The sequence below is a fragment of the Arthrobacter sp. UYCu712 genome (genome assembly GCF_040547005.1).
GTDB lineage: Bacteria > Actinomycetota > Actinomycetes > Actinomycetales > Micrococcaceae > Arthrobacter.
The window spans coordinates 169,897-227,567 of the sequence record NZ_JBEPOZ010000005.1 but is presented as its reverse complement, the minus strand read 5'-3'; the positions used below and the strand labels follow the sequence as shown (position 1 = coordinate 227,567).

51 protein-coding genes and 2 pseudogenes (2 of these 53 only partly in view) are annotated in these 57,671 nt (G+C 67.3%); 34 read left to right on the top strand and 19 right to left on the bottom strand.

All coding sequences use genetic code 11. From position 1 onward, the window contains the following. Nucleotides 1-357 carry the end of a bifunctional phosphoribosylaminoimidazolecarboxamide formyltransferase/IMP cyclohydrolase gene (purH, locus tag ABIB51_RS07790; protein WP_354187104.1) on the top strand. The gene continues 1,341 nt to the left of window position 1, outside the view, so only the last 357 of its 1,698 coding nucleotides appear in the window; its start codon lies beyond the left edge, outside the window; the stop codon is at nt 355-357. Between the two features lie 527 nt (nt 358-884). Here the strand turns inward: purH and ABIB51_RS07785 are convergent. Beyond that, entirely contained in the window at nt 885-1,910 is a 1,026-nt protein-coding gene (locus ABIB51_RS07785) for a trypsin-like serine peptidase (protein WP_354187102.1), read from the bottom strand. Nucleotides 1,911-2,176: 266 nt separating this feature from the next. Here ABIB51_RS07785 and ABIB51_RS07780 point away from each other — a divergent pair, with 266 nt between their 5' ends. Then, complete coding sequence (locus ABIB51_RS07780) at nt 2,177-4,396, top strand: NADP-dependent isocitrate dehydrogenase (protein ID WP_354187100.1); 2,220 nt, start codon at nt 2,177-2,179, stop codon at nt 4,394-4,396. Between the two features lie 102 nt (nt 4,397-4,498). Here ABIB51_RS07780 and ABIB51_RS07775 read toward each other — a convergent pair whose 3' ends face one another. The 9 genes and pseudogenes from ABIB51_RS07775 to ABIB51_RS07735 form a co-directional block, all read right to left on the bottom strand. Continuing rightward, complete coding sequence (locus ABIB51_RS07775) at nt 4,499-5,002, bottom strand: mucin-associated surface protein (RefSeq protein WP_354187098.1); 504 nt, start codon at nt 5,000-5,002, stop codon at nt 4,499-4,501. Next, nucleotides 4,999-6,210, bottom strand: a complete 1,212-nt coding sequence (locus ABIB51_RS07770; protein WP_354187096.1) for a serine/threonine-protein kinase — start codon at nt 6,208-6,210, stop codon at nt 4,999-5,001. The genes ABIB51_RS07775 and ABIB51_RS07770 overlap by 4 nt, the downstream gene beginning before the upstream one ends. A 2,025-nt stretch (nt 6,211-8,235) precedes the next feature. Beyond that, entirely contained in the window at nt 8,236-9,306 is a 1,071-nt protein-coding gene (locus ABIB51_RS07765) for a Gfo/Idh/MocA family protein (RefSeq protein ID WP_354187094.1), read from the bottom strand. A gap of 118 nt (nt 9,307-9,424) precedes the next feature. Further along, a pseudogene (locus tag ABIB51_RS07760) lies at nt 9,425-10,051 on the bottom strand (ABC transporter ATP-binding protein); the annotation flags it as partial. Continuing rightward, nucleotides 10,036-10,401: pseudogene (locus ABIB51_RS07755) on the bottom strand (ABC transporter permease); the annotation flags it as partial. The pseudogenes ABIB51_RS07755 and ABIB51_RS07760, both read right to left, overlap by 16 nt. Before the next feature lie 235 nt (nt 10,402-10,636). Beyond that, the gene (locus ABIB51_RS07750) at nt 10,637-11,737 is read right to left on the bottom strand and encodes a substrate-binding domain-containing protein (RefSeq protein ID WP_354187092.1); all 1,101 of its coding nucleotides are present in this window, start codon (nt 11,735-11,737) and stop codon (nt 10,637-10,639) included. A gap of 51 nt (nt 11,738-11,788) precedes the next feature. After that, the gene (mmsB, locus tag ABIB51_RS07745) at nt 11,789-13,057 is read right to left on the bottom strand and encodes a multiple monosaccharide ABC transporter permease (protein WP_354187090.1); all 1,269 of its coding nucleotides are present in this window, start codon (nt 13,055-13,057) and stop codon (nt 11,789-11,791) included. Nucleotides 13,058-13,120: 63 nt separating this feature from the next. Continuing rightward, nucleotides 13,121-14,677: a multiple monosaccharide ABC transporter ATP-binding protein gene (gene mmsA / locus ABIB51_RS07740; RefSeq protein WP_354187088.1), complete on the bottom strand. Its 1,557-nt coding sequence runs from the start codon at nt 14,675-14,677 to the stop codon at nt 13,121-13,123. A gap of 131 nt (nt 14,678-14,808) precedes the next feature. Further along, nucleotides 14,809-15,999, bottom strand: coding sequence for an ROK family transcriptional regulator (locus tag ABIB51_RS07735; RefSeq protein ID WP_354187086.1), 1,191 nt, complete (start codon nt 15,997-15,999; stop codon nt 14,809-14,811). Between the two features lie 206 nt (nt 16,000-16,205). On the opposite strand from ABIB51_RS07735, the gene ABIB51_RS07730 reads away from it, so the two are divergent. After that, complete coding sequence (locus ABIB51_RS07730) at nt 16,206-17,003, top strand: nitrilase-related carbon-nitrogen hydrolase (RefSeq protein WP_354187084.1); 798 nt, start codon at nt 16,206-16,208, stop codon at nt 17,001-17,003. Here the strand turns inward: ABIB51_RS07730 and ABIB51_RS07725 are convergent. Further along, nucleotides 16,982-18,589 carry a PucR family transcriptional regulator gene (locus ABIB51_RS07725; RefSeq protein ID WP_354187082.1) on the bottom strand — a complete coding sequence of 536 codons (1,608 nt, stop codon included), beginning with the start codon at nt 18,587-18,589 and terminating at the stop codon, nt 16,982-16,984. The genes ABIB51_RS07730 and ABIB51_RS07725 overlap by 22 nt on opposite strands. 175 nt (nt 18,590-18,764) lie before the next feature. Here ABIB51_RS07725 and ABIB51_RS07720 point away from each other — a divergent pair, with 175 nt between their 5' ends. Then, nucleotides 18,765-20,309: an amino acid permease gene (locus ABIB51_RS07720; RefSeq protein ID WP_354187080.1), complete on the top strand. Its 1,545-nt coding sequence runs from the start codon at nt 18,765-18,767 to the stop codon at nt 20,307-20,309. Then, entirely contained in the window at nt 20,306-22,012 is a 1,707-nt protein-coding gene (locus ABIB51_RS07715) for a flavin monoamine oxidase family protein (protein ID WP_354187078.1), read from the top strand. Before ABIB51_RS07720 ends, ABIB51_RS07715 begins: the two co-directional genes overlap by 4 nt. A gap of 22 nt (nt 22,013-22,034) precedes the next feature. Here ABIB51_RS07715 and ABIB51_RS07710 read toward each other — a convergent pair whose 3' ends face one another. The 3 genes from ABIB51_RS07710 to purU all read right to left on the bottom strand — a co-directional run bounded on the left by ABIB51_RS07710 (nt 22,035) and on the right by purU (nt 23,941). Continuing rightward, the gene (locus ABIB51_RS07710; protein ID WP_354187076.1) at nt 22,035-22,556 is read right to left on the bottom strand and encodes a gamma carbonic anhydrase family protein; all 522 of its coding nucleotides are present in this window, start codon (nt 22,554-22,556) and stop codon (nt 22,035-22,037) included. 86 nt (nt 22,557-22,642) lie between these two features. Continuing rightward, a complete protein-coding gene (locus ABIB51_RS07705; protein ID WP_354187075.1) occupies nt 22,643-23,059 on the bottom strand; it encodes a class I SAM-dependent methyltransferase in 417 nt (138 codons plus the stop codon). Nucleotides 23,060-23,080: 21 nt separating this feature from the next. Next, nucleotides 23,081-23,941 (bottom strand): formyltetrahydrofolate deformylase, encoded by an 861-nt coding sequence (gene purU, locus ABIB51_RS07700; RefSeq protein ID WP_354187073.1) that lies wholly within the window; start codon nt 23,939-23,941, stop codon nt 23,081-23,083. 301 nt (nt 23,942-24,242) lie between these two features. Here purU and glyA point away from each other — a divergent pair, with 301 nt between their 5' ends. From glyA to ABIB51_RS07645, 11 genes are all read left to right on the top strand, one after another. Beyond that, nucleotides 24,243-25,544 (top strand): serine hydroxymethyltransferase, encoded by a 1,302-nt coding sequence (gene glyA / locus ABIB51_RS07695; protein ID WP_354187071.1) that lies wholly within the window; start codon nt 24,243-24,245, stop codon nt 25,542-25,544. Between the two features lie 4 nt (nt 25,545-25,548). Next, nucleotides 25,549-26,493 (top strand): bifunctional methylenetetrahydrofolate dehydrogenase/methenyltetrahydrofolate cyclohydrolase, encoded by a 945-nt coding sequence (locus tag ABIB51_RS07690; protein ID WP_354187069.1) that lies wholly within the window; start codon nt 25,549-25,551, stop codon nt 26,491-26,493. A gap of 221 nt (nt 26,494-26,714) precedes the next feature. Then, nucleotides 26,715-27,665, top strand: a complete 951-nt coding sequence (locus ABIB51_RS07685; protein ID WP_354187067.1) for an ABC transporter ATP-binding protein — start codon at nt 26,715-26,717, stop codon at nt 27,663-27,665. Continuing rightward, nucleotides 27,658-28,515 carry an ABC transporter permease gene (locus tag ABIB51_RS07680; protein ID WP_354187065.1) on the top strand — a complete coding sequence of 286 codons (858 nt, stop codon included), beginning with the start codon at nt 27,658-27,660 and terminating at the stop codon, nt 28,513-28,515. The genes ABIB51_RS07685 and ABIB51_RS07680 overlap by 8 nt, the downstream gene beginning before the upstream one ends. Further along, nucleotides 28,512-29,360, top strand: coding sequence for an ABC transporter permease (locus ABIB51_RS07675; protein WP_354187063.1), 849 nt, complete (start codon nt 28,512-28,514; stop codon nt 29,358-29,360). The genes ABIB51_RS07680 and ABIB51_RS07675 overlap by 4 nt, the downstream gene beginning before the upstream one ends. 26 nt (nt 29,361-29,386) lie before the next feature. Further along, a complete protein-coding gene (locus tag ABIB51_RS07670; protein ID WP_354187061.1) occupies nt 29,387-29,743 on the top strand; it encodes a VOC family protein in 357 nt (118 codons plus the stop codon). A 106-nt stretch (nt 29,744-29,849) separates the two neighbouring features. Further along, a complete protein-coding gene (locus ABIB51_RS07665) occupies nt 29,850-30,425 on the top strand; it encodes a hypothetical protein (protein WP_354187059.1) in 576 nt (191 codons plus the stop codon). Between the two features lie 10 nt (nt 30,426-30,435). After that, nucleotides 30,436-31,269: an exodeoxyribonuclease III gene (locus ABIB51_RS07660; RefSeq protein WP_354187057.1), complete on the top strand. Its 834-nt coding sequence runs from the start codon at nt 30,436-30,438 to the stop codon at nt 31,267-31,269. Between the two features lie 17 nt (nt 31,270-31,286). Then, nucleotides 31,287-32,408 (top strand): tryptophan--tRNA ligase, encoded by a 1,122-nt coding sequence (gene trpS, locus ABIB51_RS07655; protein ID WP_354187055.1) that lies wholly within the window; start codon nt 31,287-31,289, stop codon nt 32,406-32,408. 4 nt (nt 32,409-32,412) lie between these two features. Continuing rightward, nucleotides 32,413-33,048, top strand: coding sequence for a 2'-5' RNA ligase family protein (locus ABIB51_RS07650; RefSeq protein ID WP_354187053.1), 636 nt, complete (start codon nt 32,413-32,415; stop codon nt 33,046-33,048). Further along, nucleotides 32,993-34,159, top strand: coding sequence for a YihY/virulence factor BrkB family protein (locus ABIB51_RS07645; RefSeq protein WP_502916091.1), 1,167 nt, complete (start codon nt 32,993-32,995; stop codon nt 34,157-34,159). The genes ABIB51_RS07650 and ABIB51_RS07645 overlap by 56 nt, the downstream gene beginning before the upstream one ends. On the opposite strand, the gene ABIB51_RS07640 is transcribed toward ABIB51_RS07645, so the two are convergent. The 5 genes from ABIB51_RS07640 to sdhC all read right to left on the bottom strand — a co-directional run bounded on the left by ABIB51_RS07640 (nt 34,116) and on the right by sdhC (nt 38,615). After that, a complete protein-coding gene (locus tag ABIB51_RS07640; RefSeq protein WP_354187051.1) occupies nt 34,116-34,886 on the bottom strand; it encodes an alpha/beta hydrolase family protein in 771 nt (256 codons plus the stop codon). The genes ABIB51_RS07645 and ABIB51_RS07640 overlap by 44 nt on opposite strands. Before the next feature lie 117 nt (nt 34,887-35,003). Continuing rightward, complete coding sequence (locus tag ABIB51_RS07635; protein WP_354187049.1) at nt 35,004-35,786, bottom strand: succinate dehydrogenase iron-sulfur subunit; 783 nt, start codon at nt 35,784-35,786, stop codon at nt 35,004-35,006. A 1-nt stretch (nt 35,787) separates the two neighbouring features. Then, on the bottom strand, nt 35,788-37,587 hold the full coding sequence (gene sdhA / locus ABIB51_RS07630) for a succinate dehydrogenase flavoprotein subunit (RefSeq protein ID WP_354187047.1): 1,800 nt from the start codon (nt 37,585-37,587) through the stop codon (nt 35,788-35,790). Nucleotides 37,588-37,748: 161 nt separating this feature from the next. Further along, entirely contained in the window at nt 37,749-38,231 is a 483-nt protein-coding gene (locus ABIB51_RS07625; RefSeq protein ID WP_354187045.1) for a succinate dehydrogenase hydrophobic membrane anchor subunit, read from the bottom strand. A 3-nt stretch (nt 38,232-38,234) separates the two neighbouring features. Continuing rightward, the gene (gene sdhC, locus ABIB51_RS07620; protein ID WP_214840006.1) at nt 38,235-38,615 is read right to left on the bottom strand and encodes a succinate dehydrogenase, cytochrome b556 subunit; all 381 of its coding nucleotides are present in this window, start codon (nt 38,613-38,615) and stop codon (nt 38,235-38,237) included. 280 nt (nt 38,616-38,895) lie between these two features. On the opposite strand from sdhC, the gene ABIB51_RS07615 reads away from it, so the two are divergent. From ABIB51_RS07615 to ABIB51_RS07530, 18 genes are all read left to right on the top strand, one after another. After that, the gene (locus ABIB51_RS07615; RefSeq protein ID WP_354187043.1) at nt 38,896-40,053 is read left to right on the top strand and encodes a mannose-1-phosphate guanylyltransferase; all 1,158 of its coding nucleotides are present in this window, start codon (nt 38,896-38,898) and stop codon (nt 40,051-40,053) included. 76 nt (nt 40,054-40,129) lie between these two features. Further along, nucleotides 40,130-41,329 carry an amidohydrolase gene (locus tag ABIB51_RS07610; RefSeq protein WP_354187041.1) on the top strand — a complete coding sequence of 400 codons (1,200 nt, stop codon included), beginning with the start codon at nt 40,130-40,132 and terminating at the stop codon, nt 41,327-41,329. An 83-nt stretch (nt 41,330-41,412) separates the two neighbouring features. Then, nucleotides 41,413-41,877, top strand: a complete 465-nt coding sequence (locus ABIB51_RS07605; RefSeq protein WP_354187039.1) for a MarR family winged helix-turn-helix transcriptional regulator — start codon at nt 41,413-41,415, stop codon at nt 41,875-41,877. 28 nt (nt 41,878-41,905) lie between these two features. Continuing rightward, the gene (locus ABIB51_RS07600) at nt 41,906-42,337 is read left to right on the top strand and encodes an organic hydroperoxide resistance protein (RefSeq protein WP_354187037.1); all 432 of its coding nucleotides are present in this window, start codon (nt 41,906-41,908) and stop codon (nt 42,335-42,337) included. Then, nucleotides 42,334-43,368, top strand: a complete 1,035-nt coding sequence (locus ABIB51_RS07595) for an NADP-dependent oxidoreductase (protein WP_354187035.1) — start codon at nt 42,334-42,336, stop codon at nt 43,366-43,368. The genes ABIB51_RS07600 and ABIB51_RS07595 overlap by 4 nt, the downstream gene beginning before the upstream one ends. A 286-nt stretch (nt 43,369-43,654) precedes the next feature. Beyond that, nucleotides 43,655-44,764 carry a BMP family lipoprotein gene (locus ABIB51_RS07590; RefSeq protein WP_502916087.1) on the top strand — a complete coding sequence of 370 codons (1,110 nt, stop codon included), beginning with the start codon at nt 43,655-43,657 and terminating at the stop codon, nt 44,762-44,764. Between the two features lie 170 nt (nt 44,765-44,934). Continuing rightward, complete coding sequence (locus ABIB51_RS07585) at nt 44,935-46,578, top strand: ABC transporter ATP-binding protein (protein WP_354187033.1); 1,644 nt, start codon at nt 44,935-44,937, stop codon at nt 46,576-46,578. Continuing rightward, the gene (locus tag ABIB51_RS07580; protein ID WP_354187031.1) at nt 46,571-47,983 is read left to right on the top strand and encodes an ABC transporter permease; all 1,413 of its coding nucleotides are present in this window, start codon (nt 46,571-46,573) and stop codon (nt 47,981-47,983) included. Before ABIB51_RS07585 ends, ABIB51_RS07580 begins: the two co-directional genes overlap by 8 nt. Beyond that, nucleotides 47,980-49,308 (top strand): ABC transporter permease, encoded by a 1,329-nt coding sequence (locus tag ABIB51_RS07575; RefSeq protein WP_354187029.1) that lies wholly within the window; start codon nt 47,980-47,982, stop codon nt 49,306-49,308. The genes ABIB51_RS07580 and ABIB51_RS07575 overlap by 4 nt, the downstream gene beginning before the upstream one ends. Nucleotides 49,309-49,313: 5 nt before the next feature. Beyond that, nucleotides 49,314-49,718, top strand: a complete 405-nt coding sequence (locus ABIB51_RS07570) for a cytidine deaminase (protein ID WP_502916086.1) — start codon at nt 49,314-49,316, stop codon at nt 49,716-49,718. Continuing rightward, nucleotides 49,715-51,049, top strand: a complete 1,335-nt coding sequence (locus tag ABIB51_RS07565; RefSeq protein WP_354187025.1) for a thymidine phosphorylase — start codon at nt 49,715-49,717, stop codon at nt 51,047-51,049. The genes ABIB51_RS07570 and ABIB51_RS07565 overlap by 4 nt, the downstream gene beginning before the upstream one ends. Nucleotides 51,050-51,189: 140 nt before the next feature. Further along, nucleotides 51,190-51,825 carry a DedA family protein gene (locus ABIB51_RS07560; RefSeq protein WP_354187023.1) on the top strand — a complete coding sequence of 212 codons (636 nt, stop codon included), beginning with the start codon at nt 51,190-51,192 and terminating at the stop codon, nt 51,823-51,825. A 126-nt stretch (nt 51,826-51,951) separates the two neighbouring features. Further along, nucleotides 51,952-52,674: a DedA family protein gene (locus ABIB51_RS07555; RefSeq protein WP_354187021.1), complete on the top strand. Its 723-nt coding sequence runs from the start codon at nt 51,952-51,954 to the stop codon at nt 52,672-52,674. Between the two features lie 32 nt (nt 52,675-52,706). Further along, nucleotides 52,707-53,873, top strand: a complete 1,167-nt coding sequence (locus ABIB51_RS07550) for an adenosine deaminase (RefSeq protein ID WP_354187019.1) — start codon at nt 52,707-52,709, stop codon at nt 53,871-53,873. A 22-nt stretch (nt 53,874-53,895) separates the two neighbouring features. Continuing rightward, complete coding sequence (locus tag ABIB51_RS07545) at nt 53,896-54,525, top strand: MazG nucleotide pyrophosphohydrolase domain-containing protein (RefSeq protein ID WP_502916090.1); 630 nt, start codon at nt 53,896-53,898, stop codon at nt 54,523-54,525. 149 nt (nt 54,526-54,674) lie between these two features. Further along, nucleotides 54,675-55,955 carry a phosphopyruvate hydratase gene (eno, locus tag ABIB51_RS07540; RefSeq protein ID WP_354187017.1) on the top strand — a complete coding sequence of 427 codons (1,281 nt, stop codon included), beginning with the start codon at nt 54,675-54,677 and terminating at the stop codon, nt 55,953-55,955. Between the two features lie 165 nt (nt 55,956-56,120). Next, entirely contained in the window at nt 56,121-56,891 is a 771-nt protein-coding gene (locus ABIB51_RS07535; RefSeq protein ID WP_354187015.1) for a septum formation initiator family protein, read from the top strand. Between the two features lie 94 nt (nt 56,892-56,985). After that, nucleotides 56,986-57,671, top strand: the 5' portion of a protein-coding gene (locus ABIB51_RS07530; RefSeq protein WP_502916089.1) for a DUF501 domain-containing protein. It continues 55 nt past the right edge of the window; 686 of the gene's 741 nt are visible here — the first part of the coding sequence; the start codon lies at nt 56,986-56,988; the stop codon falls past the right edge of the window.

Sequence of the window (57,671 nt, the reverse complement as noted above, 5' to 3'; positions counted from 1 at the left end):
GGTGCCGCGGTGGGCATCGGCATGGGCCAGGTCAACCGGCTCGATTCCTGCCGCCTGGCCGTGGAGCGCGCCAACACCCTGGGCGTCTCCGTCAGCTCCGATGTCGCTGTTGGGAGCGATGCCCCTGGTGGTGCCTCGAATGCCGATGCCAGCGGGGCCCCGCAGCGTGCCCGCGGTGCCGTGGCGGCATCGGACGCTTTCTTCCCGTTCGCCGACGGACTCCAGATCCTGATCGACGCCGGCGTCCGCGCCGTCGTCCAGCCCGGCGGATCCGTCCGGGATGAGGAAGTCATCGCCGCAGCCAACGCCGCCGGGATCACGATGTACTTCACGGGAGCCCGGCACTTCTTCCACTAGGGTTCTAGGCTCCGCCAAGAATGGACATGTCCTCCCTCACCGGAGGACATGTCCATTTTTTATGCCTAGGACTGAGCACATTCGGTTTCTGTCCACGCCCCGCAGCTGCGAGGGGACATGCCCAGTGGTGGCCAGGTGCAGCAAGCAGTCGTGAGGGGGACATGCTCATTCTTCGCGCCGAGGGCTGGGCATATTGGGTTCATGTCCAAGCCCCGCACCCTCGGGAGGACATGTCCGGTGGCCGCGGGTGTGCGGGGAGGACATGTCCACTGGTTGCTGGGGTGGGGGACAGGCCCAGAGGTGGCCAGGGCGCAGCAGGCAATCGTGCGGGGGACATGCTCATTCTTCGCGCCGAGGGCTGGACATATTGGGTTCATGTCCAAGCCCCGCAGCCAGGGGAGGGCATGTCCAGTGGTCGCGTGGGCCAGGGGAGGACATGTCCATTGGTGGCCAGGGATCGGGCGCATGACAACGGCGGCCGCCCCGGGGTGTGGGGCGGCCGCCGTCGAAAAGCTGGTCAGGCTGGGTTAGGCAGCGGCAGCCGAAGTGTAGGTCGACTGGATGACCGAGCCCCAGTACGGGCCGTACATCGTGGTGGAGTTGCTGCCGTAGCCGTAGCTGTTCACGGAGTTCTGGTAGCCGGAGGAGCTGGAGCCGATGAACCACGGGCCGCCCGAGGATCCACCGGTCATGTTGCAGGGGATTCCCTGTGCCATGTACGAGGGGTTGTAGGGATCGTTGGTGGCGGTGCCGGAGCAGCTCTTGAGGGACTCACCGTTGAACGGTGCAGCCGCCGGGTACCCGAAGGACTTGTAGCTGAGGCCGCGGGCCGCGTTGAACTGCAGGCCGGAGGCGCCGACGACGTCGGACAGGTACTGGCCGTTGAGCGTGGACATTACCGCGAAGCCGGTGTCGTACTGCATGTTGCCGGAGGAGCTCCACTGGGTGGGGGCGTACAGGGCCTTGGCGGTCCACTGGCCGTAGGGTGCGGCGCCGTTGAGGTAGGCCGGGACAAACGTGAACTTGGTGGCGAAGGCGCCCGGTCCCTCGTTGACGCAGTGGCCGGCCGTGGAGACGGTGCTCTTGTTCCCGGAGGAGATCGAGTTGCCGGAGCAGACGTAGTTGGCGCCGCCGAGCGTGAAGAAGACCTTGCCGATCCGCGGGACGGGGGATTCGCTCGCGTTGGCCTTGGTCTGGAGATCCCTGGACAGCAGGCTGGGGGCTGCTGCCTCCACATTGCTGGGGGCTGCCGCCTCGATCTTGCTGGGGGCGCCCGTTTCAACCGGACGTTTCAGGGCAGCCTTGGAGTTGTTGCTGCGCTGCATGGCCTTGTCGGCCAGGACGTCACCGGGGATGGCAGCGCGCATGCGCTCTGGCGTCCAGTAGTCCGCCGTGCCGGTCTCGGTGACGGTGTGGCTGCTGACCCCCGAGGTGTCAGTTGGCGCCTTTCCCGGTGCGGGGGCGGCGGTGGCCGCACCCGCTGCGCTCAGGGCGAGCAGTGCCGCCGCAGAGAAGGTGAGAAGGCTGGTGGCCAGAGTCTTGGGTGTTCTCATGGTTGTCCTAACCGGTGGAATGCGGAACGGCCACCCGTGGCGGCCGCTGTGATGGGAATGAAACTACGTCAAATTGACGAATGAGTAAAGCCTCTTGTCAATTCCTGTCATAGCGTGTCGCGGAATCGTGGAGCGTGTTGCGGGGTCATGGATCGTCCGGCCGCCGACGCCGGTAGGCGGCAAGGCGGTCACCTCGGGTAAGTTAGAGCTGTTGAGATAACACCCGATTCCGGATATCCGCAGACCTTCAGGGAGACGCCCGAGCAATGGCCAAGATTATCTATACCCACACCGACGAAGCGCCGATGTTGGCAACCTATTCGTTCTTGCCGATTGTTGAGGCCTTTGCTTCGACGGCCGGTGTGGAAGTGGAGACCCGCGACATTTCGCTAGCCGGCCGCATCATCGCCGCGTTCGGCGACTACCTCACCGAAGAGCAGCGCGTCAGCGATGCCCTGGCTGAACTCGGCGCGCTCGCCAAGGCGCCCGAAGCCAACATCATCAAGCTGCCCAACATCAGCGCCTCCGTGCCGCAGCTGAAGGCCGTGATCTCCGAACTGCAGGCCCAGGGCTTTGCGCTGCCGGACTACCCGGACAACCCCAGCTCCGACGAGGAGACGGACATCCGGTCCCGCTACGACAAGATCAAGGGCTCGGCCGTTAACCCGGTCCTGCGCGAAGGCAACTCGGACCGCCGCGCGCCGCTCTCGGTCAAGAACTACGCCCGCCAGAACCCGCACAGCATGGGCGCCTGGAGCACCGAGTCGAAGACCAACGTCGCGCACATGGATGCCGATGACTTCCGCTCCAACGAGAAGTCCGTTGTCATCGGCTCGGACACGAACATCAAGATCCAGCTGGTCAAGGAAGACGGCACGGTCAAGGTCCTCAAGCGGGCCTTCCCCGTGCTCGCCGGCGAGGTCATCGACGGCACTGTGATGCGTGCCGCCGCCCTGGACGAATTCCTCGCCGCCCAGGTGGCCCGCGCCAAGGAAGAGGGCGTGCTGTTCTCCGCCCACCTCAAGGCGACCATGATGAAGGTCTCGGACCCGATCATCTTCGGCCACGTCGTCAAGGCCTACTTCGCCGAGCTCTTTGACGCCTACGGCGCCCAGATTGCCGCCGCAGGCCTGAGCCCGAATAACGGCCTGGCCTCCATCCTCAGCGGCCTCCAGGATCTCCCCGAGGAGATCCGCGGCGACGTCGAGGCAGCCATCAAGAAGGGCCTTAACGAGGGCCCGGAGCTGGCCATGGTGGATTCGGACAAGGGCATCACCAACCTGCACGTCCCGAGCGACGTGATCGTCGACGCCTCCATGCCGGCCATGATCCGCAGCTCGGGCCACATGTGGGGCCGCGACGGACAGGAAGCCGACACCCTCGCCGTCCTCCCGGACAGCAGCTACGCCGGCATCTACCAGGTGGTCATCGACGACTGCCGCGCCCACGGCGCCTTCGATCCGACCACGATGGGCACCGTCCCCAACGTCGGCCTGATGGCCCAGGCCGCCGAGGAATACGGCAGCCACGACAAGACCTTCGAGATCCAGTCGGCCGGCACCGTCCAGATCGTCGACGACGCCGGCACCGTCCTGATCGAGCACCAGGTCGCCCCGGGCGACATCTGGCGCGCGTGCCAGACCAAGGACGTGCCGATCCGCGACTGGGTCAAGCTCGCCGTCACCCGTGCCCGTGCCTCCGCCACCCCGGCCGTGTTCTGGCTGGACAAGGGCCGCGCGCACGACGCCCGGATGATCGCCAAGGTTGAGGAATACCTCAAGGACCACGACACCGAGGGCCTGCAACTCGAGATCATGTCCCCGGACGAGGCCACAGCCTTCACCCTGGAGCGCATCCGCAAGGGCGAGGACACCATCTCGGTCACCGGCAACGTGCTGCGCGACTACCTCACGGACCTGTTCCCGATCCTGGAACTGGGCACCAGCGCCAAGATGCTCTCGATCGTTCCACTGATCAACGGCGGCGGCCTCTTCGAGACCGGCGCCGGCGGATCCGCCCCGAAGCACGTCCAGCAGCTGCTCAAGGAAAACCACCTCCGGTGGGACAGCCTGGGCGAGTTCCTGGCCCTGGCCGTGAGCTTCGAACACCTCGCCACCAGCACCGGCAACGCCCGCGCCCAGATCCTGGCCGATACGCTGGACCGCGCCACGGGCACGTTCCTGCTCGAGGACAAGTCCCCGAAGCGCAAGGCCGGCGAGCTGGATAACCGCGGCAGCCACTTCTACCTGGCCAAGTTCTGGGCCGAGGAACTGTCTCAGCAGAGCAACGACGCCGAGTTGGCCGCGGCTTTCGCCGCCGTCTCAGGTGCGCTGACCTCCAACGAGGAGACCATTACCGGCGAGCTCCTCGCCGTGCAGGGCTCCCCGGTGGACATTGGGGGCTACTACCGCCCCGACGCGGACAAGGTCTCCGCCGTCATGCGCCCTTCGGCGAAGTTCAGCGAAGTGCTGTCCATGCTCGGCTAGATCCCTGCGGGCACGCCGTGCCCTAGCGGCACGGCGGCTCAGCAGATCGGCGCACCGGGAGCCCCGGTGCGCCGTCGGCGTTTAAGGACCTCAACCGGCGCCCTAGTCCTTACCCTTCGCTTTGCCGCCTTTTCCCGGATTTTCCGGCGCGGGAGCGATCACGACGGGCGGCGGGGCGGCCGCGGCGGCGTCGGCAGCTGCCTTGGCGGCGGCCTTTGCGGCTGCCTCTTGTTCAGCCGCGGCCCTGACCGCCTCGGCGGCGGCGGCCTGCTGGGACGTCAGATCGACCCGGACAGCCTCGATGGAAGTCCGGACGCTCTGGTGGCGGTTGAAGGACACCGCTCCGCGGGAGGCCGCCGCGTCCAGTTCCGTCGCCAGTTCGTCGAGGAGCTTCAGCGAGGTTGCAGGATCGTTGGCGGCGGCTGCCTCGGTCACTGCCAGGACCTTGGACTGAAGCTGGGCGGCTGCGTCCCGGTCCAGCTCAGCAGCGGGGGCGCCGCAACCGGCCAGGGCGCCTGTCAGCAGGGCTGCACTGAACAGGAATCCGGCCAGAACCGTGCCGGGACCGCGGCGGACAGGGCCCCGCCGGCTGTCGTGTTGCCTCATGGCTGCACGCTCTTCTGCAACTGCGCCAGTTGTTCGCCCAGGCTGCCCGAGACGGACGGATAAGGGACGACGGCGGGCGCTTGCGGCGTCATGAAGGAGATGGTGGCGGTCGCAGCCACTGCGAGCACGGCCAGCACGGCGAGGACCACAACGACCCGGGTGCGGCGGCCGCCCTGCCGGACGCGGGAGACGGTGCGGGACACGAAGGAGCCGGTGCTCCTGCGGGGTGCGGTCACCGCATCCGGGTCCAGCTGGTGCGTGAGGCGCGTTCCGGCAGCCTTCTCCGGCAGCCGCGGCGGCCTGGCCGGTGGGGCGGGAAGCACACGGGTTCGTTCCTCGGCCAGCAACCCTGGCAGCGAGTGGGGCGCGACGAGGGCCTGGCGCAGCGCCACTTCCAGGTCCGCGGCCGCCGGGCGGTCCATCGGATCAAGGGCAGTCATGGCCCGGATCAGCTGCGCCCATTCGGCCGGGACGGTGTCCGGGATGGCAGGGGCCCGGTGCAGGCGGGCGACGGCGGATTCCACCGCGCTGCCGGGGAATTCGATCTCGCCCTTGATGCACTCGAGCATCACGAGTCCCAGCGAGTAAATATCGCTGGCCGGGCCCAAATCGGCGCCCCGGGCCTGTTCCGGACTCAGATACGCGGCGGTTCCGACCATGGTGCCGGTGGCCGTGAGCCGGGTCCCGTCCATGATCCGCGCGATGCCGAAATCCGTGAGTTTTGGCCGCAGGGGCTCACCGGGGCGGCCGGGAACCAGCAGGATATTGGCGGGCTTGATGTCGCGGTGGAGGATTCCCAGCGCGTGCACGTAGGCCAGCGCGTCTGCCACGCCGGCGCCGACGACGGCCAGTTCGTTGAGCGGCAGGGGGCTGTGCCGGATCCTGGTCCGGAGGTCCTGGCCGTCCACCAGTTCCATGGTCAGGAACGGCCGCGGCTCATCGGGGATCCGGGTGTCCGTTCCCGCGTCGAAGAGGGTGACGAGGCTTGGATGGTTCAGCGTCGCCAGGAGTTCAATCTCGGCCTCCTGCCGGCGGAGTTCGTCAGGATCAGCCGACTGCGGGGCGAACAGCTTGAGCGCCACGTCCCGGCCCAGGTTCACATCCCGGGCCGTGTAGACGGAGGCCATGCCGCCGCGTCCGATCACTTCCCCCAGCCGGTAGCGGCTGCCCACGAACTCAACCGCGACGCTGTTGGGCGAAATGTCCACGTTGTCCCGTCCTTTCCCCGTGCGCCCCGGCGGCGCCCCTCAAGAATAGTACGGGGACGGGTATGCGCCGCCCCCACATCGCGGCCGTCTCAAGGGCCGCGATGTGGGAGCGGGGTCCCCGCCGGAGCCAGTTCATGCCGTTGAGTCCCCCAGCGGACCCAACGACTTCGTTCCGGCGGTCAAAGGACCACAACGGGAGCGGTTGGCTTCACTAAGGGGGGTGTTCATCCTGCTGACGCGCCGGTTTTCGCCGTCTCAGCGGCAGTGGGGTCGTGAACCGGGCCGAAGCCGCGGCAACGGGAGCTTGTGTTCCGGAAAAAGGGGTGCCGGATATCCGGGCGGGGACGAGGGCGTCCATTGGAAATCTCCTGAATGACTGTTGGCGGGCGCCTCAGGGCAACCCGATTGGCCGTGCTCTGTGGAGGCAGAGACGGCCAACTAGTCAGGAGATGAACCGGGGTCAGCAGCGAACGCGGCGTGCTCGTGCTGGAGCGGGCCCCGGATGGGGTCGGCCTCGGCCGTGGGGATGATCAAGTACAGGCTGGGCAGCCAAGCCGCCGAACCCGCGGGGCCGTTGGACTGGGGGGCGTTGCCGGAGCCCGAACCGGGGGCGGCGGGCAGGGCATCAGGCCCAGGCAGTCCCGGCCCGCGGTGCCACGGGCTGGGCCCGTCATTGCCGTCAGCCGGGCCTGGGTCGCCGGGGATGGCCGGCGGATCAGCGGGGGCGGGTGCGTCGGCAGGAGCCGGCGGAGGGGGTGCAGCGCGGTCTGCACGGGATGTTTGGGGCCCATCATTGACCGTGCGGATGACGCGCTGAGGCTCAGCCCGGGCTGCCATCACCGCCCGCGGACGTGACCCCGTTTGGGGTTGGGCGCCGCAGCTGGGGCCGGCTCCATGGACGGCTGGTGTCGCAGTCTGCCGGCCCGGCTGGACTCCGGTACCCGCGGAGGGGAGGCGGACGTCGGACGGCCCGGGAATCACGGAATCCGCTGGGGCGGGGTAGGCGACGGGGTCGCCGGGAAGGGGACCTGCCGGGTCAGGTGCAGGCGTGGTCGCGTCCGGAGCGGGCCCGGTGGGACCCGGTGCAGGCGGGGTCTCATCCGGGGCGGACTTAGCGGGATCGGGCGCAGGGTTTGTCGGGTCGGAGACGGGCTGGGTGGGGTCCCGCGCAGGCGAGCTCGGGTCGGTCGCAGGCGTGGTCGGGTCAGGCGGAGGCATGCTCGGGTCGGAGACGGGCTGGGTGGGGTCCGGCGCAGGCGAGCTCGGGTCGGTCGCAGGCGTGGTCGGGTCAGGCGGAGGCGTGCTCGGGTCGGAGACGGGCTTCGTCGGGTCCGGTGCGGGCTTGGTCGGGTCGGCTACCGGGCCGCCGGGTACTGCGGGGTCCGGGGCAGGCGGCGTGGGATCCGCGACCGGAGCAGTCGGGTCGGGAGCCGGGGCGGTGGTGCCGGGATCCGGAGCGGCTGCTCGTTCAGACGCGGATGGGGACGCCGTTGGGGACGCCGTCGGGACCGGCGTGGGTCGCGCCGTGGCAGGGACGGACGCCGGGGGTGCAGGGACGGCGCTTGCCGCGGGGAGGGTCGGCGACGGTGCGGCACGCGTACTGACCGGAAGCGGTTGCGAGGAGGACGGGGTGGGGTGAGGTGCGTCTATACTCAGCCCTTCCTCGGCGATGTCGGAGGCTGTCTCGTACGTTCCCGCGATACCCCACGGGGCCGCGCGCGCCGTGGCCATAGATGCACTGCTGACATTGGTCATCGCGACCGAGGTGGCGGCGTCGTCGGCGCTTGCAGCTGACGCCGAAAGCGCCAGCCAGGCGACTCCGGCGACGCCAGCCAGAATCACCCGCCGGATTGGGCGGCGCGCGCGCCGAAGGACTGATGCTGGGTCCATGCGCACACCCCATTCCCCGAAAGCTCACCGATTTACTACAGGGTAAGTCCGGCCGCCGGGGTCAGTCCAGAGTGCGCACAAAGAACGGCGGATTCACGCGGAAAAGGCGGCGTATTTACGCCCTCTCCGGCACCGTCAGCGGGCGTCGGTCGCGTAGCTCACACCCAGCTGGGCGCGGACGCCGTCGAAGAGTCGCATGGTGTTCAACGAGTCCTCCAGCGGCATGACCGGGCTCTCCGTGAGCCCCTGCTGGATGCAGCGGGTCACTTCGCGCAGCTCGTAGGTGTAGCCCCGTCCGACGACGTCGAAGCGTTCGCTGCGGACGTCGTCGAACCCGACCCGGACCTGGAGTTCCTTGGGGTTGTTGATGGAGCCGGTTGTCTGCAGGAATCCTGCGCTACCGGCGACGGTGGCGGTGCGGGGACCGTGGGCCAGCAGCGAGGAGGTCAGCTGGGCCTGGGCTCCGTGGTGGTACCCCAGGGTGAGGGCATTCTGCGCGTCGACGCCGTCATCGTTGACCCAGCCGGTGGCGCTGACGGTCTGCGGGAATCCGAGCGTGCCGAGCGCCCACAGCAGCGGGTAGACGGTGATGTCCAACAGTGCACCGCCGCCGTCCTTCGGTGCCCACAGGCGGGACGTGGGCGAATACGGCGCGGGGAAGCCGAGGTCCGCTCCGACCCATTTGACCTCGCCGATTTCGCCGGAGGCGGCGATCTCGAAGGCCCTCTGCATACCGGGCAGGAACCGGCTCCACATGGCCTCCATCAGGAACAGCCCCTTGGCCCGGGCCAGCGTCACGAGTTCAGCGGCCTCCCGGGCGTTCACGGTAAGGGCCTTTTCGCACAGCACATGCTTCCCGGCGTGCAGGGCGGCCAGCACTATCTTGTGGTGGTAGGCGTGCGGGGTCGCCACGTACACGACGTCGACGGCGTCGTCGGCGAGCAGCCGCTGGTACCCGGTCTGGCCGGCGTCGTCCCCATGGGCCCGGGCAAAGCCGTAGTCGGCGGCGAACGCGTCGGCAGCCGCCTGGGTGCGCGAGCTGACGGCGTAGAGTTCGGCATCCGGCAGGAGCTCGAGGTCCCGGGTGACCGACGCGGCTATGCCGCCGGTGGCGATGACGCCCCAGCGCAATCTCGCTCCGGTGGCCGTTCGGGGATCCTGGTCCTTCTGGCCGGACAGCCAGGGCTTCGCGATGAGGGCAGTCATGCTGCCATCCTCTCACCCGGGCGGGGGACGGCCACGGATACGACGCCGGACGGCCAGCGGGTGGGGCCGCCCCCGCCCGGCCCCACCGCTCGGCCCGGCCCCACCGCTTAGCGCCTGGCTACCCGGCCACGCCAGCCCCGGCCCGGCTGCGGGCGGGTTCCTCGGTGAGCCGGCCCTGCTGCAGCCGGAACCGCCGCTCCGTCTTGTTGGCCAGGGACCGGTCATGGGTGACGACAAGGATGGTGGTGTTGTGGTCCCGGCTCAGCGAGCTGAGCAGCTCGATGATGTGCTCGCCGGTCTGTTCGTCCAGGTTGCCGGTGGGCTCGTCGGCCAGGATCAGCTGCGGTTCGTTGGCGAGGGCCCGGGCGATCGCCACCCGCTGCTGCTCGCCGCCGGAGAGACGGTTGATCCGCCGGACGTGCTTCTCCGGGTCAAGCTGGACCTGTTCCAGCAGTTCCCGGGCGCGCTGCAGCCGGGCGCCCTTGCGCAGCCCGGCGAACTCCATCGGCAGCATCACGTTGTCCACCGCGGAGAGGTTGGGGATCAGGTTGAACTGCTGGAACACAAAGCCGATATCGCGGCGGCGGTACTCGGTCAGCTTGCTGTCCGGCATGCCGGCCAGGCTCACGCCGTTGACCAGCACGTCCCCGCTGGTGGGCTTGTCGAGGGCGCCCAGGAGGGATAGCAGCGTGCTCTTGCCGCTGCCGCTTTTGCCCACAATGGAGGCCAGGGTGCCCTGCTCGAGCCGGGCCCTCCCGCCCCGGTCTGGGCCGCGGCGGCGGCATTGCGAAGGCGCAGCGCCTTGGTGCCGACGACGGCGGTGACGTTCGGTACCGTTGCCGCCGTGGCGGCCTGTTCGGCGGTGAGCGGCTCGCCACCGCCTTCGAAGCCCTGGCCGCCGGCCGGGTTGACGGTGAGCACGGTGCCGACCGAGGCGTTCAAGTCGGCGACCTTGGCAGCAACGGCCTGGTTGGCGACGAGCATGGCAAGGGCGAGGCCGATGGCTACGGCCAGCACGGCCAGCACGGCCACCACGGCCGCGGTCCTGACCTTGTTTCTCAAGGCGTTGCCTACACTCCGGGCGATCACGCTCACGGGACTCCTTGGGATCAGGCCGGCTCTGAGTGGCCGGCTGCTGCTCCCACAGTGGTACGGCCCGCTGTGCGGAGATCACAGCCAAGCTATGCGTGGGCTGTGAAGGACCCCGGCGCTGTCGGCGGGGCGCGGCCGCGCAGCCCGCAACACGCAGAAGAGCCCCGGCCCTCCCTTGCGGGGGAGCCGGGGCTCTCGTGTTGCCTGGGGCTTGCGCCTCAAGCCGTGCTGGCGGGAACTACTTGGTCAGCGGTCCGAGTACCGGATCGTCGGCGTAGGCCGTCTTGACGTTCTCCTTGGTCACGATGACCGGCTCCAGCAGGTACGCGGGAACGGTCTTGACCTTGTTGTTGTAGGACTTGTCATCGTTGACCTCGGGCTTCTTGCCTGCCTGGATGTCCTTGACCATGGTGATCGCGTGCTCAACGAGCTTGCGGGTGTCCTTGTTGATGGTGGAGTACTGCTCACCGGCGAGGATGGACTTGACGGACTCAACCTCGGAGTCCTGGCCCGTGATGACCGGCAGCGGCTTGCCTGCGGCCTTGACCGAGGTCAGGACGGCGCGGGCCAGCGTGTCGTTCGGGGACAGCACGCCGTCGAGGCTCGCGCTGCCGTAGGTGCCGCTGAGCAAGGTGTCGGCACGACGCTGGGCGTTCTCTGCCTTCCAGCCCTGGGTCACGGCCTGCTCGAACGTGGTCTGGCCGGAGAGCACCTTCAGGGTGCCGTCGTCGATCTTCGGCTTCAGGATGCTCATGGCGCCGTCGAAGAAGACCTTCGCGTTGGCGTCGTCGGGGGAGCCGGCGAACAGTTCGATGTTGTACGGGCCTTCGGGCTTCTTGGCCTTCATCCCGTCCAGCAGCGCCTGGCCCTGCAGGACACCGACCTTGAAGTTGTCGTAGGCCACGTAGTAGTCCACGTTCTCGGTGTTCAGGAGCAGACGGTCATACGCGATGATCGTGGCGCCGGAGTCCTTGGCCTGCTTGAGCTGGGTGCCCAGCTGCGCACCGTCGATGGCGCCGACGATGATGACCTTGGCGCCCTTGGTGACCATGGCGCTGATCTGGTTCTGCTGCTCCGAAACGCCGCCGTTGGCGAACTGCACATCTGCCTTGAAGCCGGCGCCGTTGAGGCCGTCGTTGAACAGCTTCTCTGCCAGCACCCAGTTTTCCGAGGTCTTCTGCGGGAGCGCGACGCCGATCGAGGAGTTCTTCGGGAATGCCTCGCCGCCGGCGGTGGAACCGCCGGAAGTTCCGCTGTCGGTGCGGCCGCAGGCTGTCAGCGCCAGTGCCGCAATAGCAGCGATTGCTGCTGCCTTTCCTGCTTTACCAATCAGTTGCATTGCTTGGTTCACTTTCTTTAGATGGTGTGCGGAGAATTTTTGGGGGTCGGATCAGGCTCCCTTGGAGATGACCTCTTTGGTGGACGTGGTCTCGTCGGGCTTGATCTCGTTGCCGCGGCCGAAGTTCTTCATCATCAGGCCGATGATCGATTTCTTGCCCTGGGTCTTGTTGTAGACGTCGAAAGCGACGGCGATCAGGAGCACCAGGCCCTTGATGATCTGGGTCAGGTCGGCGCCGACGCCGAGGAGCTGCAGGCCGTTGTTCAGCACGGCCATCACGAGGCCACCGACGATCGAGCCGATCACGGTGCCGACGCCGCCGGTCACCGCGGCGCCGCCGATGAACACGGCCGCGATGGCGTCCAGTTCCCAGCCGACGCCGTCGAACGGGCCCGAGGCCGTGGAGCGGCCGACGAAGATCATGCCGGCGAGTCCGGCCAGGATCGACATGTTCATCATGACCAGGAAGTTGACCTTCTTGGACTGGACGCCGGAGAGCTCGGCAGCGTGCCGGTTGCCACCGACCGCGTAGATGTGGCGGCCGACGATGGTTTTGGAGGAGATGAAGCCGTAAATGATGACCAGGACGGCGAGGATCAGACCCGGAATCGGGAAGGACGTGCCGGGCCGGCCGGTGGCGAACAGGTACGTGGCGTAGAGGATCGCGCCGCAGACGAGGACCAACTTGGTGATGGTGACCCAGGCTTCGGGGACCTCGGCGCCCAGGGCCTTGGCGGTGCGGCGGGAGCGGAGCTCGCTGTAGACCACCCAGGCGACGGCCAGCAGGCCCAGCAGCAGCGTCAGGTTGTTGAACCCGGTGTTGGGCCCGACCTCCGGCAGGTAGCCGGAACCGATGTACTGGAAGTCGTTGGGAACCGGGATGGTGTTGGATTTGCCGACGAACTGGTTGGCGCCGCGGAAAATGAGCATGCCCGCCAGCGTCACGATGAACGCCGGGATGCCGACGTAGGCCGTCCAGAATCCTTGCCACGCCCCGATCAGGGCGCCGAGCAGCAGCCCCAGCAGGACGGCCAGGTACCAGGGGGTGTTCCAGTCGCGCATGATGAGCGCCACGCTGACGCCCACGAAGGCGGCCACGGAGCCGACGGAGAGGTCAATGTGGCCGGCGATGATCACCAGGACCATGCCGATGGCGAGGATCAGGATGTAGGAGTTGCCGTTGAAGAGGTTGATGACGTTGCCCGGGGTGAGCGTGCGGCCCTCGGTGAAAATCTGGAAGAAGACGATCAGGGCCACCAGGGCGAAGATCATGCCGAATTGGCGGGTGTTCCCACCAAAGAGCTTCTTGAGCGCGTTCATTTTTTCTGTCCTTGTTTCCGGAGTGTTCGGAGTGTTCGGAGTGTTCTGGATGGCCGCAGGGGCTCAGGCCGACTTGCGGGCGGAAGTCATGAGTTTCATGAGGCTTTCCTGGCTGGCTTCGTCCTTGTTCAGCACACCGGTGACGGCGCCTTCGAAAATGGTGTAGATGCGGTCCGAAAGCCCCAGCAGCTCGGGCAGTTCCGAGGAAATGACAATGACGCCCTTCCCCTGGTTGGCCAGCTGCTGGATGATGCCGTAGATCTCGTACTTCGCGCCGACGTCGATCCCGCGGGTGGGCTCGTCCAGGATCAGCAGTTCAGGTTCCGTGAACATCCATTTCGCCAGCACCACCTTCTGCTGGTTGCCGCCGGAGAGTTTGGCCACTCCCTCCTCCACGGACGGCGCCTTGGTCCGCAGGGACTTCCGGTACTGCTCGGCGACCGTGAAGACCTTGTTGGCGTCAATCACGTTGTGTTTGCTGACCTTGCGCAGGTTGGCCGACACGGTGGTGGCTTTGATGTCGTCCAGCAGGTTCAGCCCGAGGGATTTCCGGTCTTCGGTGACGTAGCCCAGGCCGGCATCGATCGCCTGGCGGACGCTCTTGAGCTCGACCTCCTTGCCGTTGATGTAGACCTCCCCGGAGAGGAAGCGGCCGTAGGACCGTCCGAAAATGGAGCGGGCAAGCTCGGTGCGGCCGGCGCCCATCAGCCCGGCGAAGCCGACGATCTCCCCGCGCCGGACGAAGAAGTTGGAGTTCTTGCAGACCATGCGGTCCTGGACTGCCGGGTGGCCGACGTTCCAGTTCTTGACCTCGAAGAAGACCTCGCCGATCTTGGGCTCGTGGTCCGGGAACCGGGATTCCAGGGTCCGGCCCACCATGCCCTTGATGATGCGGTCCTCGTCGACGCCGTCGGCTTTGACGTTCAGCGTCTCGATCGACTTGCCGTCGCGGATGATGGTGATGGAGTCGGCGATCTGCTCGATCTCGTTGAGCTTGTGGGAAATGATGATGGACGTGATGCCGCGGCCCTGGAGGCCGAGCATCAGGTCCAGGAGGTGCTGGGAATCGGATTCGTTCAGGGCCGCGGTGGGTTCGTCCAGGATGAGGAGCTTCACGGACTTGTTCAGCGCCTTGGCGATTTCGACGAGCTGCTGCTTGCCGACGCCGATTTCCTTCACCGGAGTGTCCGGGTCCTCGCGGAGGCCCACGCGGGCCAGCAGCTCGGTGGAACGGAGCCGGGCCTCGGCCCAGTCGATCACGCCGCGCTTGGCGGGCTCGTTGCCGAGGAAGATGTTCTCCATGATGGACAGCTCGGGGATCAGCGCGAGTTCCTGGTGGATGATCACGATGCCGGCGTGCTCGCTGGCCCGGATGTCCTTGAATTCCTGGACTTCGCTCTGGTAGACGATGTCGCCGGTGTAGCTGCCGAAGGGATAGACACCGGAGAGCACCTTCATCAGGGTGGACTTTCCAGCACCGTTTTCACCGCAAATGGCGTGGATCTCACCGGCTTTCACCCGCAGGTTCACTTCGGCCAATGCTTTAACGCCGGGGAACTCTTTGGTGATGGAGCGCATCTCGAGAATTATCGGATCGCTGTGCGTGTTGAGGGACGTCATCTGCCCTTACGCCTCCAATGCATGACTTCGTTGTCCGCCCCTGCAAACCGCAGGGCCGTCTGATGGAAAAGTAAACTGGATCACAGGCCTTGTCGTCAAGTCTTTAACGCAACAGCCCGATAACAAATAGCTTAGCCCCGCCGGATACCGGCGTGTTGGAAGACCAGGGCGGTGGCTCCGAGGGCCTCGGCGCGGTTGCCGAGCGAGGACATGGTGAGGGTGGTGGTCTCCCCGATCACCGGCACCGCGTGCCGGACCAGCCCCCTCCGGATCGGATCGAGCAGCAGTTCGCCGAGTCCCGCGAGCGGGCCGCCCACCACGATCACTTCGGGATTGATCAGGTTCGCCACATTGCCCAAAGCCCGGCCCACGGCGAGGCCGGCGTCGTCCACCACGCGCAGGGTCGCGGAGTCCCTGGCGAGGGCCTTGCGGACGATGTCCTCCGGGGTGAGCGGCTTGTCCTCGCCGCGGCCCAGGAGCTCGATCATGGTGGTGGTCGAGGCGATCGTTTCGAGGCAGCCGCGGTTTCCGCAACGGCAGATGAGGCCGTGTTCGTGGATGGTGGCGTGGCCGATCTCGCCGGTGATCCCGACGTTGCCGTAGTAGGGCAGGCCATTGAGGATCAGCCCCGCGCCGATGCCGGAACCGATCTTGAGGAACATCAGGTTGTTGATGCCGCTGTGAGGCCCCCAGGTGACCTCGGATAAGGCGCCCAGGTTTGCGTCGTTGTCCACGAAAACCGGGAGATCCAGCGCTTCCTCGAGCCGCTGCAGAATGTTGATGCCTACCCATTCGGGGAGGATGGCACCCTGCGCCACGGTCCCGGTGCGGCGGTCGATGGGGCCTGGGATGCCGACGCCGGCCCCGACCACGGCGCTGCGTTCCACCCCGCCGTCGACGAGCAGCCGGTCCAGCAGTCCGACGGCGGCGGAGATGCCTTCCTCGGCGTGGTGGCCCAGCGGCAGCAGCACGGACTCCTCCGCGATCACGTGGTAGCTGAGGGACGCGAGCACCACCCGCAGGTGCCGGCGGCCGAAGTCGATGCCTACGGAGACGGCGCCGTTGCTGTTGAGCCGGACGTTGAGGGCACGCCGTCCGGAGCTGGTGATCGGCTCGGTGGACGCCAGGCCGGCCTCCTGCATGATCCGCACTATGTTGGAGACCGTGGCGGTGGAAAGCCCGGTCTGCCGTGCCAGTTCGGCCTGGGTGGAAGGCCCCGCCAGGAGGCATTCGATGATCCGCTGCTGGTTCAGGTGCCGGAGTGCGGATTGTGATCCGGGGTTTTTGGTTCGGCTCCTCGTTGAGCGCGTTGGTGAGGGCATGCAATGAAGCGTGACGCATTCGGGGCTTGTAGTCAAGAAGTTAACGCAAGGCAGGGCGGTGGCTGCGGGGAACCGGCTGGGCATTCCGTCCCACCCCGGCCATAGCCGGGCCGAAATGCACCGGAGGCACTGTTGCGCCGCGTGGCTAGGCTGAGGGGGACGATCGTCCGCCACCCGGTGCGGACGCCTGGAGATGCTGAGGTGGAATGGTGCTGCTGGCCCTGATGCAGGCGAATGCCGCCGTGCTGGACGTAGAGGCGAACTGCGCCGCGGTGGACGAGGCGGCAGGGAAGGCCGCCGCAGCCGGCGCCCACGTGCTGCTCACCCCGGAACTGTTTCCCGTGGGCTACGCGCCGCGAAGGATCCGCGCGGAGCTCGATCCCGCCACGCTTCCGTCCATCCGCCGGACCCTGGCCGCAATCGCCGCCCGCCACGGCATCGCCCTGGTCTACAGCCTGCCGGCCGTCACCGGGGCGGGTGCCTGGCAGATTACGGCCACCCTCGTCGACGCGCAGGGCACCGAGTTGCTCAGCTATGCAAAAGTCCAGTTGTTCGGAGCCGAGGAGCGACATGCTTTCACCCCGGCCGACGCCGCCCCTGCGGTGGTTGACCTCCACGGGGTCCCGACCGCCCTGGTTATCTGCTACGACGTCGAATTCCCCGAGACGGTCCGCGCCGCCGCCGTGAGCGGGGCCAGGCTGGTGCTGGTCCCGACCGCCCTTTCCGAGGGGTTTGAGGCCGTCCCCCAGCTGCTGGTCCGGGCCCGGGCGCTGGAAAACCAGGTCACGGTCGCCTACGCCAACCACTCCGGCACGGAGGACGTCTGCGATTTCCTGGGCGGCAGCGTGATCGCGGCCCCGGACGGGTCGTTGCTGGCCGCAGCCGGTTCGGGCCCGGAGCTGCTGCTGGCCGAAGTCCCGGATCCTGCCCCCGGCGGCGCGGAAGAAGCAGTGGCATATCTGGATGACCTCCGGCCGGAGGCCTACCGTTCCTGGGGCGGCTGAACGTACTGCAGGGCAATCCATAGTTCGGCGCGCGCCTGGGCCTGGTTGAGGTCAAGGTCCAGCAGCTCCGCGAGCGTCCCGATGTGGCGGCGGACGCTGTTGCGGTGCAGCCCCGTGGCCTTCGCCGTGGCGTCCCAGCTGCCGTTCGCGCCCAGCCATGCGCGGAGGATCCCCAGCAGGGTATCCCGGCGCTCGGCTTCCAGGCCGAGGACCGGAGCCAGCAGCCGGCCCGCCAGCATGGCCCCCGCCTCGCCCCCCAGCAGCCCCGTCAGGGTGAGCGTCACGTCGTCAGCGCGGACGCTGTGCCCGCTGGTCCGCACCCGGCCGCGAAGGGACGAAACCCGCCGGTACGCCTCGGCCAGGCCGGCGAATTCGGTTGCGCTGCCGACCACAAGGCGCCAACCGTGCCGCTCAACCTCGGCCAGCAGGGCGTCGTCGACCTTCAGCTTGGTGATGGCCGCGAAACCGTAGTCGGTAATTTCCACCAGCTTGGTGTCGAACATCCTGCGCCACTCCAGCAGTTCGCGGACCGGGCTCTCGCCGGCGCGGCGTACAGCGGCCGTCAGGTTGATTCCCTGGACAACGCGGAGCTGCCCGGAGCGGGCGGAGGAAACACTTTGCGCGACGAGGTCCTTGAGGCCGTTGATGTGTTCGGTCCCGCCCGGCCTGAGGCTTTCCGGGTGCAGGAGCAGCGCCGTGGCCAGCTGGCTGGGTGCCAGCGAGCCGCTCGTGCGCTGGCGGACCAGGAGCTCCAGCAGGCCGACGGCGGCTGAGACCACACTGTTTTGCGCCGGCGTCAGCGGAGCGTCCGTGCCCAGGACGAGCGCGCCCAAATTGGCGTCGCGGGAGCTGCGCAGGGGATGGCCGAACACGAGGGCCGAACCGGCGTCGTCGAAAGAGTCCAGCTCCACCCGGGGGCCGCTGCCGCTCAGCAGCTTCGCCAGCAGCGGCTGCAACGCGGCCGGCTCCCGGCCGGGGGCCGGCCCGGTGTCGTGCGCGCCGCCGGAGCCGCGGGCCCGGATCCGCCCGTCCGCGCCGACGAGGATGGCCCACACCGGGACCCGTTTCACGAGTGCCGCGAGCAGCTCGTGTTCTGGCCGGGACGACAGCACGGCGCGCATGAGCTGCCGGTTGGCGTCGGCCAGCTGCCGGAAAGTCGTGGCGTTCTCGGATTCCAGCAGCTGCGAGAACTCGAGCCCGATCGCGGCGAACGGGACGGACTGGGGGATTGCGACGAGCGTGAGGTTGCGCCGCCGGCAGGCCTCGACGACGGCCTCGGGCACAGCGTCGAAGTAGGGTTCCAGGCCGAACCCCAGCGCTCCGACCCCGGCACCGACGAGGCGCTCCACGTAGGCCTCAACACGGTCCGCGCCGCCGCCCTCGCCCAGGAACGGCAGCCCGGCGGTCAACAGGAATTCCCCGTCGAGCAGGTACGGCGTCGGGTCCTCGAGTTCGCTCGGCTCCACCCAGCGCAGCCGGCCGGCGCCGTTGCCGCCGTCGTGCAGGACGGTGAGTTCCTCCGGTAGCTGCCGGAGGAACTGCTCCAGCGTGACGAAGCCGAGCCGTTCCGCGGCCTCAGCAGCCACGGCGGTATCCGGCTGGCACGCCACGCCCGGCGGAGCGGGAGGGGGCGGGCCGTTGTGGTGCAATGCATCTCATGCCAGACCACTATAGGTCATTTTGCACAACCCTGAGAGCTGGCTCACAGCCCTAGGCTGAACCGGGGACACAACAACCACTACTCACGAACGGACGTCAACGATGACTGTGCCTACTCTTACCGGGGAACGGCCCCCGGCCCTTGCCAGCCGTCCCGGACTGACAGCGCAGCTGCTTCGCCGCAAGCCGATCGGACAGCTCGTCAGCGAAGCCGAAACCGGCCACGGCGGCACCCGGCTGGTCCGCAGCTTCGGCGTGTTCCAGCTGACAATGATCAGCGTCGGCGCCACCCTCGGCACCGGCATCCTGGTGATCCTGGGTGAATCGGTGCCGCTGGCCGGCCCGGCGATCTGGATCTCCTTTGCCATCGCCGGGCTCGCGGCGCTGCTCTCCGCCGTCTCCTACGCCGAGATGGCCGGACTGGTCCCCGCAGCGGGTTCCAGCTACTCCTACACCTACGCGACCATGGGGGAAGGAATGGCCTGGATCTGCGGCTGGTGCCTGGTGCTGGAATACGCCGTCTCCGTGGCCGCCGTCGCCGTCGGAGCAGGGCAGTACGTCAACGAAGCCCTGGGCGTCTTCAGCCTGGCGCTTCCGGAGGCCATTTCGCAGCCACCCGGCGACGGCGGTGTGATGAACGTCCCTGCCATGGTCATTGTGCTCCTGGCCATGATGCTGCTGGTCCGAGGGGCCAAGGAAAGCGCCTGGATCAACACCGCCATCGTGGTGATCAAGGTCGGCATTCTGATCTTCTTCTGCGCCGTGGCCTTCACGGCCTTCAACGCCGGCAACTTCGAGCCGCTCCTGCCCATGGGTGCTGCCGGCGTCTCGGCCGCCGCTTCCAGCGTTTTCTTCTCCTACATCGGCTTCGACGCGGCCTCCACGGCCGGCGAGGAAGCCCGCAACCCCAAGCGGGACCTGCCGAGGGCCATTCTGCTCTCCATGCTGATCGTCACCACCATCTACGTGCTCGTCGCCGTCGCGGCGATCGGGGCCCGTCCGTGGGGCTGGTTCGACGGCACCGAAGCGGCCCTAGTGAAAATCCTCGAGGAGACCACCGGCCAGCCATGGATCGCCCTGGTTTTCGCCATCGGAGCCGTCCTTGCCATCGCCAGCATCGTGCTGACCGTCCTCTACGGCCAGACCCGAATTCTGCTGTCCATGGCCCGGGACGGAATGATCCCCAAAATCTTCGGCCGGGTCTCGGCGCGGACCGGCACCCCGGTAGCCGGCACCCTGATCGTGGGCATCCTGGTGGCCCTCGCCGCCGGTCTGGTTCCGCTTGGCGCCCTGGCGGACGCCACCAGCATTGGCACCCTCTTCGCCTTCGCCTTGGTGAACGTCGCCGTCATCTACCTGCGCCGCAAGCGGCCGGAACTCAAGCGGACCTTCCGTGTCCCGCTGTTTCCGCTCACGCCCATCCTGGGAGCACTGATGTGTGCCTACCTGATGGCCAACCTCGGCGCTGACACGTGGGCGACATTCGGCATCTGGATGCTCGTGGGCGTTGCCGCCTACTTCGGCTACGGGCGCCGGAACTCGAGGGTAGCGGCCATGAGTTCCGAGGAATACCGTGAGTTATCCGCCGGACAAGCCACCGACACCGCTGCCTCCAGCCCCGAACCGACGAAAGCCAGCCATTCATGACCACCGCCACCGAACTGCCCGCCCCCGGCCCGGATGCTTGGGGTCGCGGCCCCGCCGAGTCGCCGATCACCATGCTGAATCCGGACTTCCCGTTCAGCTACGACCACTACCTGGCGCACCCCGACGGCCTGGGGACTATACCCGCCGAGCTGTACGGGACCGAAGTCGCAGTGGTTGGTGCCGGCCTCTCGGGGCTGGTCACGGCCTATGAGCTGATGAAACTCGGCCTGCGCCCGGTGGTCTACGAAGCGGACCAGATCGGCGGCCGCCTCCGCACCGCGAGTTTCCCTTCCGCAGCCGGCATCGTCGCCGACCTCGGCGGGATGCGGTTCCCGGTTTCAGGCAAGGCCTTCTACCACTATGTGGACCTGCTCGGGCTGGAAACCCAGGACTTCCCCAACCCGTTGGCGGGGGCCACCTCCAGCACGGTGATCGAGCTCGCCGGGGAGAAGTACTACGCCGAAACCCCGGCGGACCTCCCGCCGTTCTTCCTCGAGGTGGCCGACGCCTGGAAGGCCGCCGTCAACGACGGCGCCCGGTTCACCGAGATGCAGGACGCCATCCGGGCCCGGGACACGGCCAGGATCAAGGAGCTCTGGAATGAGCTGCTCCCGCTGCTGGACGAACAGACGTTTTACGGCTTCATCGCCGGCAGCGACTCGTTCAAGCAGGCCGGGTTCTCCCATCGCGAGGCGTTCGGCCAGGTGGGATTCGGCACCGGCGGCTGGGACACGGACTTTCCCAACTCCATCCTGGAAATCCTGCGCGTTGTCTATACGGACGCCGACGACCAGCACCGGCTCATCGCCGGCGGAGCGCAGCGGCTCCCCGAGGCACTCTGGCAGCACGCGCCGTCGGGCATGGCCCACTGGCCGGATGGGACCTCGCTCGCGTCGCTGCATGCTGGGGCACCGCGCGGCGCGGTTAACCGGATCGCCCGGGACGGGGACGCCAACTTCCGGGTCCGGGAACGGTGGGGCCGCGAGTCCGCCTACCCCGCCGTGGTGACCACCTGCCAGTCCTGGCTCTTATCCACCCGGATCCACACCGAAGAGAAGCTGTTCCCGGCCGAGCTCTGGACAGCGATCGAGCGCTCGCACTACATGCAGTCGTCCAAGACCTTTGTGATGGTGGACCGGCCCTTCTGGAAGGACATCGATCCCGCCACTGGCCGCGAGGTCATGTCCATGACGCTGACGGACCGGCTGAACCGGGCCACCTACCTGCTGGACAACGGTCCGGACCAGCCGGCCGTGATCCTGCTGTCCTACACCTGGAACGACGACGCGCTGAAATGGCTGGCGCTCGATGCCGACGAGCGCGTGGAGCTGATGCTGCACTCGCTCGCCCAGATCTACCCCGACGTCGACATCGCGGGACACATCGTGGGCCAGCCCATCACGGTCTCCTGGGAAGCGGACCCCAACTTTATGGGCGCGTTCAAAGCGAATTTGCCGGGGCATTACCGCTACCAGCAGCGGCTCTTCACCCACTTCAAGCAGGACCAGCTGGCGGAGCACCAACGCGGGATCTTCCTTGCCGGCGACGACGTCTCCTTCACGGCCGGCTGGGCCGAAGGTGCGGTCACCACCGGGCTGAACGCGGTCTGGGGAGTCGTCAACCACCTGGGCGGAATGTCGGCCCCGGGCAATCCGGGACCGGGCGAACTGCTGGATGAGCTGGGCCCGATCGCGCTGGACTGAGCTGGCCTGCGCGCGTGCCTGCTCAGGCGCTGTGCAGCTCCCGGTGGGCCCGCGCCAGCTCCTGGTAGTGCGCCGCGTTGTGCTGGACGCCGGCGAACTCCTCATCGCTGAGCTCGCGCCGGACCTTGGCCGGCACCCCGGCGACGAGCGAGCGGGGCGGCACCACGGTGCCTTCGAGCACCACCGCCCCGGCGGCCACGAGGGAGCCTGCCCCGATCACGGCGCCGTTGAGGATGGTGGCGCTCATGCCGATCAGGCAGTCGTCCTCGACCGTGCAACCGTGCACGACCGCGCTGTGGCCGACGCTCACCCGGGCCCCGACCGTGCAGGGGAAGCCGGGGTCCGCGTGCAGCACCACGTTGTCCTGCAGGTTGGTCCCGGCGCCCACGGTGATTGCGGCGGTGTCGGCGCGGACCGAGACGCCGTAGAAGGCGCTGGAATTTTCCGCGAGGGAGGCCTTGCCGATCACCGAGGCGGTCGGTGCGATGAAGGCGGAGTCATGGACGGCCGGGGTGTCGCCGGCGAAAGCGTAGAGAGGAGCCATGCCTCCAGCCTAGGACACCTCTCCCGCCCCGTTGCGCTATCAGTTGTGGTTCTTCTGAGGGCCGGATAGCCGCCGTAAGCGATAGCTCAACGGGAGGGAGGAGCCAGCCCCGGGGAGCGGAGGACTCTAAAGCCCTGCCCGGGTTCGGGGAGCACGACGGCGATCGGCGCGCCGGGGGCGGCCACCCGCCCCAGCTCGCGGACGACGTCGTCCCACTGCTCCGGCGGCAGGCCCACCAGGGCGTCCACGGCCCAGACGGACGGGAACGCCGAATCAGCGAAAGGCAGCGGGACGGACCCCGCCACGGTTGCCTCGAGACCCCGGGCGCGGGCGGAGTGGATGTTTTCCTCGGACGGGTCCACGCCGGTGAAGTGGATGCCGGACTGGACAAAGTGCAGCCCGTCCACACCGTGGCCGCAGTTAAGCCCCAGGACGCCGCGCCGGCCCTCCGACTTCAGCAGCGCCACGAACTCGGCAAGCCGGTCCTGCCGCAAAGCTGCCATGCCTCCAGTAAATGTCCGTGGTCAATTAAAGACAACCGTCCGGTTTCCATCGAGCAGGACGCGGTGCTCGGCGTGCCACTGCACGGCCTGGGCCAGGGTCCGGCCCTCGACGTCCCGGCCCATCTGGACGAACTGCTCGGCCGTGCGCCGGTGGTCCACCCGGATGACTTCCTGCTCGATGATCGGCCCCTCATCCAGGGCGGCCGTGACGTAGTGTGCCGTGGCCCCGATGAGCTTCACGCCGCGGGCGTGCGCTTGGTGGTACGGCTTGGCGCCCTTGAAGGACGGCAGGAAGGAGTGGTGGATGTTGATGGCCTTGCCGGTGAGCTCGGTGCACAGCTCGTTGGAGAGGATCTGCATGTACCGGGCCAGGACCGTGAGTTCGACGTCGTGCTCCGCCATCAGCGCGCGCAGCTCGTCCTCGGCCTGGGCCTTGGTGTCCCGGGTGACCGGGATGTGGTGGAACGGGATGCCGTAGAACTCGGCCAGGCCGGCAAGGTCCCGGTGGTTGGAGACAATGGCCGGGATCTCGATCGGCAGGGTTCCGGAGCGCTGCAGGAACAGCAGGTCGTTGAGGCAGTGGGCCGAGGTGCTGGCCATCAGCAGGGTACGGACCTTCCGGCCTGCCGGGTTGAGGCTCCACTGCATGCCGAACGCCTGCGCCACGGGCTCCAGGGCGGCGTGCAGCTCGGCCTGGGCGGTCGCCGTCGTCGCCTCGACCCGCATAAAGAACGTGCCCGTGCCTTGGCTGCCGTACTGCTGCGAGTCCGTAATATTGCTGCCTGCCACGAGGAGGGCGCCGGCGACGGCATGCACGATGCCGGGCCGGTCCGGGCAGGACAGGGTCAGGATGTAGGAAGCAGTCAGCTGGTCGTCATTCACGATGAACAGCCTACCTGCGCGCGGGGCAGCGCCTGGGGTAGGCTTTAATGGTTGCAACTGGCGTTGGGTGGCTAACCACCAGGGAGCGGCACTCACGAAGACCACGGATCGTACGCCTGGGCCGAGGGTCATGTTTTGCCGGTCGGCAGCACAAGCTGCCGCCCCGCCGTCGGCATCCCCAAAAAGGGTGCCAGCCCGTAGCGCGTGCCCGGATCCGCCGGCCCGTAATCTAGGGGCGCCGCAGCGGGCCAGCCGGTAACCTGACCTTAAGCAGTGACCGTTGCCTAGCCAGGAGTTCTTCGTGACTACTTCCGTTAACCTTTCCTCGACCGCCGTGAGCAACCAGCCGCTGGCCGAACTTGATCCCGAAATTGCCGCCGTCCTCGCCCAGGAACTCGGCCGCCAGCGCGGCACCCTGGAAATGATCGCCTCCGAGAACTTCGCCCCGCGCGCCGTGATGGAAGCCCAGGGTTCGGTGCTGACCAACAAATACGCCGAGGGCTACCCGGGCCGCCGCTACTACGGCGGCTGCGAATACGTCGACATCGCCGAGCAGCTCGCGATCGACCGGGTCAAGGAGCTCTTCGACGCCGAATACGCCAACGTCCAGCCGCACTCCGGCGCCCAGGCCAACGCCGCGGCGCTCTCCGCCATGATCACCCCGGGCGACAAGATCCTGGGCCTGTCGCTGGCGCACGGCGGCCACCTGACCCACGGGATGAAGCTGAACTTCTCCGGCAAGCTTTACAACGTCGCCGCCTACCAGGTCGAGGAAGGCAACTTCCGGGTCGACATGGACAAGCTGCGCGAACAGGCCATCGCCGAGAAGCCGCAGGTGATCATCGCCGGCTGGTCCGCCTACCCGCGCCACCTCGACTTTGCGGCCTTCCGCTCGATCGCCGACGAGGTGGGCGCCCTGCTCTGGACCGACATGGCCCACTTCGCCGGACTCGTCGCGGCCGGCCTGCACCCGAGCCCGGTGCCGCACTCCGACGTCGTCACCTCCACCGTCCACAAGACCCTCGCTGGCCCCCGTTCCGGCGTGATCCTGGCCAAGAAGGAGTGGGCCAAGAAGATCAACTCCAACGTCTTCCCGGGACAGCAGGGCGGCCCGCTCATGCACGTGATCGCCGCGAAGGCCGTCGCCTTCAAGATCGCCGGTACCGAGGAATTCAAGGAACGCCAGGAACGCGTCCTGGAAGGCGCCCGGATCATCGCGGACCGGCTCAACCAGTCCGACGTGTCCGACGCCGGCGTCTCGGTCCTCACCGGCGGCACGGACGTACACCTGGTCCTGGTGGACCTGCGCAACTCCCAGCTCGACGGCCAACAGGCCGAAGACCTGCTCCACTCCGTGGGCATCACCGTCAACCGCAACGCCGTGCCGTTCGACCCGCGCCCGCCGATGGTCACCTCCGGCCTGCGGATCGGCACCCCGGCCCTGGCCACCCGCGGCTTCGGCGCCGAGGAGTTCACCGAGGTGGCGGACATCATCGCCACCGCGCTGAAGTCCGGTGCGGCCACCGATATCGAGACCCTGCAGTACCGCGTGGACAAGCTCGCCGCCGACTTCCCGCTGTACCCGCAGCACGAGCAGTGGTGACCGGATGACCTCTGCAGAGACTGCAACAACAGCAACCAACGCAACGAATACTGCCCGGATCCTCGACGGCAAGGCCACCGCCGCCGCGATCAAGGCCGAGCTGACGGAACGCGTGGCAGCCCTCAAGACCAAGGGCATCGTCCCGGGCCTCGGCACCATCCTGGTCGGCTCTGACCCCGGCAGCACCTGGTACGTGGGCGGCAAACACAAGGACTGCGCCGAGGTGGGCATCACGTCCATCCGCCGCGACCTGCCGGAGGACACCAGCCAGGAGGACCTGCTGGCCGTTGTCCGGGAGCTCAATGAGAACCCGGAATGCACCGGCTACATCGTGCAGCTGCCGCTGCCGGCGCACATCGACCAGGACGTCATTCTGGAGGCCATGGATCCCGAGAAGGACGCCGACGGCCTGCACCCGATGAACCTGGGCCGGCTGGTGGCCAACGTCAGCGGGCCCATGACCTCACCGCTGCCCTGCACGCCCAAGGGCTGCGTCGAGCTGCTCACCCGGCACGGGATCAAGCTCAACGGCAAGCGCGTGCTTGTGGTGGGCCGCGGAGTCACCATCGGCCGCCCGGTGGGGCTCCTGCTCACCCGCAAGGACGTCAACGCCACCGTCATCCTGGCCCACACCGGCACGGTGGACCTGCCCGCCGAACTCCGGCAGGCCGACGTCGTGATCGCCGCGGCGGGCCAGCCGCACATGATCAAAGCGGAAGACCTCAAGCCCGGAGCCATCGTGCTCGACGTCGGCGTCAGCCGGGTCGACGACGGCAACGGCAAGGCAGTGGTCACCGGAGACGTGGACCCCGCCGCGGCCGGCGTCGCCGCGTGGCTCTCACCGAACCCCGGCGGAGTGGGCCCCATGACCCGGGCCATGCTTCTCGCCAACGTGGTGGAGACCGCGGAACGCCACGCTGCCGAAGCCGGCTCCCCGGCGAACGCCTGACTCCGGCTGCTAAGTCGCGCCAGGGCGCCGGTTCCTTCGGGAGCCGGCGCCCTGGCGTTTCTCCGGCAAAATAGCGCCGGCAAATAACGGAACGGCAAACGTCTGGATTTTTTACGAAAAGACTCTTTCATAGTTCGGCGGTATCCATTACCGTGATTCGGGTGCCAGAACTCGTATCGAAACAATCCTCTGCCAAGGAATCCTCCCCGAAGGAAGCTCAGTTGGGCAGCCCCTCCGAAACCGGATCGCCGCAGTACGTCATCACCGCCGAAAACCTGGTCAAACGCTACGGCGATGTGGCCGCTGTCGACGGCATCTCCTTCAGCGTGCCCGCCGGCGAGGCCTTCGGCCTGCTCGGCCCCAACGGCGCCGGCAAGTCCACCACCATGAAGATGATCGGCGGGGTGTCGCAGCGGACCTCCGGCACGCTCAGCATCATGGGCCTGGACCCGGACCAGAACGGCCCCGAAGTCCGCGCGCACCTCGGCGTCGTCCCGCAGCAGGACAACCTGGACGAGGAACTCAAGGTCCGGGACAACCTGCTGGTCTACGGCCGCTACTTCGGCCTGCCGATGAGTTACCTGAAGCCCAAGGCCGACGAACTCCTCGAGTTCGCGCAGCTCACGGACAAGGCCAAGTCCAAGGTCGATGCGCTCTCCGGCGGGATGAAGCGCCGCCTCACGATCGCGCGGTCCCTCATCAACGAACCCCGGATCCTGCTGCTGGACGAACCCACCACCGGGCTGGACCCGCAGGCCCGGCACATCCTGTGGGACCGGCTGTTCCGGCTCAAGGAACAAGGCGTCACCCTGATCCTGACCACGCACTACATGGACGAGGCCGAGCAGCTCTGCGACCGCCTGATCGTGGTGGACAAGGGCAAGATCATGGCCGAGGGCTCGCCCGCCAGCCTGATCCGCGAATACTCCACCCGTGAAGTCCTCGAACTGCGCTTCGGTTCGGAGCGCAACGCCACGGTGGGCGCCGAGCTCGAAGGCATCGGCGAGCGGCTCGAAACCCTCCCGGACCGCGTCCTCATCTACGCCCACGACGGCGAAGCCGCCCTCGAGCAGGTCACCGCCCGGGGACTCCGGCCGGTCACCTCGCTGGTGCGCCGCTCCTCGCTCGAGGACGTCTTCCTGCGCCTGACCGGCAGGAGCCTCGTTGACTGAGAAAGCAGCGTTGACCGCGCAGGCAGCACCGCTGCGCGCCCACTCGCCGGCTGTCGCCGCGGCAAAGGCCCGGAAATGGGGTGCCTTCTACTACGCCGAGCAGGTCCTGCGGGTCATGAAGGGCTACGGCTGGACCATCGTCATGTACGGCGTCGGGCAGCCGGTGGCCTACCTCTTCGCGATGGGCGTTGGCCTCGCCACCCTCGTGGACACCAACAGCACGGCAGCCTTCGGCGGGGTCAGCTACCTGGTGTTCATCGCCCCTGCCCTGCTGATTTCGGCAGCAGTCATGACGGCCGCGAACGAGTTCACGTTCCCGGTGATGGACGGCTTCAAGTGGCGCCGGGTCTACTACGGCCCGCACGCCTCGCCGCTGACGCCGGAGCAGATCGCGGCCGGTCACATCATTGCCGTCACGCTGCGCTTCGCGCTGCAGTCGGCCATCTACTTCGCGGTCGTGGCGCTGTTCGGCGCGTCCCCGGGCGGCTGGGGCTGGGTCTCGATCCTCGTCGCCACCCTCGCCGGGCTGTCCTTCGGCCTGCCGCTGATGGCCTACGCGGCATCGGTCAAGGAGGACAAGGGCCAGTTCGCCATGGTCATGCGGTTCATCGTGATGCCGCTGTTCCTGTTCTCCGGCACGTTCTTCCCGCTGGACACCCTGCCGCTGTCCGTCCGCTGGATCGGCTGGATCTCACCGATCTGGCATGGCACGGAGCTGGGCCGGGTGTTCAGCTACGGCTACCAGGAGGCCCCGCTGCTCACCGTCACCCACATCGTGTTCCTGCTCGGCCTGGCGGTCGTGGGCTGGATCCTGACCAAACGCCAGTTCGTCAAAAGGATGGCCGGATGAGCGCCGTCGTCGAAAGCCCCGGTTCCGGGAAATCCAGCGTGACCGAAGCTGCCCGCAACCGGCACTTCGGCCCGCTCTACTCCCGGAACGTCCGCGCCGTCGTCGCCCGCGGGCTGATGGCCACCAAGAGCAGCAACTGGATGGTGATGCTCTCGGGGTTCTTCGAACCCGTGCTGTACCTGATCGCGATGGGCGTGGGCCTTGGCGCGATCGTCGGCTCCGTGCAGGGACCGGGCGGCCAGGAGATCTCCTACGCCGCCTACATCGCGCCGGCGCTGCTGGCCGTGTCCGCCATGAACGGCGCCGTGTACGACTCGACCTGGAACGTCTTCTTCAAGATGAACTTCGCCAAGCTGTACCAGGGCATGCTCTACACCTCGCTCGGCCCGCTCGACGTCGCCATGGGGGAGATCTTCCTGGCCCTGCTCCGCGGCCTGATGTACGCCACCGGCTTCACCGCCGTGATGGGCGTCATGGGGCTCATCACCACGCCGTGGGCCATCCTGATGATCCCCGCCGCGGTGTTGATTGCCTTCGGCTTCGCGAGCTTCGGCATGGGCATCACCAGCTTCATGAAGACCTTCCAGCAGATGGACTGGATCAACTTCGTGATGCTGCCGATGTTCCTGTTCAGCGCCACCTTCTACCCGCTGAGCGTCTACCCGCAGTCCATCCAGTGGCTCATCCAGGCCATGCCCCTGTGGCACGGTGTGGAACTGCTCCGGCAGATCAGCGTGGGGGTCTTCAGCCCGGCCACCGCCGTGCACATCGGCTACTACCTCGTGATGATCGCCCTCGGCGTCCTCCTCACCACCGGACGCCTGCGCAAGCTGTTCCTCAAATAGGGATCCTTCGGGGAAAGGAGCACCCCATGATCGGCAAATGGCAATCCCTCGTCATCGACTGCGAGGACCCGGACGCCCTGGCCGCCTTCTACCAGGAGCTGCTGGGCATGGTCCGGGTCCATGAGGACGACGACTGGATTTCCATCGGTGACGCCGCCGGCCGGCCGGCCCTGGACTTCCAGCGCGTCGAAGGGCTGGTCCGTCCGCAGTGGCCCGGCGCCGACCACCCGCAGCAGATGCACGTGGACGTGCTGGTCGAGGACCTCGACGCCGCCGAGGCGGCGGTCCTCCGGCTCGGCGCCACAAGCCTCGACGCCGGCACGGAGACCTTCCGGGTCTACACGGACCCCGGCGGCCACCCGTTCTGCCTGGTGCTGACCTGAGCCCGGTATTGACCTAAGCCTGTCTGTTCTGAGCCGTGCCGGGCACGGACGTTCGCCCGCGGTGGAAGCGGGCCGGCGCGCGGCACGGGTTTGCGATAATGGGGAAATGCAATCTCTGGGCAACTCGCCGTCTTCCAAGCCGTCCGCGTACAACGCCGCCACGGGCAAGTTCTCGATGTTCCGGATCGGCGGCCTGGGCATGACCGTCTTCATCATCGCGTTCCTGGTCGCGGTCATCTTCGCGGCCAACCAGAACGACGTCGTGGGCTGGGTGGTGGCGGTGATTGCCGGCTTCTGGCTGGCCCTGGCAGCCTTCGTCGTCTTCAGCATCCAGAAGGCCGCCAAGAAGGCCACCGCGAAACTCGCCGAGGCGCAGAACGCGTTCAACGCCGCCGCCGGCCGGGCGCCGTCGTCGGGCAGCGTTGACCACGGCAGCACCCGGCTCCTGGGCGAACGACGCGAAGCCGACGAGGTCCGCGACCTGAAACTGGACCACTCCTTCAAGATTGTCCAGGTGCAGGTCCGCGTCGTGGAGCAGGAGCGGGCCAAGGGCGCGGCCTCGGACCAGGAAACCATCCGCCGGGCGCTGGAGACCATCGAAATCACGGCCACCAACGCGCGCGACATGATCAAGTCCTCCGGCGGAAATGACGAGCCCGTCAGCGGAACCATCATCGACTAGAGTGGATCGGGTGAGCTCGGCATTGGAGAAGGACCACCTTCGCATCGCATCAGTCAACGTCAACGGCCTTCGCGCCGCCTATAAGAAGGGCATGGCGGAATGGCTTGAACCCCGCGAGGTGGACATCCTCTGCCTTCAGGAAGTGCGCGCGCCTGACGCGATCGTCCACGAACTGCTCGGCGAGGGCTGGTACATCCTGCACGCCGAAGCCGAGGCCAAGGGCCGGGCCGGCGTCGCTATCGCCTCCCGCACCGAACCCCTACAGACCCGGGTCGGGATCGGCGACGACTACTTCGCCACCGCGGGCCGCTGGGTCGAGGCCGACTTCACCGTCCGCAACGCCGAGGGCGAAGCCTCCCGGCTCACGGTTGTCAGCGCCTATGTGCACTCCGGTGAGGCCGGCACCCCCAAGCAGGACGACAAATTCCGGTTCCTGGACGTCATGAGCACGCGGCTGCCCGAACTGTCCAAGCACAGTGACCACGCCGTCGTGGTCGGCGACCTCAACGTGGGCCACACGGAACTGGATATCCGGAACTGGAAGGGCAACGTCAAGCGTGCCGGCTTCCTTCCGGAAGAGCGGGCGTACTTCGACCGCTTCTTTGGCGAGGACATCGGCTGGAAGGATGTCCACAGGGGCCTGGCGGGCAGCGTCGACGGGCCCTACACCTGGTGGTCGCAACGGGGACAGGCCTTCGACAACGACACCGGCTGGCGCATTGATTACCACATGGCCACGCCCGCCCTCGCTGCTGCCGCAGTGTCGGCCGTTGTTGACCGGGCACCGTCCTGGGACACCCGCTTCTCCGACCACGCCCCGCTGGTAGTGGACTACCGGCTCTAGTCTTAAGGCTTACACGAATGACCTCTTCTTCCACTGCGACCACGGGCACTGACACCGACGCCGCAGCCGGCCCGGACGCCGCCCTCGCCGTTGCTGCCGCGACTGGCACGGCCACTTCTGCCCGGCACCGCATCCTCTCCGGGATGCAGCCCTCCGCCGACTCCCTGCACCTGGGGAACTACCTCGGCGCCCTGGTGAACTGGGTCCGGATGCAGGACGAGTACGACGCCGTCTTCTTCATCCCGGACCTGCACGCGATCACCGTCCCGCAGGACCCGGCGGAGCTGGCCCACCGCACCCGCGTCACGGCCGCCCAGTACATCGCCGGCGGCGTGGACGTGGACAAGTGCACGCTCTTCGTCCAGTCCCAGGTCCCGGAACACGCCCAGCTGGCCTGGGTGCTCAACTGCATTACCGGCTTCGGCGAGGCCTCCCGGATGACCCAGTTCAAGGACAAAGCCCACAAGCAGGGTTCGGACCACGCCAGCGTGGGGCTCTTCACCTATCCGATCCTGCAGGCCGCGGACATCCTCCTGTACCAGCCGCACGGCGTGCCGGTGGGGGAAGACCAGCGCCAGCACGTGGAACTCAGCCGCGACCTCGCCCAGCGCTTCAACACCCGCTTCGGTGAGACGTTCACCGTGCCCCGGCCGTTCATCCAGAAGGAATCGGCGAAGATCTACGACCTGCAGCACCCCACGGCGAAGATGTCGAAGTCGGCGGACTCCCCGGCCGGCCTGATCAACCTCCTGGACGATCCCAAGGTCATCGCCAAGCGGATCAAGTCGGCCGTGACGGACGCGGAAACCGAGATCCGGTTCGACCGCGAGGCCAAGCCCGGCGTCTCCAACCTGCTGACCATCTACTCGGCCATCACCGGGCAAAGCGTCGACTCCCTCGTGGCCGCGTACCAGGGGAAGATGTACGGGCACCTCAAGGTGGACCTGGCCGAGGTGGTGGCCGAGCGCCTCACCCCGATCCGGACCCGGGCCAACGAGCTGCTGAACGACCCCGCGGAACTGGACCGCCTGCTGGCCCTGGGCGCGGACAAAGCACGCGAGATCGCCTCGGCCACGCTCCGCGACGTCTACGCCAAGGTGGGTTTCCTGCCCTACGCCGGAACCTCCGGAGCCCGCTAGGCCGATGTCCTCCGTCAGCAAAGCCACCGCGAAAGACACCCCTCGAGCCGGCAGTGCCCCCGCCGGCAACGGGCAGTCCCGCAGCGAAGGCGTCAGCATCGGTGTGATCCTGGGGTTCCCCCCGGAGATCGCCGACGAGCTCCAGCGCTGGCGTGCCTCTTTCGGTGACCCGATGGCCGGCGTCATCCCCGCCCACATCACGCTGGTGACCACCACCATGACCCAGGACTGGGAAGGGGCCCGCAACCACGTGCGCGAGGTCGCGAGGAAGCAGCAGCCGTTCACGGTGACCATCGCGGGCACCGGATCTTTCCGGCCGGTGTCTCCGGTGGTCTTCCTCAACGTCGAGGACGGCTTCGGCCAATGCGTCCGCCTGCACCAGCAGCTCCAGTGCGGTCCGCTGGAGCGCGAACTGCCGTTTGCGTACCACCCGCACGTCACCGTGGCCCACGACGTCGCGCCGGAAAGCCTCGATGAGGCCGAAACGATGCTCAAGGATTACCAGGCCACGTTCCCGGTGGCTAGCATGGGACTTTACGAGCACGACGACAACGGCATTTGGCAGCTACGGGAAGAGCTTGACTTTGGGACCGAACCTGACGACCACCGAGGCCAAGACGGCGCAGCAGCCGCCCGCTGAGCCGCCACTTCCCACCGAGCTGGCGCGCCTGAAGCTGGAAGTCATCCGAAAGCGGGTGGACTGGGGCAGGGCGCGCCGTTCCGGCGGCGGGGGACTGGCGTCGCTGATGGCCATGGTGCAGTGGCTGCTGGCCCGGCTGAACGCCTTCCGGCCCATGCGGGCCTTCCAGCACTACAGCCTCCAGCGCGGCCCGCTGATGGCCGCCGGCATCGGCTTCAACATGTTCTTCTCCATCACCGGCCTGCTGGCCACAGGCTTCTCCGTGGCCGGGCTCCTGCTCAGCGGCAACTCGGCGCTGCTGGACCAGGTGGTCAGCAGCGTCGCGACCAGCGCCCCCGGGCTGTTGAAAGTCGACGGCGGGGAAGGCCTGGTGGATCCACAGGACCTGCTGAACCCCGACAGGCTGGGCTGGGCGGCCACCATCGGCGCCGTGGTCACCGTGGTGACCTCACTGGGCTGGATTGCCGGCCTGCGCGACGGCCTGCGTGGTGTGATGCGGCTCGGCCCGCGGAAAATGAACCCGATCCTCCTGAAACTGCGCGACGTCGGCACCCTCCTGCTGCTGGGCGCGGCGCTGGTGGTCAGCGCCGGCGCGTCGCTGCTGTTCGGCACCGCCGCGGACTGGGTGACCGTGCAGCTCCAGCTGGATCCCCTGGTGGCCGGGCCGCTGACCACGTCCATCAAGATCGGTGTGCCGCTGGTGCTTGGCTGGTGCACCGCGCTGATCATGTTCCGTCTGGCGGGCAGCCTGAAGCTGGCCCGCCGTTCCCTGCTGGAAGGCAGCATCCTCGCGGCGGTGGGGACCACAATCCTTCAGATCTTCAGCACCGAACTGCTCGGCAGCGCCGGCCGGAACCCCATCCTGGCGCCCTTCGCCATCATCATCGGCCTGCTCATCTGGTTCAACCTGGTCAGCCAGGTGTACCTGCTGTCCGCGGCCTGGGCCACGATCCGGGATGAGGACCTCAGGGCCGAGCCGGCCGCCACCACCAAGGGGTGGGGCTCCCGCCAGGTCCAGCCGGGCAAGACCCCCGTGGAATCCGGCCAGCGCCGCAGCGCCGCTGCGCCTACGAGCCGGCGTCGAGGTATTGGTCGGCCCAGGCAGAAATAATCTTCGCGGCACGTGCCGCCTGGCCCTTCCCCGTCAGGAGGTGGTCGCTGCCCTCCAGCGAGACGAAGCTGCGCGGGTGGCGTGCGGTCTGGAAAATGGTGCTGGCGTTTTCGATGCCCACCGTGTTGTCCGTGGGGGAGTGCAGCACCATCAGCGGCTTGTGCAGCCGCCGGATGCAGTCCGTGAGGTCGGCGCGTTCGAGGTCCTCGACGAAGTGCCGGCGGATCTCCACCCGCTTGCCGCCCAGGTCCACTTCGGCGCTGCCCTCGCTCAGGATCCGGTCCAGGGCCGCGTCAAAGACGTGGGCCACATGCTTGGGCGAGAACGGCGCTCCCACGGTGGCGACGGCGTCGAGCTCCGGGATCTCGCGGGCGGCCGACAGGACGGCGGCCCCGCCGAAGGAATGGCCCACGAGCAGCGAAATGGGCTTGCCCGAGTCCCGCATGAATTCGGCGGCCTTCACGGTGTCCGCCACTTTGTGGCTGAAGGAGCCCTCCGACCACAGGCCGGCGGATTCGCCGAGGCCCAGGTTGTCGAAGCGCAGCATGCCCACCCCGTTGTCCGCCAGGGCCTTGCACATCCGCGACGCGGACGGACTGTCCTTGCCCAGCGTGAACCCGTGCGAGAACACGCCCCAGCCTTTCACCGGCCCCTCCGGGACGTCGATGATGCCGGAGAGCAGCTCGCCGGTGGAGCCCTGGAAGGAGACCTTTTCGGAACGGGACATGGTGTCCCCTTTCGTGTCAGTGGATAGACGACGACGGCGCCCCCACCGGAGGTAGGAGGCGCCGTCGTCGGCTGTGGCCGTAGCTGAAGCAGCCGCGTGGCGGCAGCTCAAGAGGTGTTAGATCTTGCGGGAGAGGATGGCCTGCTTGACCTCGGCGATTGCCTGCGTGACCTGGATGCCGCGGGGGCATGCCTCGGTGCAGTTGAAGGTGGTGCGGCAGCGCCACACACCTTCCTTGTCGTTGAGGATCTCCAGGCGCATGTCGCCGGCGTCATCGCGGGAATCGAAGATGAAGCGGTGCGCGTTGACGATCGCCGCCGGGCCGAAGTACTGCCCGTCGGTCCAGAACACCGGGCAGGACGACGTGCACGCGGCGCAGAGGATGCACTTGGTGGTGTCGTCGAACCGCTCGCGGTCCTCGGCGGACTGCAGGCGTTCCTTGGTGGGCTCGTGGCCCCGGTTGATCAGGAAGGGCATCACTTCGCGGAAGGACTGGAAGAACGGTTCCATGTCCACGATCAGGTCCTTCTCCACCGGGAGGCCCTTGATCGGCTCGACCGTGATGGGCTTGGACGTGTCCAGGTCCTTCAGCAGGGTCTTGCAGGCGAGGCGGTTGCGGCCGTTGATGCGCATGGCATCGGAGCCGCAGACGCCGTGCGCACAGGAACGGCGGAAGGAGACGCTGCCGTCGATTTCCCACTTGATCTTGTGCAGGGCGTCGAGGACACGGTCGGTGCCGTACATGGTCACGTGGAAGTCGTCCCAGGTGGACTCGTCGGAGACCTCCGGGTTGTAGCGGCGCACACGGAGGTGGACGTCGAAGGACGGGATGTCGCCGCCGCCGCCGACACCGGCGGGGAGTTCGATCTTGGAGGCTGGCTCAGCGAGTTCAGCGGTCATCTTAGTACTTCCTCACCATCGGCTCGTAGCGCGTAAAGACCACCGGTTTGGTGGCAAGCCGGATGCCGGCTATCGACTCGGCGGAACCGTCCGCCGGGGCGTGGTCATCCTTGTACGCCATGGAGTGCTTCATGAATTTTTCGTCGTCCCGCTCGGGGAAGTCCTCGCGGAAGTGTCCGCCGCGGGATTCCTCGCGGTGCAGGGCCGCCACGGTCATGACCTTGGCCAGCTCCAGCAGGAAGCCCAGTTCCACGGCCTCGAGCAGGTCCAGGTTGAAGCGCTTGCCCTTGTCCTGGACCGTGATGCGCTGGTACCGCTCCTCGAAGGAGGCAATGTCCGAGAGGACCTGGTTCAGCGTCTCGGCCGTGCGGAACACCTGCATGTTGGCATCCATGGTGTCCTGCAATTCCTTGCGGATGGCGGCGACCTTCTCGGTGCCGTCAGCCGTGCGGACGTGGTTCAGCAGGTTGAGGGTGTAGGCCTCGGGATCAACGGGGAGGTCCACGTATTCCGCGGTCTTGGCGTATTCCGCGGCGGCGATGCCGGCGCGCTTGCCGAAGACGTTGATGTCCAGCAGCGAGTTGGTGCCGAGGCGGTTCGAGCCGTGCACGGAGACGCAGGCCACCTCGCCGGCGGCGTACAGGCCGGGAACCACCGTGTCGTTGTCCTGGAGGACCTCGGCGGTGATGTTGGTGGGGATGCCGCCCATGGCGTAGTGCGCCGTCGGGAAGACCGGAACCGGCTCCGTGTACGGCTCCACACCCAGGTAGGTGCGGGCGAACTCGGTGATGTCCGGCAGCTTGGCATCGATGTGCGCGGGCTCAAGGTGCGTCAGGTCCAGGAGGACATAGTCCTTGTTCGGGCCGCAGCCGCGTCCCTCGCGGACCTCGTTGGCCATGGAGCGGGCCACGATGTCGCGGGGGGCGAGGTCCTTGATGGTGGGGGCGTAGCGCTCCATGAAGCGCTCACCCTCGGAGTTGCGCAGGATGGCGCCTTCGCCGCGGGCCGCCTCGGAGAGGAGGATGCCCAGGCCTGCGAGGCCTGTCGGGTGGAACTGGAAGAACTCCATGTCCTCCAGCGGGATGCCGCGGCGGAACGCGATGCCCATGCCGTCGCCGGTCAGGGTGTGGGCGTTGGAGGTGGTCTTGAAGACCTTGCCGGCGCCGCCGGAGGCGAACACCACGGACTTGGCCTGGAAGACGTGCAGCTCACCGGAGGCGAGGTCGTAGGAGACGACGCCGGCGACGCGCTTCTGCTTGTACGGCGTGCCGTCCTCCCGGACTGCGTCCTCTTCGACCGTCAGGAGGTCCAGCACGTAGTACTCGTTGTAGAACTCGACGTTGTGCTTGACGCAGTTTTGGTACAGGGTCTGCAGGATCATGTGGCCGGTGCGGTCTGCGGCGTAGCAGGCGCGGCGGACCGGAGCCTTGCCGTGGTCCCGGGTGTGGCCGCCGAAACGGCGCTGGTCAATGCGGCCCTCGGGCGTGCGGTTGAACGGCAGGCCCATCTTTTCCAGGTCCAGGACGGCGTCAATCGCTTCCTTCGCCATGACCTCGGCGGCGTCCTGGTCAACCAGGTAGTCGCCGCCCTTGATGGTGTCGAAGGTGTGCCACTCCCAGTTGTCTTCTTCGACGTTGGCCAGTGCAGCGCACATGCCGCCCTGTGCCGCGCCGGTGTGGGAGCGGGTGGGGTACAGCTTGGTCAGTACTGCTGTTTTCGCGCGCTGACCTGATTCGATCGCCGCGCGCATCCCGGCGCCACCGGCACCGACGATGACGACGTCGTACTTATGGACCTGCATACCAGACGCTCTTTCTCTCAAAATTCGCTATAAAACACCGGCCGGCGGAGCCTGCCCGGTGAAATCTCGTGGGATCCCCGACCTGCACCTGGCAGGCATGGATGGCTCCCTGTGACGGACCGTGGATTGTGCCCGGGGCACGGATCGTGACGGCTGCGCCGCTACGGGACGGGGCAGAACCCGCCCGGCAGCTGGACGCCGTTGACCACGGGGCACGGGTCGAAGGTGAAGATGACCAGGGTGCCCAGGATGATGATGACCGTGGTGGCAGCGTAGAGAACGATCTTCAGCCAGAAGCGCGTTGCGTCCTTCTCGGCATAATCGTTGATGATGGTGCGCACGCCGTTGGTGCCGTGCAGCATCGCGAGCCACAGCATGGCCAGGTCCCACGCCTGCCAGAACGGGTCAGCCCATTTGCCGGCCACGAAGCCGAAGTCGATGGCGTGGATGCCTTCGCCCACCAGCAGGTTGACGGTCAGGTGGCCGAAGATCAGGACCACGAGGACGACGCCGGACAGCCGCATGAACAGCCAGGCGAACATTTCGAAGTTGCCCTTGGACGAGCCGGTGCGGCGGTACTGCGGGGCGATACGGCTGCTGCCGACCTTCCCACTGCGTGGGGGCTGAATCTCAGTTGCAGTCATGGCTTAGTGACCTCCAAGTGCGAGGGAAAGGTGGCGGATGGAGAAGCCCACCATCACGATGACCCAGAGGACCAGGACCGTCCACAGCATCTGGCGCTGGTACTTTGCGCCCTTTTTCCAGAAATCGACGGCGATGATCCGCAGGCCGTTGAAGGCGTGGAACACGATCGCTGCGACAAGGCCCGTTTCACCCAGGGCCATCAGGGGGTTCTTGTAGGCACCGATCACGGCGGTGTATGCCTCGGGGGACACACGCACCAATGAGGTGTCCAGCACGTGGACCAACAAGAAGAAGAAAATCACTACACCGGTAATGCGGTGTCCAACCCAGGACCACATGCCTTCACGGCCGCGGTACAAGGTGCCAGCTGGTTTTGTCGGCACTGAATAAACCTCCCTGCAACACAGCGGCGCTGGCATGGGATCCACGCGGGGGGAACGCCTGCTGCGAGAGCACTCGTAAGCTCAAGCCTAAATCTAGGCTTCGCTCACAGCTTATTCAATTTAGGAACCCCTTGTTGACAGGTGCCGGTACGGTTTTCGTACCGTTTTGAGACGAACGCCACATTCGGTACCCTGCCCGGAGCACCCGCCGGAGGGGGCCGGGCAGTGTCGCGCGTCGTCCTCAGGGGCCCACGGGCCGGATTCGGCTAAAGTAGCGGTGATGACTACAGACAAAGTGACAAGCCAGGATTCGCCCCAGGACTCAATGCAGGATGCCGTACTGAGCCGTTTCATTGCGGTGATTCCGGCAGGCGGTGTGGGGACCCGCCTCTGGCCCCTGTCACGGGCCGCGGCCCCCAAGTTCCTGCATGACCTCACCGGTTCGGGCAGCACACTCCTGCGCGCCACCTATGACCGGCTCCAGCCGCTGGCCGGGGAACGTGTGCTGGTGGTTACCGGAGCGGCGCACCGCGCCGCTGTTTCCCGCCAGCTTCCCGAGGTCAAGGACGCCGACCTCGTGCTGGAGAGCGAGCCCAAGGATTCCGGAGCGGCGATCGGCCTTGCCGCGGCCATCCTGCACCAGCGGGACCCGGACATCATCATGGGCTCCTTCGCCGCTGACCAGGTGATCAGCCCGGACAGCCTGTTCCAGGACGCCGTCCGCGAAGCCATCCACACGGCCGCGGCGGGCAAGATCGTCACGATCGGCATCAAGCCTACGCACCCCTCCACCGGTTTCGGTTACATCCGCTCCGGCGAGAACCTCAGCGTGCCCGGCGCCCCCAGTGCCCAGGCCGTCGTCGAGTTCGTCGAGAAGCCCAGCGAGGAAGTCGCCCAGGAATATGTGGACAGCGGTGAATACGTCTGGAACGCCGGGATGTTCGTGGCGCCCGTTTCGCTGATGCTCAAGCACCTCGAAGCCAACCAGCCTGAGCTCTTCGCCGGGCTGCAGGAAATCGCCAAGGCGTGGGACACCCCGCAGCGGGACGAGGTCACCGCCCGCGTCTGGCCCACCCTGCCCAAGATCGCCATTGACTACGCGGTTGCCGAACCGGCCGCCGCCGCGGGCGACGTCGCCGTCGTACCGGGCACTTTCCGCTGGGACGACGTCGGGGACTTCGCCTCGGTGGGCCGGCTCAACAGTGCCAAGGAAGTCAAGGACGTCACCGTGATCGGCGAGGGCGCCCGTGTGTTCACCGAAAACGCGAGCGGCGTGGTGGTCTCGGACACCAAGCGCGTGATTGCCCTGATCGGCATCAAGGACGTCGTGATCGTGGACACCCCGGATGCCCTGCTGGTCACCACCAAGGAACACTCCCAGCTCGTCAAGCAAGCGGTCGACGCCCTCAAGGCCAGCGGCGATACCGACGTCCTGTAGCAGCCTGGAGTGGTCCGATACCGTAACGCCCCGCACGCGATGCCGCTATTCCCTGAGCGCTCGATAGAGTTGTTCCGTGCGTAACTACACTACTGAAGCTGAGCCCACCACATTGGTGGGGCCGTGGCTGGAGCCCCTCCTGCCGGAGCTGATTGATTTCCGCCGGGACCTCCATGCGCACCCCGAGTTGTCATTCAAGGAGTTCCGCACCACGGACAAGCTGGTGCACCGGCTGGCAGCCGCCGGGCTCAAACCCCGCCGCCTCGAAGGCACCGGCGTGACGGTGGACATCGGCGAGGGGCCCATCGCCACGGCTCTCCGCGGCGACATCGACGCCCTGCCCATCATCGAGGAAACGGGACTGCCGTTCGCCTCGAAGAACCACGGCGTCACCCACGCCTGCGGGCATGACGTCCACACCACCACCATGCTGGGCATCGCCCTGGTCCTGCAGCGCATGCACGAGGAATCCCCGCTCCGGGGCACGGTCCGGATCATTTTCCAGCCGGCCGAGGAAACCATGCCCGGCGGCGCGCACGCCTGCATCGAACAGGGCGTCCTGGACGGCGTGCCGCGCATCCTGGCCCTGCACTGCGACCCGCGGATCAACGTCGGCAAGATCGGCACCCGGATCGGGGCAATCACGTCAGCCTCGGACACCATCAAGATTGAACTTTCCGGCCGCGGCGGCCACACCTCCCGCCCGCACCTGACCGAGGACCTTGTCTTCGCCCTGTCCCAGATCGCGGTGAACGTCCCTGCCGTGCTCTCCCGCCGCGTGGACGTGCGCAGCGGTGTCTCGGTGGTGTGGGGCCAGATCTCCGCGGGCTCCGCCCCGAACGCGATTCCGGCCAGCGGCTACATGGCAGGCACCATGCGCTGCCTGGACCGCGACGCCTGGCACGGCGCCGGCGAACTCCTCGACGACGTCGTCCGCCAGGTCGCGGCGCCCTACGGCGTCGACGTCCACCTGGAACACACCCGCGGCGTGCCGCCCGTGGTGAACTCCGAACACGAGACCGCCCTGATCGAGGCCGCGGCCCGCGCCGAAATCGGCGAGGGCGCCGTCGTCCTGACGCCGCAGTCCATGGGCGGGGAAGACTTCGCCTGGTTCCTTGCGGACATCCCCGGCGCCATGATGCGCCTGGGCACCAAGACTCCCGGCGGGGAAGAGTACGACCTCCACCGCGGCGACTACATTCTCGACGAGCGCGCGCTGGGCCTCGGCATCCAGGTGCTCACGGCGGCGGCCCTGCGCACCCTCCGCGACCTCTAAGCCCGGACCGGGCCCCCCACCCTGGAGTCCGGCCGTCGCCCAATTGAGTTGTGCACAATTCAATTGTGGCCTATCGTAGAACTATGACCAGCGAGCCGAACCCCAGCATTCCGCGCCTCGACGCCCCGCGCCTCAACCGGCAGGTGTGCTTCGCGATGTACTCGGCCTCGCGCGCTGCGACCGCCGCCTACCGGCCGATGCTCGACGACCTCGGCCTCACGTACCCGCAGTACCTCGTGATGCTCGTCCTCTGGGAGGAGCAGCCCCGCAGTGTCCGGGAACTGGGGGAGGAGCTCGGGCTCGATTCGGGCACGCTCTCGCCGCTGCTCAAGCGGCTCGAAGCCCTGGGCCTCGTGGAACGGCGCCGGTCCGTCGAGGACGAGCGCCGCGTGGAGGTGTTCCTGACCGACGCCGGGGCGGCCCTGAGCGCCGAGGCCGGCCGCCTTCCGCAACAGCTCGCCGACGCCGCCGGGCTCTCGCCCGCAGAACTTGACCAGCTCCGGGACACCCTCGGCCGGCTCACTGCCGCGCTGCATTCGTCCCGCTGAGCGCATTCCTCCAACAGAACGGAACCCCTTGAAGACTCTCTACACGGCAGAAGCACTCGCCTCCGGTGAAGGGCGCGACGGCAACGCCCGCACCCAGGACGGCAAACTGAACGTGACCCTGGCCAGCCCGGTGGAACTCGGCGGCAACGGCGAAGGAACCAACCCCGAGCAGCTGTTTGCCGCCGGCTACGCGGCCTGCTTCCACTCGGCCCTGCGTCTCGTGGGGCGCAAGGAACGGGCGGACCTCACGGATTCCGCCGTCGCCGCCAAGATCCACTTCGGTGCCCTCGCCGACGGCGCCGGCTACGGGCTGGCTGCCGAGCTCGAGATCGCGCTGCCCGGCGTGGACCGGGACACCGCCGAGGCCCTCGTCGCCAAGGCGCACCAGATCTGCCCGTATTCCAACGCCACCCGCGGAAACATCAACGTCGACATCAAGATCCTGGAGGTCGCAGCATGAGCGCCCACACCGTACCAACCACAACCCTCCCCGGCATTTCGCGGGAAATCCAGCTCGCCTCCCGGCCGCACGGCCGCCCGGTGCCGGAAAACTTCCGGCTCGCGGAATCCACGCTGCCTGAGCTGCAGGACGGCCAGGTCCTGGTCCGCAACCTCTTCATCTCGGTGGACCCGTACATGCGCGGCCGGATGAACGACGTCAAGTCCTATTCCGCGCCGTTCGCCCTGGATGCGGCGCTCGACGGCGGTGCCGTGGGTGAGGTGATCGCGTCCCGTGCCGGGGGGCTCACTGTGGGGGACACCGTGGTGCACGCGCTCGGCTGGCGCGAGTACGCCGTCGTGGACGCGGCGGCCACCACCCCGGCCCGGACGGACCTGGCCCCGGCTTCCGCCTTCCTCGGAGCACTCGGCATGACCGGGCTCACCGCCTACGCGGGCCTGCTGAAGGTTGCCGAGTTCAAGCCCGGCGACGCCGTCTTCGTGTCCGGCGCGGCCGGCGCGGTGGGCTCGCTGGTGGGGCAGATCGCCAAGGCCATGGGTGCATCCCGGGTGATCGGCAGCGCCGGAACCCCGGAAAAGGTGGCCCGGCTGCTTGAGCTCGGCTTCGACGCCGCGTTCAACTACCACGACGGCCCGGTCCGGGAACTGCTGCAGGAGGCGGCCGGTGACGCCGGCATCGACGTCTACTTCGACAACGTCGGCGGGGAGCACCTCGAGGCCGCCCTCGCCGTCCTCAACGTGGGCGGGCACGTCGCCATGTGCGGCGCCATTTCCCAGTACAACGCCACCGAGGCGACGGCCGCCCCCCGCAACCTGGCCGCCGCCATCGGCAAGCAGCTGACCCTGCGCGGCTTCCTGGTCAGCGGGCAACGCCAGCACGCCGCGGAATTCGCGCAGCAGATGGCGGCCTGGCTCGCCGACGGCACCGTGCGCTACGACGAGACAATCGTGGACGGGCTGGAGAACGCGCCGCAGGCCTTTATGGACCTGCTCGACGGCGCCAACACCGGCAAGATGCTCGTCCGGATCTAACCCGGCGGCCAGCCGCGGGAATCGAACGCGGGACCGGGCCCCGCACCGGATCGCCATCCGGTGCGGGGCATTTTCCGTACCGCTTGGTAACAAGTTCTCAACAATCTGCGGAATCGTCGGGAACTGTGTTATCCGCACGTGTCGCAGGCCACTAAAGTAGCTTGCATCAGTGCGCCTCGGCGCAGTGCTGCGAATCCATCAGTGACAACAGAGATCAGCGGAATACCGCAGACAGACACTCATTGAACTTCCGTCGTAGCGCCTACTCTTTCTTCCTGGAGGAAAATTGAAGAACTCTCTGCGTGCCACCGTCAAGCGCGGTTCGATGGCCGGTGTCGCCACCGCGGGTGCGGCTGCACTCCTGCTGACCGGTTGCGGTGCCGCCCCGGACGCCGGCAGCAGCGCCACCCAGACAGCCAGCAACTACACGGGCTGCATCGTCTCCGACTCGGGTGGATTCGACGACCAGTCATTCAACCAGTCCTCCTACGAAGGCCTGAAGAAGGCCGAAAAGGACCTTGGCATCAAGGTCAACCAGGTCGAGTCCAAGACCAACAGCGACTTCGAGCCCAACCTGCGCGCCATGGTCACCGCCGGCTGCAACCTGACCGTCACGGTCGGCTTCCTGCTCGGTGACGCCACGAAGGCCCAGGCCACGGCGAACCCGGACAAGCACTTCGCCATCATCGACTTCGGCTACGAGACCCCGATCAGCAACGTCAAGCCGATCATCTACGACACGGCCCAGGCCGCCTTCCTGGCCGGTTACCTCGCGGCAGGCACCACCAAGACCGGAACGGTCGCCACCTTCGGCGGCATCAAGATCCCCACGGTCACGATCTTCATGGACGGCTACGCCGACGGCGTGAAGTACTACAACGAGCAAAAGGGCAAGGACGTCAAGGTTCTTGGCTGGGACAAGGCCAAGCAGGACGGCTCCTTCACCGGCGACTTCGAAAAGCAGGACAAGGGCAAGCAGTTCACCCAGAACTTCCTGGACCAGGGCGCGGACATCGTGATGCCCGTCGCCGGTCCGGTCGGCAAGGGCGCGGGCGCTGCCCTCAAGGAAGCCAAGGCTGCAGGCAAGGACGTCAAACTCATCTGGGTTGACTCCGACGGCTTCCTCACGGCCCCGGATTACAAGGACATCATGCTCTCCTCCGTCATGAAGCAGATGGGCGAGGCCGTTGAGACCGTTGTGAAGGAAGACAAGGACGGCAAGTTCACCAACGCGCCGTACGTCGGCACCCTCGCGAACGACGGCGTGCAGCTGGCCCCGTTCCACGACCTGGACACCCAGGTCCCGGCCGAGCTCAAGACCGAGCTGGACCAGATCAAGAAGGACATCGCCGCCGGCAAGCTGAAGGTCGAATCCGCAGCCAGCCCGAAGTCCTAACTTCCTCCGCTAAGCGCCACGGCCCGTCCGGTCATTCACCGCACGGGCTGTGGCGCTTTTCGTTGCGCGGGCCCCGTCCCGCTCCCGGCGGCAGGCACTAGGCTGGTGCTGCAGCCCCCATTACGCGTCCGGACCTACCGTTTCCGGACAACTCGAGATTGGTCAGAGTTTTGAAACTTGAACTCAAGGGGATCACCAAACGCTTCGGCTCCCTGGTAGCCAACGATCACATCGATGTGGTTGTTGAACCCGGGCAGATTCACTGTCTGCTCGGCGAGAACGGCGCTGGCAAGTCCACGCTGATGAACGTTCTATACGGGCTGTACGAGCCCACCGAGGGTGAGATCCTCATCGACGGCAAACCCGTCACCTTCCGCGGCCCGGGGGACGCCATGGCCGCAGGCATCGGCATGGTGCACCAGCACTTCATGCTGGTCCCGGTCTTCACGGTCGCCGAAAACGTCGCCCTGGGGGCGGAAACCACCAAGACCGGCGGCTTCCTGAACCTCGATGACACGCGCCGCAAGATCAAGGAAATTTCCGACCGCTACGGCTTCGACGTCGACCCGGATGCCCTGATCGAGGACCTCCCGGTCGGCGTGCAGCAGCGCGTCGAAATCATCAAGGCGCTGGTCCGCGACGCCAAGGTCCTCATCCTTGATGAACCCACCGCCGTGCTGACCCCGCAGGACACCGACGAGCTGCTGGACATCATGCGCCAGCTCAAGAGCCACGGCACGTCCATCGTCTTCATCTCGCACAAGCTCCGCGAGGTCAAGGCAGTCTCGGACATCATCACGGTGATCCGGCGCGGCAAGGTGGTCGGCTCGGCCGATCCCGGCGCCTCGACCACCGAACTGGCCTCCATGATGGTGGGCCGCGCCGTCAGCCTGACCCTCGACAAGGCGCCGGCCAAGCCGCAGGAAACCACGTTCGAGGTCAAGGACCTCACGGTCATCGCGCCAAGCGGACAGCACGTCGTGGACAACATCAGTTTCAGCATCGCCCGCGGCGAGATCCTGGCCATTGCCGGCGTGCAAGGCAACGGCCAGACGGAACTGACCGAGGCCATCCTGGGCCTGCAGGACCGGGTCGAGGGCTCCATGCTCCTGGACGGGGAGGAACTCCTGGGCCGCAGCGTCAAGGACGTCCTCAAGGCCGGCGTCGGCTTCGTGCCGGAAGACCGCTCGGTCGACGGCCTGATCGGCACGTTCTCCATCGCCGAGAACCTGATCCTGGACCGCTACGACCAGGCCCCGTTCGCCAAGGGCATCAGCATGAACCCGGCCAAGGTCCTGGAAAACGCCAAAACCCGGATCGAGGAGTTCGACGTCCGCACCCCCTCGGGGTTGCTGGCCGCCGGGACCCTTTCCGGCGGTAACCAGCAGAAGGTCGTTATGGCGCGGGAGTTTTCCCGGCCGCTGCGCCTCTTCATCGCCTCCCAGCCCACCCGCGGCGTGGATGTGGGATCCATCGAGTTCCTGCACAAGCGCATCGTCGCCGAACGGGACCACGGCACCCCCGTGATGATCGTTTCCACCGAACTGGACGAGGTCATTGAGCTCGCGGACCGGATCGCAGTGCTCTACAAGGGCAAGCTGGTCGGGATTGTCCCGGCCGGGACGGGGCGCGATGTCCTCGGCCTGATGATGGCGGGCCTGTCCCCGGCTGACGCCCAGGCTGACACCGCGAGCAAGCACCCGGCCCAGCACCCTGCCGACAACCCGGCCCACACAGACGCCACGAACCCCGCGCCCGCCGCCCATCCCGTGCAGGAGTCCACCTCCGGCGCCGTAGGAGACGACCATGACTGAAAACAACAAGCCGCGGCACGCGGCTGACCCCGATCCGGGACAGGATCCGGACCTGACCCCGGAAACGCCGTCCCAGGAAACGGAGCCCGGGGCTCCCGCAACGGACGCCGCCTCGGCCACCCTGCTGGACACCGCCGGCGGCGCCATGCGGCCCTCGGCCGTGCCCGTCTCGGGCCAGAGCGGGACCGTCCCCGGCGGATCCGACTCGACCTCCGTGCTGCGCCAGATCTTCACCGGCAACGGCATGGTCACCATCCTGGCGGTCCTCCTCGCACTGGTCCTCGGCGGCCTGCTCATCGCCACCACGGACAAAATAGTTGCCGCCACCGCGGGATACTTCTTTGCCCGGCCCGGCGACTTCCTCTCCGCCGTCTGGTCCGCGGCCACCAGCTCCTACGTGGCCCTCTTCCAGGGCGCGGTGTTCAACCCCCGCGGCGGCACCGTGGCCGGACAGTTCGCTCCGCTCATGGAGACCCTCACCATCGCCACCCCGCTCATCACCGCGGGCCTCGGCGTGGCACTGGCCTTCCGCGCCGGCCTGTTCAACATCGGTGCCCAGGGCCAGATCATCATGGCCGGCATCCTCGCGTCCTGGGTCGGCTTCGCGCTGCACCTTCCGCTGGGCCTGCACCTCCTGCTGGTCCTGCTGGCCGGCATCGTCGGCGGCGCGGTCTGGGGCGGGATCGTGGGCCTGCTCAAGGCCCGGACCGGTGCCCATGAGGTCATCGTGACCATCATGTTCAACTACATCGCGCTCTACTTCGTGCGGTACCTGCTCGACACTCCGGCGTTCCAGCGCCCGGGGGAAACCACCCCGATTTCCCCGATCCTGGACCCCACGGCCGTGTACCCGCAGATCCTCGGCAGCCAGTTTCGGCTGCACCTCGGCTTCCTGCTGGCCATTGCGGCCACCGTCTTCGTCTGGTGGCTGCTGAACCGTTCCACGATCGGCTTCGAATTCCGTGCCGTCGGCGCCAACCCCAAGGCGGCCCTGACCGCCGGCATCAACGTTCCGCGCGCAACCATCCTGGTGATGGCCATCGCGGGTGGCCTGGCCGGGCTTTCCGGTGTGGCGCAGGTCGCGGGTACCGAAAAGGTCCTTACCGACGGGGTCGCGGCCACCTACGGCTTCGATGCCATCACTGTTGCACTCCTGGGACGTTCGACGCCGTGGGGCACGTTTGCCGCCGGTGTGCTGTTCGGCGCCTTCCGCGCCGGTGCGGTCCAGATGCAGATCCAGACCGGAACCCCGATCGACATCGTGCTGGTGGTCCAGTCGCTGATCGTGCTCTTTATCGCGGCCCCGCCCCTGGTGCGGTCGGTGTTCGGCCTGAACCCGAGCAAGAAGAAGGCCGCAACCGCCGGCAAAACCCAGAAGGCAGCCACCACCGGAGGTGCAGCATGAGCACAACAGCAACGTCACCTGTACCGGGACAGCCCAAGCAGGGAGACCCCAAGCCGGCGAGGGAACGGATGCCGGTGGTGTCCGCCAAGCCCGTGACCTGGAAGCTGCCGGCGACGCTGCTGGTGCTGGCCGTCGTCGCGTTCGTCTTCTTTGGGCTCCTGGGCCCGCACGAGACCGCCACCTTCGGCATTTCCTCCGGCGGTGACTTCTTCCAGCTGCCCGAGATCGAGGTGCCCGCCTTCCTCGGCGGGATTGTGCTCTCCGTGATCATGCTGGGCCTCGCGGGCTACACCGTCTTCCTGAAGACGAAAAACCAGCGGCCCCCGCGCTGGCTGCCGGCCGTGTTCGTTGTCCTCTTCGTCGCGGCCTTCCTGATCTGGGTGGTTGGCGGCGCCCGCACCCCCAGCATCTCGCTGGCCGGCCTCATCGCCGGATCCGTCACCCTCGCCGTGCCGCTCGTCTTCGGTTCCCTGTCCGGTGTCCTGTGCGAACGCGCCGGCGTCGTGAATATCGCCATCGAAGGCCAGCTCCTGGGCGGGGCCTTCACGGCCGCGATTGTGGCCACGCTGACCCACAACCCCTACGTGGGCCTGCTCGCGGCGGCCGTCGCCGGTGCCGCCGTCTCCATGGTGCTGGCGCTGTTCAGCATCAAGTACGTCGTCAACCAGATCATCGTCGGCGTGGTGCTCAACGTCCTCGTCTCCGGCCTCACGGGCTTCCTGTTCAGCACCGTGATGCAGGCGGACAAGGAAATGTTCAACTCGCCCGGCCGGCTTCCCATCATCGAGATCCCGGTCCTCTCCAGCATTCCGGTCCTCGGCCCGATCCTGTTCAAGCAGTCGGTCGTGGGCTACCTCATGTACGTCGCCGTCATCGTTGTGTGGATCGGGCTGTTCAAGACCAAATGGGGCCTCCGGGTCCGGGCCGTGGGCGAACACCCGCAGGCGGCGGACACCATGGGCATCAAGGTCAACGCGACCCGCTTCTGGAACGTCACCCTCGGCGGCGCCGTTGCCGGCATCGGCGGATCGTTCTTCACCCTTGTGGCGATCGACAGCTTCACCAAGGAGATCTCCGGCGGCCGCGGCTTCATCGCCCTCGCGGCCATGATCCTGGGCCGCTGGAACCCGATCGGTGCCTTCTGCGCCGCCCTGCTGTTCGGTTTCGCCGACAACCTGCAGAGCATCGTGACGATCATCGGCACCCCGGTTCCGAGCCAGTTCATGGCCATGCTGCCGTACGTCGTGACGGTGTTCGCCGTCGCCGGACTCGTGGGCCGCTCGCGGCCGCCGGCGGCCAGCGGCATACCGTACGTCAAAGGATGACGGACGTGGCAAGCACCGGCGTCGACTGGGCGGCCCTCGAGGCTGCCGCGGTCGCCGCCATGAAGAACGCCTATGCGCCGTATTCGAAGTTCGCGGTGGGGGCAGCAGCCCTCACCGCGGACGGCCGGATCGTCTCCGGCTGTAACGTGGAGAACGCCAGCTACGGGCTGACCCTGTGCGCCGAGTGCGCCCTGGTGGGCAACCTGCACATGACCGGCGGGGGACTGCTCCGCGCCTTCTACTGCGTTGACGCCGGCGGCAACATCCTGATGCCGTGCGGACGCTGCAGGCAGCTGCTGTATGAATTCCGGGCTCCGGAGATGGAGCTCATGACCACGCAGGGAATCAAGACCATGGACCAGGTCCTTCCCGATGCCTTTGGCCCCCAACACCTGGAGGAACCCCGGTGACACAGACTACTCAGACCAACAACAGCAACACTGAATCGTTCGACGCCGTCGACATCATCCGCATCAAGCGGGACAAGGGCGCGCTCAGCCCGGCCCAGATCGACTGGACCATCGACGCCTACACCCGCGGCGCGATCGCCGACGAGCAGATGGCCGCCCTGAACATGGCCATCCTGCTCAACGGCATGGACCGGTCCGAGATCTCCCGTTGGACTGCGGCGATGATCGCCTCCGGCGAGCGGATGGACTTCTCCAGCCTGCGCCGGACCGACGGCGGCGTGAAGCCCACGTCCGACAAGCACTCCACCGGCGGCGTGGGGGACAAGATCACCCTCCCGCTGGCACCCCTCGTGGCGGTCTTCGGCGTGGCCGTGCCGCAGCTCTCCGGCCGCGGCTTGGGCCACACCGGCGGCACCCTGGACAAGCTCGAATCGATCCCGGGCTGGCGTGCGGCGCTCAGCAACGAGGAAATGATGGCCCAGCTCCAGGACGTCGGCGCCGTGATCTGCGCCGCCGGCGCCGGCCTGGCCCCGGCCGACAAAAAGCTCTACGCCCTCCGGGACGTCACCGGAACTGTCGAGGCCATCCCGCTGATCGCCTCCTCGATCATGAGCAAGAAGATCGCCGAAGGCACCGGTTCGCTGGTGCTCGACGTCAAGGTGGGCAGCGGCGCCTTCATGAAGGACGAGGCCCGGGCCCGCGAACTGGCCGAGACCATGGTGGCCCTGGGCAAGGACGCCGGCGTGAACACGGTGGCGCTGCTGACCAACATGAACACGCCCCTGGGCCTCACCGCGGGCAACGCGATCGAGGTCGAGGAATCCGTGGAGGTCCTCGCCGGCGGGGGCCCGGAAGACGTCGTCGAGCTCACCGTCCGGCTCGCGGAGGAGATGCTGGCCTGCGCCGGCGTCCACGACGCCGATCCGCGGGCAGCCCTGCGGGACGGCCGGGCCATGGACGTCTGGAACCGGATGATCGAGGCGCAAGGCGGGGACCCGCGCGCCAAGCTGCCGGTGGCCCGGGAGTCCGAGGTCATCTACGCCCCGGCCGACGGTGTGCTGGTGGAACTCGACGCCATGGCCGTCGGTGTCGCCGCCTGGCGCCTGGGCGCCGGCCGCGCCCGCAAGGAAGACCAGGTCCAGGCCGGGGCCGGCGTGCGCATGCATGCCAAGCCCGGCGCCACAGTGCGCGCCGGCGAGCCGCTTATGACCCTGCTGACGGACACCCCGGAGAAGTTCGGCCGGGCCAAGGAAGCGCTGGAGCGCGCCGTCGTGATTGCACCGGAAGGCTCCCGTCCGGCCCAGAAGCTGATCATCGGCCGCATCGCCTAAGCAAACCCCGCTTGCCCTATCATTTGTGGTCCCCAAACCCGTGGTTTAGCCACCCCAAGTGATAGGGCAACCAGGGGGCGGGCCGGCAGTACACTGGCTCCACAGCAGTACTTTCCGGCCCGGCCGCGTGATAGGAAACCGTGCAGGCAATCAACGACTTCATCCTGGCAGCCGCAGGCCAACCCTGGGTTCTTTTCCTGGTGTTCGCGTGCTGCGTGATTGACGGCTTCTTCCCGCCCATCCCGAGCGAATCCGTGGTGGTGGGGCTGGCCGCGGTCGCCGCCACGGCGGACGTGCCCAACCCGCTGTTCCTGATCGGCGTCGCCGCGGCGGGAGCGTTCCTGGGCGACAACACCGCCTACCTCATCGGCCGCCGCACGGGCACGCAGCGGTGGGCCTGGATGCGGGGCCCGCGCATGCAGAAAGCCTTCTCCTGGGCGGGCACGGAACTGCACAAACGGCCGGCGTCGCTGATCCTCGTGGCGCGGTTCGTTCCCATCGGCCGGGTGGCCGTGAACCTGACGGCCGGCGTCTCGCACTATCCGCGGCCCCGGTTCGTGGGGTTGACGGTGCTCTCGGCGCTGCTCTGGGCCGGGTATTCCGTGGCGATCGGACTGTTCTTCGGACAATGGTTCGAACACAACCACCTGCTGGGCGCCACCGTCGCGATCGTCTGCGCGATCGTGCTCGGAATCCTAGTGGATCTCGGCATCAGCAGGCTCCGCGGAAAGGTCCCGGCAGACGCGGACCGGACGCCGCCGCCCGCAGAGGGATAGACCGGCAGCGAACCTCCGCGAAACCGTAGCTAATCGTGCCGTGGCCATGGGACACTTAGGAGCGATTTACGTCACTTTCCGCTGGCAGATGTTGTGCCACATTTTTCGTCTAGGAGCCATGCCCGCGTGGAGTTCATTAATGAGGCCGTGCTCCATGCAGCTGGCCAGTGGTGGATATACCCCCTCCTCCTGGTCTTCTTCTTTGTCGACGGCTTCGCGATGGTGGTCCCGAGCGAGACCCTGATTGTTGCCCTCGCGGCGTTCTCCGTGCGCGGCGGCCAGCCCAATCTCTGGATCCTCGGCCTGACAGCCCTGATCGGCGCCATCGCGGGTGACAACATGGCGTACCTGCTGGGCCGGAAGATCGGCCTCGAGCGGTTCCGCTGGATGCGCAAGCCGAAAGTCCAGAAAGCCTTCGGCTGGGCACGCTACGAACTGGAGAAGCGCGGCGCAGTCCTGATCTTCACCGCCCGGTACATCCCGTGGGGACGCGTCGCCGTCAACTATGTCGCAGGCACCACGGGCTTCCCGCACCGGAGGTTCTTTTTCCTGGACGCCTTTGCCTGCGCCACCTGGGTGGTCTATTCCATCGGCATCGGCGTACTGGCCAGCTCCTTCCACTGGCTGCATGACAACCCCTTGCTGAGCGCCGGCATCGCAGTGGTCTTCGCGATCGTCCTGGGTGTGCTGATCGACCACGTCCTGCGCTGGTGGCACAAGCGGCTCGGGCGCCACGACGCAGAAGTCGTGGACGAATGGCTCGACGGCGGGCCCACCCACGAACCGGCCGCCGCCGCCGTTCCTTCGCCGAGGATCGCCTCCGGGGATGCCGAGGCCGGCAGAAAGTAGCGTCCGGCGCGCTCCGACCCTATGGTTGGAACGTGACTGAGACTATTCCTAACGCTGCCCCTGACCTCGAATTCGATCTGAAGGGCCTTCCCAAGGTTTCCCTTCACGACCACCTGGATGGCGGGCTGCGTCCGGCCACCATCATTGAGCTTGCCGACGCCGTGGGACACACGCTGCCCTCGAGCGACCCTGTCGCGCTGGGGGAGTGGTTCCGCGAATCCGCCAACTCCGGCTCGCTGGTCCGCTACCTCGAAACCTTCGACCACACCATCGCCGTGATGCAGACCAAAGAGGGCCTGTTCCGTGTCGCCAAAGAGTTCGTCGAGGACCTGGCCGACGACGGCGTCGTGTACGGCGAAGTGCGCTGGGCACCCGAACAGCACCTGCAGAAGGGCCTGAGCCTGGATGAAGTGGTCGAAACCGTGCAGGCCGGCCTCGAAGCCGGCGTGGACGCCGTGGCCGAGACCGGCCGTGAGATCCAGGTGGGCCAGCTGATCACAGCCATGCGCCACGCCGACCGCGGCCAGGAGATCGCCGAACTGGCTGTCCGCCACCGCAACAACGGCGCCGTCGGCTTCGACATCGCCGGAGCCGAAGACGGCTTCCTGCCGTCGCGTTTCAAGGACGCCTTCACCTACCTGGCCCAGCACAATTTCCCGGCCACCGTCCACGCCGGTGAAGCTGCCGGCCTGGAAAGCATCCAGTCGGCGCTCGTCGACGGCCGGGCGCTGCGCCTGGGCCACGGCATCCGGATCGCCGAAGACGTCACCGTCGAGTTCGAAGAGGACGAAGACGCTGCCGAAGTCAACGACAGCAGCGATGAGGTCAACGACAACATCGGCCTCGTGACCCTCGGCGAGCTGGCCAGCTGGGTCCGCGACCGTGGCATCGCCCTGGAGATCTGCCCCTCCTCCAACCTGCAGACCGGAGCCGTCGCCGGCTTCGGCGAGGGAATCGAAAGCCACCCGCTGGACATGCTCTACCAGCTGGGCTTCAACGTCACCATCAACACCGACAACCGGCTCATGAGCGGCGTCACGCTGACTGATGAGTTCGAACTGCTCGTGGAGACCTTCGACTACGACCTCGATGACCTGCTGGAGCTGACGCTGAACGCGGCCGAGGCGGCCTTCCTGCCCCTCGAGGAGAAGGAAGCACTCGTCGAATACATCAACGAGGCCTACACCGACCTTGGCTAACGAGGTCGGGGAGCTGGTGGGGATGATTGCGGCCCTGCGCGAGCACTGCCCCTGGATGCGTGCACTCACCCACGAGTCCCTCGTGGAATACCTCCTGGAGGAGGCTTACGAGGTCGCCGAGACGATCGAGGCCGGCGGCGGCGACGCGGAGCTCCAGGCCGAGCTGGGCGACGTCCTCCTGCAGGTGGTCCTGCACGCCAGGCTCGCCGGGGAGCGCGGTGCATTCGACCTCGACGACGTCGCCCGCGGCCTGACCGCGAAGATGATCCGGCGCAACCCGCACGTGTTCCGCCCGGACGGCTCCCTGCAGGACTCCTTCCCGGCCACGGTGCAGGAAATCATTGAGACCTGGGATGCCGTCAAAAAGGCGGAAAAGCCGGACCGCGGACACAACTTCGACGGCGTCCCGGCCGCCCTTCCGGCGTTGGCGCGCGCCCAGAAGCTGCTGGACCGCGCGGACCGCGCCGGCCTCCCGGCGGACGCGGACGGGAACGGAACCGCCGTCGAAGTTCCGGCCGGCGAGGAGGCGCTCGGTGAGCTTCTGTTCGGCATCGTGGCGGCCGCCCGCCGCCACGGGCTCGACGCCGAGCGGGCCCTCCGCGGGGCCGTCCGCCGCTTCCAGGCCGACCAGGTACATCCCCCATCTCCCTGATGACGTCCGGGGACTGGATAGGTTTCCGTAACCTGTACCACTCTCGACTAGGCTAGGGGAGACGAGGACGTCGGTTTTCAGCTTGATTCCCAGCTAGAGTCCCGGCAGTCAGATTCCCAGCAGATCGCTTCACCCAAAGGAGCATATTCATGGCGCTTATCGATGCCATCCACGCCCGCGAGATCCTCGATTCCCGTGGCAACCCGACCGTAGAAGTTGAAGTTCTGCTCTCCGACGGCCAGATCGGCCGCGCAGCAGTTCCCTCCGGAGCCTCCACCGGCGAGCACGAGGCCGTTGAGCTCCGCGACGGCGACAAGGCCCGTTACCTCGGCAAGGGCGTCCAGAAGGCCGTCGACGCCGTCATCGACCAGATCGCCCCTGCCCTGATCGGCTTCGACGCCACAGACCAGCGCAGCATCGACCAGTCCATGATCGACCTGGACGGCACCGCCAACAAGAGCAAGCTCGGCGCAAACGCGATCCTGGGCGTATCCCTGGCCGTGGCCAACGCCGCCGCAGCTTCCGCGGACCTGCCGCTCTACAAGTACCTGGGCGGCCCGAACGCCCACGTCCTGCCGGTCCCGCTGATGAACATCCTCAACGGCGGCTCCCACGCCGATTCCGACGTCGACATCCAGGAATTCATGGTTGTCCCGCTCGGCGCCGAGACCTTCTCCGAAGGCCTGCGCTGGGGCGTCGAGGTCTACCACGCCCTCAAGGCCGTGCTGCAGGAGAAGGGCCTCTCCACGGGCCTCGGCGACGAGGGCGGCTTCGCGCCGAACCTGCCGTCCAACCGCGCAGCCCTGGACCTGATCCAGGAAGCCATCAAGAACGCCGGCTACACCCCGGGCAAGGACATCGCGCTGGCCCTGGACGTGGCCTCCTCGGAGTTCTTCACCGACGGCGCCTACCAGTTCGAAGGCAAGGCCCTGACCTCCGCCGAGATGAGCGCCTACTACGCCGAACTCGTCGCCGACTACCCGCTGGTCTCGATTGAGGACCCGCTGGACGAGAACGACTGGGAAGGCTGGAAGGCCCTCACCGACGCCATCGGCGACAAGGTCCAGATCGTCGGCGACGACCTCTTCGTGACCAACCCCGAGCGCCTGCAGACCGGCATCGACTCGCGCACCGCGAACTCGCTGCTGGTCAAGGTCAACCAGATCGGTTCACTGACCGAGACCCTCGACGCCGTGTCCCTGGCCCAGCGCGCGGGTTACACGACCATCACCTCGCACCGCTCCGGCGAAACCGAGGACACCACCATTGCTGACATCGCAGTTGCCACCAACGCGGGCCAGATCAAGACCGGTGCCCCGGCCCGCTCCGAGCGTGTCGCCAAGTACAACCAGCTGCTGCGCATCGAGGAAGAACTCGACGATGCCGCACGCTACGCCGGCCGCAGCGCCTTCCCGCGTTTCAAAGGCTAGTAGCAACGAAAACCAGTGACCGGTGGCTATGGTTGAAAGACCATGGCCGCCGGTTCTGTTTTGGCACCTGAGTTGGTGCCGGGTTGGTGCCGCCGGTCCCGGCCACGGTTGTCAGTACTTGAGCAGCAAGCCAGCCCAGCAAGGACCGGGCATTACAGGAGTGACATGGCCACCCGCCGCCCCAAGGTTCCCCGGGCCACGCCTGCGGCCCCCCAGCCCACGGACGCGGGTGACGGCGGAGACGTCATCCTTGCCGATTTCGGCGGCCACGGCGGCGCCGGTGGTGCTGCAAGCGGAGCCTCCGGTTCCCAGCACGATGCCACCCCGCACGACGCCGGCCGGGGGACATCCGGCTCAGCACCGTCGCGCGGGCAGGCAGCCCCTGCCAGGGAAAAGGCCGCCGGGGTCAACGCCGCAGCGGAGAATCCCGCCAAGGCGGGCACCGCGAAGACCCCCAGCAAGAGCCCCGCAAAAAGCGCCGGGAGCAAGAACGGGACCAAGAGCACCGGGACCAAGAAGCCGCCGGCCGAACCGGACGAGGTGCCCGTCCCCGCCAAGGCGTTCTCCGGACGCATGCTGGCGCTGGCCGTGGTCATGATTGCCATCACCATCATGCTGGCGCCCACGGTCAAGATTTTCTTCGAGAAACGCGCCGAAATCGCCGCGCTCCAGGCCGATATCTCCGCGAAGCAGGCCCAGCAGAACGACCTCCGGCGACAGGTCTCCCGCTGGCAGGACCCCAACTACGTTAAGCAGCAGGCCCGCGACCGGATTAACATGGTTATGCCCGGAGAGACGGGCTACTGGGTATTCGGCAGTGATCTTCCGGCCGGAGAGTCCAGTGGCGCCGCCGGAGCAGCATCAACACAAGACCCGGCCAAGCTGCCCTGGGTGGACTCCCTCTGGGAATCCATCCGGCGTTCGGCAACAGACTAGAGCGGCGCCCGCCGCCGGATTGTCCGACGGACAAGCCACACAGGGCAGGAAAGGTGCCGCGCCAGTGGACGAGAACCGAGTGGACGAGACGCCCATGGCAGGGGACGCGGTTCCGGCGACCCGCGATGCGGCCGGCCTTGCGGCAGGCACGGCCGGCGCAGCGCAGGGGTCCCGCCTGGCCTCGCCGCGGGACCTCGAGGTCCTGAGCCGGCAACTGGGGCGCCCCGTCCGCGACGTCGTCGAAATCCCCGCACGCTGTGTCTGCGGCAATCCGCTGGTCGCTGCCACGTCGCCGCGGCTGAGCAACGGCACACCGTTTCCCACCACGTTCTATCTCACCCACCCGGTGATCACCTCGGCCGTTTCGCGGCTCGAGGCGGCCGGACTGATGAACGAGATGAACGAGCGCCTCGGCGGCGATGCGGCGCTGGCGGCCAACTACCGGGCCGCCCACGAGGCCTACCTGGCCTCCCGGGCGGAGATCGGCGCCCGGTCCGGCATCGGTGCGGTGCCCGAAATCGACGGTATTTCCGCCGGCGGAATGCCCGCCCGGGTGAAGTGCCTGCATGTCCTCGTGGGCCATTCCCTCGCGGCCGGCCCCGGCGTGAACCCGCTCGGCGACGAGGCGATTGCCGCTATCGGCGAATGGTGGACCACGGACCGCTGTTACTGCGACGGCGCCTGGGACACCGGCGGCGAGGTCCCCTCGCAGGACCTCAGCCGGCACGGACCCCAGGGTCTGCCCGGGATCGTGGGCCGGCCGGCCCCGGTCCGCAAGGC

What these genes read in the sequence shown, in the direction of transcription:
- trpS (WP_354187055.1), top strand. Translation starts at nt 31,287, where the DNA reads ATGACCTCTTCTTCCACTGCGACCACGGGCACTGACACCGACGCCGCA.
- ABIB51_RS07650 (WP_354187053.1), top strand. Translation starts at nt 32,413, where the DNA reads ATGTCCTCCGTCAGCAAAGCCACCGCGAAAGACACCCCTCGAGCCGGC.
- ABIB51_RS07605 (WP_354187039.1), top strand. Translation starts at nt 41,413, where the DNA reads ATGACCAGCGAGCCGAACCCCAGCATTCCGCGCCTCGACGCCCCGCGC.
- ABIB51_RS07720 (WP_354187080.1), top strand. Translation starts at nt 18,765, where the DNA reads ATGACTGTGCCTACTCTTACCGGGGAACGGCCCCCGGCCCTTGCCAGC.
- ABIB51_RS07710 (WP_354187076.1), bottom strand. Translation starts at nt 22,556, where the DNA reads ATGGCTCCTCTCTACGCTTTCGCCGGCGACACCCCGGCCGTCCATGAC.
- ABIB51_RS07730 (WP_354187084.1), top strand. Translation starts at nt 16,206, where the DNA reads ATGGTGCTGCTGGCCCTGATGCAGGCGAATGCCGCCGTGCTGGACGTA.
- ABIB51_RS07535 (WP_354187015.1), top strand. Translation starts at nt 56,121, where the DNA reads ATGGCCACCCGCCGCCCCAAGGTTCCCCGGGCCACGCCTGCGGCCCCC.
- ABIB51_RS07575 (WP_354187029.1), top strand. Translation starts at nt 47,980, where the DNA reads ATGAGCACAACAGCAACGTCACCTGTACCGGGACAGCCCAAGCAGGGA.
- ABIB51_RS07670 (WP_354187061.1), top strand. Translation starts at nt 29,387, where the DNA reads ATGATCGGCAAATGGCAATCCCTCGTCATCGACTGCGAGGACCCGGAC.
- ABIB51_RS07775 (WP_354187098.1), bottom strand. Translation starts at nt 5,002, where the DNA reads ATGAGGCAACACGACAGCCGGCGGGGCCCTGTCCGCCGCGGTCCCGGC.
- sdhA (WP_354187047.1), bottom strand. Translation starts at nt 37,587, where the DNA reads ATGCAGGTCCATAAGTACGACGTCGTCATCGTCGGTGCCGGTGGCGCC.
- ABIB51_RS07750 (WP_354187092.1), bottom strand. Translation starts at nt 11,737, where the DNA reads ATGCAACTGATTGGTAAAGCAGGAAAGGCAGCAGCAATCGCTGCTATT.
- ABIB51_RS07735 (WP_354187086.1), bottom strand. Translation starts at nt 15,999, where the DNA reads ATGCCCTCACCAACGCGCTCAACGAGGAGCCGAACCAAAAACCCCGGA.
- ABIB51_RS07785 (WP_354187102.1), bottom strand. Translation starts at nt 1,910, where the DNA reads ATGAGAACACCCAAGACTCTGGCCACCAGCCTTCTCACCTTCTCTGCG.
- ABIB51_RS07625 (WP_354187045.1), bottom strand. Translation starts at nt 38,231, where the DNA reads ATGACTGCAACTGAGATTCAGCCCCCACGCAGTGGGAAGGTCGGCAGC.
- ABIB51_RS07615 (WP_354187043.1), top strand. Translation starts at nt 38,896, where the DNA reads ATGACTACAGACAAAGTGACAAGCCAGGATTCGCCCCAGGACTCAATG.
- ABIB51_RS07580 (WP_354187031.1), top strand. Translation starts at nt 46,571, where the DNA reads ATGACTGAAAACAACAAGCCGCGGCACGCGGCTGACCCCGATCCGGGA.
- ABIB51_RS07595 (WP_354187035.1), top strand. Translation starts at nt 42,334, where the DNA reads ATGAGCGCCCACACCGTACCAACCACAACCCTCCCCGGCATTTCGCGG.
- ABIB51_RS07675 (WP_354187063.1), top strand. Translation starts at nt 28,512, where the DNA reads ATGAGCGCCGTCGTCGAAAGCCCCGGTTCCGGGAAATCCAGCGTGACC.
- ABIB51_RS07635 (WP_354187049.1), bottom strand. Translation starts at nt 35,786, where the DNA reads ATGACCGCTGAACTCGCTGAGCCAGCCTCCAAGATCGAACTCCCCGCC.
- mmsA (WP_354187088.1), bottom strand. Translation starts at nt 14,677, where the DNA reads ATGACGTCCCTCAACACGCACAGCGATCCGATAATTCTCGAGATGCGC.
- ABIB51_RS07765 (WP_354187094.1), bottom strand. Translation starts at nt 9,306, where the DNA reads ATGACTGCCCTCATCGCGAAGCCCTGGCTGTCCGGCCAGAAGGACCAG.
- ABIB51_RS07690 (WP_354187069.1), top strand. Translation starts at nt 25,549, where the DNA reads ATGACCTCTGCAGAGACTGCAACAACAGCAACCAACGCAACGAATACT.
- ABIB51_RS07705 (WP_354187075.1), bottom strand. Translation starts at nt 23,059, where the DNA reads ATGGCAGCTTTGCGGCAGGACCGGCTTGCCGAGTTCGTGGCGCTGCTG.
- ABIB51_RS07665 (WP_354187059.1), top strand. Translation starts at nt 29,850, where the DNA reads ATGCAATCTCTGGGCAACTCGCCGTCTTCCAAGCCGTCCGCGTACAAC.
- ABIB51_RS07545 (WP_502916090.1), top strand. Translation starts at nt 53,896, where the DNA reads ATGATTGCGGCCCTGCGCGAGCACTGCCCCTGGATGCGTGCACTCACC.
- ABIB51_RS07640 (WP_354187051.1), bottom strand. Translation starts at nt 34,886, where the DNA reads ATGTCCCGTTCCGAAAAGGTCTCCTTCCAGGGCTCCACCGGCGAGCTG.
- ABIB51_RS07715 (WP_354187078.1), top strand. Translation starts at nt 20,306, where the DNA reads ATGACCACCGCCACCGAACTGCCCGCCCCCGGCCCGGATGCTTGGGGT.
- ABIB51_RS07780 (WP_354187100.1), top strand. Translation starts at nt 2,177, where the DNA reads ATGGCCAAGATTATCTATACCCACACCGACGAAGCGCCGATGTTGGCA.
- mmsB (WP_354187090.1), bottom strand. Translation starts at nt 13,057, where the DNA reads ATGAACGCGCTCAAGAAGCTCTTTGGTGGGAACACCCGCCAATTCGGC.
- eno (WP_354187017.1), top strand. Translation starts at nt 54,675, where the DNA reads ATGGCGCTTATCGATGCCATCCACGCCCGCGAGATCCTCGATTCCCGT.